This window comes from Afipia sp. GW821-FHT04G03 (assembly GCF_059419985.1).
This window is the reverse complement of the sequence record NZ_JBWKSV010000005.1, coordinates 27,080-82,290: the sequence shown is the minus strand read 5'-3', so window position 1 is coordinate 82,290 and position 55,211 is coordinate 27,080. Positions and strand designations below refer to the sequence as shown.

At 61.8% G+C, this 55,211-nt stretch carries 57 protein-coding genes and 1 tRNA gene (1 of these 58 cut by a window edge); 47 read left to right on the top strand and 11 right to left on the bottom strand.

All coding sequences use genetic code 11. The features are described from left to right. From rpsN to AC07UB_RS21940, 14 genes are all read left to right on the top strand, one after another. A protein-coding gene (gene rpsN, locus AC07UB_RS22005; protein ID WP_492789976.1) for a 30S ribosomal protein S14 crosses the window boundary here: on the top strand, nt 1–303 show its 3' portion. The gene continues 3 nt to the left of window position 1, outside the view; the window shows 303 of its 306 coding nt (coding positions 4–306); its start codon lies beyond the left edge, outside the window; it ends in the stop codon at nt 301–303. Nucleotides 304–315: 12 nt separating this feature from the next. Beyond that, nucleotides 316–714, top strand: a complete 399-nt coding sequence (gene rpsH, locus AC07UB_RS22000) for a 30S ribosomal protein S8 (protein ID WP_492789975.1) — start codon at nt 316–318, stop codon at nt 712–714. Nucleotides 715–728: 14 nt separating this feature from the next. After that, nucleotides 729–1,262 carry a 50S ribosomal protein L6 gene (rplF, locus tag AC07UB_RS21995; RefSeq protein WP_492789974.1) on the top strand — a complete coding sequence of 178 codons (534 nt, stop codon included), beginning with the start codon at nt 729–731 and terminating at the stop codon, nt 1,260–1,262. An 11-nt stretch (nt 1,263–1,273) separates the two neighbouring features. Next, nucleotides 1,274–1,636, top strand: a complete 363-nt coding sequence (rplR, locus tag AC07UB_RS21990) for a 50S ribosomal protein L18 (RefSeq protein ID WP_492789973.1) — start codon at nt 1,274–1,276, stop codon at nt 1,634–1,636. A 75-nt stretch (nt 1,637–1,711) separates the two neighbouring features. After that, on the top strand, nt 1,712–2,284 hold the full coding sequence (rpsE, locus tag AC07UB_RS21985; protein ID WP_492789972.1) for a 30S ribosomal protein S5: 573 nt from the start codon (nt 1,712–1,714) through the stop codon (nt 2,282–2,284). Nucleotides 2,285–2,367: 83 nt separating this feature from the next. After that, a complete protein-coding gene (gene rpmD / locus AC07UB_RS21980; RefSeq protein WP_492789971.1) occupies nt 2,368–2,565 on the top strand; it encodes a 50S ribosomal protein L30 in 198 nt (65 codons plus the stop codon). A gap of 42 nt (nt 2,566–2,607) precedes the next feature. Then, entirely contained in the window at nt 2,608–3,126 is a 519-nt protein-coding gene (gene rplO, locus AC07UB_RS21975; protein ID WP_492789970.1) for a 50S ribosomal protein L15, read from the top strand. Between the two features lie 160 nt (nt 3,127–3,286). After that, complete coding sequence (gene secY, locus AC07UB_RS21970; RefSeq protein WP_494654893.1) at nt 3,287–4,618, top strand: preprotein translocase subunit SecY; 1,332 nt, start codon at nt 3,287–3,289, stop codon at nt 4,616–4,618. Beyond that, a complete protein-coding gene (locus tag AC07UB_RS21965) occupies nt 4,615–5,514 on the top strand; it encodes an adenylate kinase (protein WP_494654892.1) in 900 nt (299 codons plus the stop codon). The genes secY and AC07UB_RS21965 overlap by 4 nt, the downstream gene beginning before the upstream one ends. A 161-nt stretch (nt 5,515–5,675) precedes the next feature. After that, complete coding sequence (rpsM, locus tag AC07UB_RS21960) at nt 5,676–6,044, top strand: 30S ribosomal protein S13 (RefSeq protein WP_492789967.1); 369 nt, start codon at nt 5,676–5,678, stop codon at nt 6,042–6,044. A 106-nt stretch (nt 6,045–6,150) separates the two neighbouring features. Continuing rightward, nucleotides 6,151–6,540, top strand: coding sequence for a 30S ribosomal protein S11 (gene rpsK, locus AC07UB_RS21955; RefSeq protein WP_006021048.1), 390 nt, complete (start codon nt 6,151–6,153; stop codon nt 6,538–6,540). 105 nt (nt 6,541–6,645) lie between these two features. Beyond that, nucleotides 6,646–7,677 carry a DNA-directed RNA polymerase subunit alpha gene (locus AC07UB_RS21950; protein WP_492792648.1) on the top strand — a complete coding sequence of 344 codons (1,032 nt, stop codon included), beginning with the start codon at nt 6,646–6,648 and terminating at the stop codon, nt 7,675–7,677. Between the two features lie 117 nt (nt 7,678–7,794). Beyond that, nucleotides 7,795–8,211: a 50S ribosomal protein L17 gene (gene rplQ, locus AC07UB_RS21945; protein WP_492789966.1), complete on the top strand. Its 417-nt coding sequence runs from the start codon at nt 7,795–7,797 to the stop codon at nt 8,209–8,211. A 172-nt stretch (nt 8,212–8,383) separates the two neighbouring features. Beyond that, entirely contained in the window at nt 8,384–9,178 is a 795-nt protein-coding gene (locus tag AC07UB_RS21940) for an SDR family NAD(P)-dependent oxidoreductase (protein WP_494654887.1), read from the top strand. A gap of 381 nt (nt 9,179–9,559) precedes the next feature. Here the strand turns inward: AC07UB_RS21940 and AC07UB_RS21935 are convergent, their stop codons facing one another. Then, nucleotides 9,560–10,576, bottom strand: coding sequence for a zinc-binding alcohol dehydrogenase family protein (locus AC07UB_RS21935; RefSeq protein WP_494654885.1), 1,017 nt, complete (start codon nt 10,574–10,576; stop codon nt 9,560–9,562). A gap of 120 nt (nt 10,577–10,696) precedes the next feature. Here AC07UB_RS21935 and AC07UB_RS21930 point away from each other — a divergent pair, with 120 nt between their 5' ends. The 8 genes from AC07UB_RS21930 to AC07UB_RS21895 all read left to right on the top strand — a co-directional run bounded on the left by AC07UB_RS21930 (nt 10,697) and on the right by AC07UB_RS21895 (nt 18,409). Next, complete coding sequence (locus AC07UB_RS21930) at nt 10,697–11,122, top strand: winged helix-turn-helix transcriptional regulator (RefSeq protein WP_494654883.1); 426 nt, start codon at nt 10,697–10,699, stop codon at nt 11,120–11,122. 59 nt (nt 11,123–11,181) lie between these two features. Beyond that, nucleotides 11,182–12,573 carry a DegQ family serine endoprotease gene (locus AC07UB_RS21925; protein WP_494654881.1) on the top strand — a complete coding sequence of 464 codons (1,392 nt, stop codon included), beginning with the start codon at nt 11,182–11,184 and terminating at the stop codon, nt 12,571–12,573. Continuing rightward, nucleotides 12,570–13,901, top strand: a complete 1,332-nt coding sequence (locus AC07UB_RS21920; RefSeq protein WP_494654880.1) for a replication-associated recombination protein A — start codon at nt 12,570–12,572, stop codon at nt 13,899–13,901. The genes AC07UB_RS21925 and AC07UB_RS21920 overlap by 4 nt, the downstream gene beginning before the upstream one ends. Next, nucleotides 13,898–15,148 (top strand): RluA family pseudouridine synthase, encoded by a 1,251-nt coding sequence (locus AC07UB_RS21915; protein ID WP_494654878.1) that lies wholly within the window; start codon nt 13,898–13,900, stop codon nt 15,146–15,148. The genes AC07UB_RS21920 and AC07UB_RS21915 overlap by 4 nt, the downstream gene beginning before the upstream one ends. A 45-nt stretch (nt 15,149–15,193) precedes the next feature. Next, on the top strand, nt 15,194–15,577 hold the full coding sequence (locus AC07UB_RS21910) for a hypothetical protein (RefSeq protein WP_494654876.1): 384 nt from the start codon (nt 15,194–15,196) through the stop codon (nt 15,575–15,577). 73 nt (nt 15,578–15,650) lie between these two features. Further along, nucleotides 15,651–16,424, top strand: a complete 774-nt coding sequence (locus AC07UB_RS21905) for an ATP12 family chaperone protein (protein ID WP_494654874.1) — start codon at nt 15,651–15,653, stop codon at nt 16,422–16,424. A 117-nt stretch (nt 16,425–16,541) separates the two neighbouring features. Then, the gene (gene fliK, locus AC07UB_RS21900; protein ID WP_494654872.1) at nt 16,542–18,146 is read left to right on the top strand and encodes a flagellar hook-length control protein FliK; all 1,605 of its coding nucleotides are present in this window, start codon (nt 16,542–16,544) and stop codon (nt 18,144–18,146) included. Beyond that, entirely contained in the window at nt 18,143–18,409 is a 267-nt protein-coding gene (locus AC07UB_RS21895) for an EscU/YscU/HrcU family type III secretion system export apparatus switch protein (RefSeq protein ID WP_492789956.1), read from the top strand. Before fliK ends, AC07UB_RS21895 begins: the two co-directional genes overlap by 4 nt. Here the strand turns inward: AC07UB_RS21895 and AC07UB_RS21890 are convergent. Further along, nucleotides 18,406–18,777 (bottom strand): nuclear transport factor 2 family protein, encoded by a 372-nt coding sequence (locus tag AC07UB_RS21890; protein WP_494654870.1) that lies wholly within the window; start codon nt 18,775–18,777, stop codon nt 18,406–18,408. The genes AC07UB_RS21895 and AC07UB_RS21890 overlap by 4 nt on opposite strands. Nucleotides 18,778–18,876: 99 nt before the next feature. Here AC07UB_RS21890 and AC07UB_RS21885 point away from each other — a divergent pair, with 99 nt between their 5' ends. Both AC07UB_RS21885 and AC07UB_RS21880 read left to right on the top strand, forming a co-directional pair. After that, on the top strand, nt 18,877–19,707 hold the full coding sequence (locus AC07UB_RS21885; protein WP_494654868.1) for a penicillin-binding transpeptidase domain-containing protein: 831 nt from the start codon (nt 18,877–18,879) through the stop codon (nt 19,705–19,707). A gap of 75 nt (nt 19,708–19,782) precedes the next feature. Next, the gene (locus AC07UB_RS21880; protein ID WP_494654866.1) at nt 19,783–20,184 is read left to right on the top strand and encodes a nuclear transport factor 2 family protein; all 402 of its coding nucleotides are present in this window, start codon (nt 19,783–19,785) and stop codon (nt 20,182–20,184) included. Between the two features lie 47 nt (nt 20,185–20,231). On the opposite strand, the gene AC07UB_RS21875 is transcribed toward AC07UB_RS21880, so the two are convergent. Next, entirely contained in the window at nt 20,232–20,648 is a 417-nt protein-coding gene (locus AC07UB_RS21875; protein WP_494654864.1) for a DUF4260 domain-containing protein, read from the bottom strand. Nucleotides 20,649–20,811: 163 nt separating this feature from the next. On the opposite strand from AC07UB_RS21875, the gene AC07UB_RS21870 reads away from it, so the two are divergent. The 6 genes from AC07UB_RS21870 (at nt 20,812) to AC07UB_RS21845 (ending at nt 25,868) form a co-directional block, all read left to right on the top strand. Beyond that, nucleotides 20,812–22,344: an acyl-CoA carboxylase subunit beta gene (locus AC07UB_RS21870; RefSeq protein WP_494654862.1), complete on the top strand. Its 1,533-nt coding sequence runs from the start codon at nt 20,812–20,814 to the stop codon at nt 22,342–22,344. A 147-nt stretch (nt 22,345–22,491) separates the two neighbouring features. Further along, nucleotides 22,492–22,833, top strand: coding sequence for a carboxymuconolactone decarboxylase family protein (locus AC07UB_RS21865; protein WP_494655067.1), 342 nt, complete (start codon nt 22,492–22,494; stop codon nt 22,831–22,833). Between the two features lie 211 nt (nt 22,834–23,044). Further along, a complete protein-coding gene (locus AC07UB_RS21860) occupies nt 23,045–23,833 on the top strand; it encodes a hypothetical protein (protein ID WP_494654860.1) in 789 nt (262 codons plus the stop codon). 70 nt (nt 23,834–23,903) lie between these two features. Continuing rightward, on the top strand, nt 23,904–24,215 hold the full coding sequence (locus tag AC07UB_RS21855) for a hypothetical protein (protein WP_494654858.1): 312 nt from the start codon (nt 23,904–23,906) through the stop codon (nt 24,213–24,215). Between the two features lie 693 nt (nt 24,216–24,908). Then, a complete protein-coding gene (locus AC07UB_RS21850; RefSeq protein ID WP_494654857.1) occupies nt 24,909–25,544 on the top strand; it encodes a trimeric intracellular cation channel family protein in 636 nt (211 codons plus the stop codon). A 90-nt stretch (nt 25,545–25,634) separates the two neighbouring features. Next, on the top strand, nt 25,635–25,868 hold the full coding sequence (locus AC07UB_RS21845) for a hypothetical protein (RefSeq protein ID WP_494654855.1): 234 nt from the start codon (nt 25,635–25,637) through the stop codon (nt 25,866–25,868). Nucleotides 25,869–25,895: 27 nt separating this feature from the next. Here the strand turns inward: AC07UB_RS21845 and AC07UB_RS21840 are convergent, their stop codons facing one another. After that, complete coding sequence (locus AC07UB_RS21840; RefSeq protein ID WP_494654854.1) at nt 25,896–26,366, bottom strand: hypothetical protein; 471 nt, start codon at nt 26,364–26,366, stop codon at nt 25,896–25,898. Nucleotides 26,367–26,876: 510 nt separating this feature from the next. Between AC07UB_RS21840 and AC07UB_RS21835 the strand changes: the two genes are divergently transcribed. Further along, nucleotides 26,877–27,131 carry a twin-arginine translocation (Tat) gene (locus AC07UB_RS21835; RefSeq protein ID WP_494654853.1) on the top strand — a complete coding sequence of 85 codons (255 nt, stop codon included), beginning with the start codon at nt 26,877–26,879 and terminating at the stop codon, nt 27,129–27,131. Nucleotides 27,132–27,207: 76 nt separating this feature from the next. Here the strand turns inward: AC07UB_RS21835 and AC07UB_RS21830 are convergent, their stop codons facing one another. From AC07UB_RS21830 to AC07UB_RS21820, 3 genes are all read right to left on the bottom strand, one after another. Further along, nucleotides 27,208–27,471, bottom strand: a complete 264-nt coding sequence (locus AC07UB_RS21830) for a GCG_CRPN prefix-to-repeats domain-containing protein (RefSeq protein WP_494654852.1) — start codon at nt 27,469–27,471, stop codon at nt 27,208–27,210. 35 nt (nt 27,472–27,506) lie between these two features. Further along, nucleotides 27,507–28,373 (bottom strand): hypothetical protein, encoded by an 867-nt coding sequence (locus AC07UB_RS21825; protein WP_494654850.1) that lies wholly within the window; start codon nt 28,371–28,373, stop codon nt 27,507–27,509. A 96-nt stretch (nt 28,374–28,469) separates the two neighbouring features. Beyond that, nucleotides 28,470–29,159, bottom strand: coding sequence for an ArsR/SmtB family transcription factor (locus AC07UB_RS21820; RefSeq protein WP_492789943.1), 690 nt, complete (start codon nt 29,157–29,159; stop codon nt 28,470–28,472). Nucleotides 29,160–29,229: 70 nt separating this feature from the next. Between AC07UB_RS21820 and AC07UB_RS21815 the strand changes: the two genes are divergently transcribed. Beyond that, a complete protein-coding gene (locus AC07UB_RS21815; RefSeq protein ID WP_492789942.1) occupies nt 29,230–29,538 on the top strand; it encodes an NIPSNAP family protein in 309 nt (102 codons plus the stop codon). Nucleotides 29,539–29,628: 90 nt separating this feature from the next. After that, on the top strand, nt 29,629–30,465 hold the full coding sequence (locus tag AC07UB_RS21810; protein WP_494654848.1) for an isocitrate lyase/PEP mutase family protein: 837 nt from the start codon (nt 29,629–29,631) through the stop codon (nt 30,463–30,465). Nucleotides 30,466–30,528: 63 nt separating this feature from the next. Here the strand turns inward: AC07UB_RS21810 and AC07UB_RS21805 are convergent, their stop codons facing one another. Next, nucleotides 30,529–30,951: a hypothetical protein gene (locus tag AC07UB_RS21805; protein WP_494654847.1), complete on the bottom strand. Its 423-nt coding sequence runs from the start codon at nt 30,949–30,951 to the stop codon at nt 30,529–30,531. Nucleotides 30,952–31,064: 113 nt separating this feature from the next. Next, nucleotides 31,065–31,307 carry a hypothetical protein gene (locus AC07UB_RS21800; protein ID WP_494654845.1) on the bottom strand — a complete coding sequence of 81 codons (243 nt, stop codon included), beginning with the start codon at nt 31,305–31,307 and terminating at the stop codon, nt 31,065–31,067. 371 nt (nt 31,308–31,678) lie between these two features. On the opposite strand from AC07UB_RS21800, the gene AC07UB_RS21795 reads away from it, so the two are divergent. The 11 genes from AC07UB_RS21795 (at nt 31,679) to AC07UB_RS21745 (ending at nt 43,341) form a co-directional block, all read left to right on the top strand. Beyond that, nucleotides 31,679–35,164 carry an indolepyruvate ferredoxin oxidoreductase family protein gene (locus AC07UB_RS21795; protein ID WP_494654843.1) on the top strand — a complete coding sequence of 1,162 codons (3,486 nt, stop codon included), beginning with the start codon at nt 31,679–31,681 and terminating at the stop codon, nt 35,162–35,164. Nucleotides 35,165–35,330: 166 nt separating this feature from the next. Then, complete coding sequence (locus tag AC07UB_RS21790) at nt 35,331–36,482, top strand: thiolase family protein (RefSeq protein ID WP_494654841.1); 1,152 nt, start codon at nt 35,331–35,333, stop codon at nt 36,480–36,482. Then, nucleotides 36,482–36,874, top strand: coding sequence for a Zn-ribbon domain-containing OB-fold protein (locus AC07UB_RS21785; protein ID WP_492789936.1), 393 nt, complete (start codon nt 36,482–36,484; stop codon nt 36,872–36,874). The genes AC07UB_RS21790 and AC07UB_RS21785 overlap by 1 nt, the downstream gene beginning before the upstream one ends. A 21-nt stretch (nt 36,875–36,895) precedes the next feature. Then, the gene (locus AC07UB_RS21780) at nt 36,896–37,756 is read left to right on the top strand and encodes a MaoC/PaaZ C-terminal domain-containing protein (protein WP_492789935.1); all 861 of its coding nucleotides are present in this window, start codon (nt 36,896–36,898) and stop codon (nt 37,754–37,756) included. 21 nt (nt 37,757–37,777) lie between these two features. Beyond that, the gene (locus AC07UB_RS21775; RefSeq protein ID WP_492789934.1) at nt 37,778–38,650 is read left to right on the top strand and encodes an SDR family oxidoreductase; all 873 of its coding nucleotides are present in this window, start codon (nt 37,778–37,780) and stop codon (nt 38,648–38,650) included. A gap of 21 nt (nt 38,651–38,671) precedes the next feature. Further along, nucleotides 38,672–39,604, top strand: coding sequence for a dihydrodipicolinate synthase family protein (locus AC07UB_RS21770; protein ID WP_494654838.1), 933 nt, complete (start codon nt 38,672–38,674; stop codon nt 39,602–39,604). Next, complete coding sequence (locus tag AC07UB_RS21765; protein ID WP_494654836.1) at nt 39,601–40,410, top strand: NUDIX hydrolase; 810 nt, start codon at nt 39,601–39,603, stop codon at nt 40,408–40,410. The genes AC07UB_RS21770 and AC07UB_RS21765 overlap by 4 nt, the downstream gene beginning before the upstream one ends. 95 nt (nt 40,411–40,505) lie before the next feature. Continuing rightward, nucleotides 40,506–41,246: a DUF3750 domain-containing protein gene (locus tag AC07UB_RS21760; RefSeq protein ID WP_494655066.1), complete on the top strand. Its 741-nt coding sequence runs from the start codon at nt 40,506–40,508 to the stop codon at nt 41,244–41,246. Nucleotides 41,247–41,298: 52 nt separating this feature from the next. Beyond that, on the top strand, nt 41,299–42,090 hold the full coding sequence (locus AC07UB_RS21755; protein WP_494654834.1) for a cobalamin-binding protein: 792 nt from the start codon (nt 41,299–41,301) through the stop codon (nt 42,088–42,090). Between the two features lie 143 nt (nt 42,091–42,233). Next, nucleotides 42,234–43,130: a LysR substrate-binding domain-containing protein gene (locus AC07UB_RS21750; RefSeq protein WP_494654832.1), complete on the top strand. Its 897-nt coding sequence runs from the start codon at nt 42,234–42,236 to the stop codon at nt 43,128–43,130. 134 nt (nt 43,131–43,264) lie between these two features. Continuing rightward, nucleotides 43,265–43,341, top strand: a tRNA-Arg gene (locus tag AC07UB_RS21745). A gap of 107 nt (nt 43,342–43,448) precedes the next feature. Here the strand turns inward: AC07UB_RS21745 and AC07UB_RS21740 are convergent. Then, complete coding sequence (locus AC07UB_RS21740) at nt 43,449–46,265, bottom strand: autotransporter outer membrane beta-barrel domain-containing protein (protein WP_494654830.1); 2,817 nt, start codon at nt 46,263–46,265, stop codon at nt 43,449–43,451. A 256-nt stretch (nt 46,266–46,521) separates the two neighbouring features. Here AC07UB_RS21740 and AC07UB_RS21735 point away from each other — a divergent pair, with 256 nt between their 5' ends. After that, on the top strand, nt 46,522–47,493 hold the full coding sequence (locus tag AC07UB_RS21735; protein ID WP_494654829.1) for a helix-turn-helix domain-containing protein: 972 nt from the start codon (nt 46,522–46,524) through the stop codon (nt 47,491–47,493). A 311-nt stretch (nt 47,494–47,804) separates the two neighbouring features. Then, nucleotides 47,805–48,065, top strand: coding sequence for a hypothetical protein (locus AC07UB_RS21730; protein WP_494654827.1), 261 nt, complete (start codon nt 47,805–47,807; stop codon nt 48,063–48,065). Between the two features lie 119 nt (nt 48,066–48,184). Here AC07UB_RS21730 and AC07UB_RS21725 read toward each other — a convergent pair whose 3' ends face one another. Beyond that, on the bottom strand, nt 48,185–48,565 hold the full coding sequence (locus AC07UB_RS21725) for a hypothetical protein (protein ID WP_494654825.1): 381 nt from the start codon (nt 48,563–48,565) through the stop codon (nt 48,185–48,187). A 248-nt stretch (nt 48,566–48,813) separates the two neighbouring features. Here AC07UB_RS21725 and AC07UB_RS21720 point away from each other — a divergent pair. Continuing rightward, nucleotides 48,814–55,211 (top strand): DUF5801 repeats-in-toxin domain-containing protein (locus tag AC07UB_RS21720; RefSeq protein WP_494655291.1); only part of this gene is annotated, 6,398 nt, incomplete at its 3' end.

Below are 55,211 nucleotides of genomic sequence, written 5' to 3'. Positions count from 1 at the left end.
GCTAAGAAGAGTTCTGTCGAGAAGAACAACCGGCGTCAGAAGATGACGAAGAACGCTGCTGCCAAGCGCTCTAAATTGAAGGCGATCATCGCCGACAAGAAGAAGCCGATGGAAGAGCGTTTCGCGGCGACGATCAAGCTCGCCGAGATGCCGCGCAATTCGTCCGCGACCCGCATCCGCAACCGTTGCGAGATCAGCGGCCGTTCCCGCTCGGTCTATCGCAAGCAGAAGATGAGCCGCATCGCCATTCGTGAATACGGCTCGAAGGGCCTTATTCCCGGCCTCGTCAAGTCCAGCTGGTAAGGGAGGTCGGTCATGTCAACACACGATCCGATCAGCGATCTCATCACCCGCATCCGCAACGCGCAGATGCGTTCGAAGTCCAAGGTTTCGACCCCGGGTTCGAAGATGCGCGCCAACGTTCTCGAAGTGCTCAAGGCCGAGGGTTATATCCGCGGCTATGCAGCGGTCGAACACGCCGGCGGCCACAACGAGCTTGAAATCGAACTGAAGTATTTCGATGGCGAGCCGGTCATCCGCGAGATCGAGCGGGTCTCCAAGCCAGGGCGTCGCGTTTACGCCTCGGTGAAGAACCTGCCGCGCGTGAAGAACGGTCTCGGCATTTCGGTGCTGTCGACGCCGAAGGGAATTATGGCTGACCACGACGCGCGTGACGCGAACGTGGGCGGCGAAATTCTCTTCACGGTGTTCTGAGGAAGGGAAGAATTATGTCACGCGTAGGCAAAAAGCCCGTCCCGATCGTCTCCGGCGTCACCGCCAACGTCGAAGGGCAGACCGTCAAGATGAAGGGGCCGAAGGGCGCTCTTCAGTTTGTGGTTCACGACGACGTGTCGGTCGAGCTCAAGGACGGCGCGATCCGTGTCGCGCCGCGCTTCGAAACCAAGCGCGCGCAGTCGCTGTACGGCACCGCACGGGCCCAGATCGCAAATCTGGTCGAAGGCGTCACCAAGGGCTTCGAGAAGAAGCTTGAAATCACCGGCGTCGGTTACCGCGCCGCGTTGCAGGGCAAGAACCTGCAGCTCGCGCTCGGTTACAGCCACGACGTGATCTATCCGATCCCGGAAGGGATCCAGATCACCGTGCCGAAGCCGACCGAAATCACCATCGTCGGCAACGACAGCCAGCGCGTCGGCCAGGTCGCCGCCGAAATCCGCAGCTATCGTCCGCCGGAGCCCTACAAGGGCAAGGGCGTGAAGTACGCCAACGAATTTATCTTCCGCAAGGAAGGCAAGAAGAAGTAACGGAGCCGGTCATGTCGAAACTCAAGGTCACGAATGCCCGGCGCAAGCAGCGCGTGCGTCTCGCGCTGCGCCGGACCGCGAACGGGCGTCCGCGCCTGTCTGTGTTCCGCTCGTCGAAGCACATCTACGCTCAGGTCATCGACGACCTGAAGGGCGAAACGCTGGCGTCTGCCTCGTCGCTGGAAAAAGCCATGCGCGACGGCGGCAAGACCGGCGCCGACATCGATGCGGCGAAGGCTGTCGGCAAGTTGCTGGCGGAACGCGCTGTGAAGAACGGCGTCAAGGAAGTGGTTTTCGACCGTGGTGGTTATCTCTACCACGGCCGCGTCAAGGCGCTTGGCGATGCTGCCCGCGAAAGCGGTCTCAGCTTCTAAGCTGCTGGTTTGAAAATTTGAGTTTGAACGGACACAAGGACAGGAACGCAAGTTCCTCAAGGATTGGAAAACACCATGGCAGGTGAACGCGAACGCGGTGGCGGCCACAGGGGCGGCCGGGAAGAGCGCGATAGCGAGTTTGTCGACAAGCTCGTCCACATCAATCGTGTGGCGAAGGTCGTCAAGGGCGGCAAGCGCTTTGGTTTCGCAGCCCTCGTCGTTATCGGCGATCAGAAGGGTCGGGTCGGATTCGGCCACGGCAAGGCGCGCGAAGTTCCTGAAGCGATCCGCAAGGCGACCGAGTCTGCGAAGCGCAACCTGACGCGCGTTGCTTTGCGCGATGGCCGCACGCTGCATCACGACATCGCTGGCCGTCATGGCGCCGGTCGCGTCTATCTGCGCGCTGCACCGGCCGGTACCGGCATCATCGCCGGCGGCCCGATGCGCGCCGTGTTCGAGACGCTCGGCATCCAGGACGTTGTGGCGAAGTCGATCGGTTCGTCGAATCCGTACAACATGGTTCGTGCGACTTTCGACGCGCTGAAGCATCAGGATTCGCCGCGTTCGGTCGCGGCACGCCGCAACATCAAGGTGTCCACGCTGCAGTCCCGCCGCGTCGGTGGCGATGCGGAAGCGGTTGCCGAATAGTTTGGTGCATGATCCGGAAAAGTGGTCTTCCGGTTTTCCGATAAGATCATGCCGCTCTAGAGAGACTTTTTGGAGTTAAGACAATGGCCAAGGCCGCAACGAAAACCATCAAGGTCGAGCAGATCGGCAGCGCAATCCGCCGCCATCACTCGCAGCGCGAGACGCTGATCGGCCTGCGTCTCAACAAGATCGGTCGCGTCGCCGAGTTGCAGGATTCGCCTGCCATTCGCGGCATGATCGCCAAGGTTCAGCACCTCGTTCGCGTCGTCGACGAGAAGTAAGTTCGCGTCGCAAGACAGCGGAACGCAAGAAGGAATCGAACGATGAAGCTCACCGAGATCGCCGACAATCCCGGCTCGCGCAAGAAGCGTATGCGGGTTGGCCGCGGCATTGGCTCCGGCAAGGGCAAGCAGGCAGGCCGCGGCGGCAAGGGCCAGACCGCGCGTTCAGGCGTGCGCATCAAGGGCTTTGAAGGCGGCCAGATGCCGCTGCATCGCCGTCTGCCGAAGCGCGGCTTCAACAACATTTTCCGGCTCGACCTGACCGAGGTCAATCTCGACCGTCTTCAGGAAGCCATCGACGCCAAGAAGCTCGACGGCAAGGCCACCATCAACGCTGAATCGCTGGTGAAGTCCGGCCTGCTGCGCCGTTCCAAGGACGGCGTGCGGCTGCTCGGCCGTGGCGAACTCAAGGCCAAGGTCAACATCGAAGTGCACGGCGCGACCAAGTCCGCGATCGAGGCAGTCGAGAAGGCCGGCGGCACGGTGAAGATCCTGGCGCCTGCCAAGGACGCAGCCGCGCAGAAGGCTGCTGCCAAGAAGCCGAACAGGAAGGCCTCGTAACGTCGCGATCCCGCCCTTGTGACGGGTATTCGCGGCGTGACTACCTATATGCTCGCGGGAAGTCGCAGCACTATGGGGCACCGAAGCCGGTCATGACGGACAACGGGATCGGAGCCGGCGCTGCGAAAATGATGCGAACTTCGGATTCGGGACACTAGTTATGGCCTCTGCAGCGGAACAACTGGCGGCAAATCTCAACTTCGCGGCATTCGCAAAGGCTGACGAACTCAAAAAGCGCATCTGGTTCACACTGGGTGCGCTGCTTGTTTATCGGCTGGGCACCTACGTCCCGCTGCCGGGCATCGATCCGAATATCTGGAGCCAGATCTTCAAGTCCCAGGCCGGCGGTATTCTGGGCATGTTCAACATGTTCGCCGGCGGCGGCATCAACCGCATGGCGATCTTCGCGCTGAACATCATGCCGTACATCTCGGCGTCGATCATTCTTCAGTTGCTGACCAGCGTGTCGCCCCAGCTCGAAGCGCTCAAGAAAGAGGGCGAGTCGGGCCGCAAGGTCATCAACCAGTACACGCGCTATCTCACGGTCGTGCTCGCGACGTTCCAGGCTTACGGTATTGCCGTCGGCCTTGAAGGCGCAGGCAACGTCGTCGCCGATCCCGGCATGTTCTTCCGTCTCTCGACCACGATCACGCTGGTCGGCGGCACCATGTTCCTGATGTGGCTCGGCGAGCAGATCACCTCGCGCGGCATCGGCAACGGCATCTCGCTGATCATCATGGCGGGCATCGTCGCGGAATTGCCGTCGGCCATCGCCGGCACGCTCGAACTCGGCCGCCAGGGTGCGTTGTCCACGTTCCTCATTCTCGCGATCATCGTCATGGCAGTCGCGGTCATCGCGCTGATCGTGTTCGTCGAGCGCGCGCAGCGCCGGCTGCTGATCCAGTATCCGAAGCGTCAGGTCGGCAACAAGATGTTCGAGGGCCAGTCCTCACATCTGCCGCTGAAGCTGAATACGTCGGGCGTGATTCCGCCGATCTTCGCGTCGTCGCTGCTGTTGCTGCCGACCACCATCGCGAGTTTCAACGCGGGCAGGGGACCGGAGTGGTTCCAGTGGCTGACGACACAGCTCAGCCACGGCCGTCCGCTGTTTCTCGTGCTGTATCTCGGCATGATCGTGTTCTTCGCGTTTTTCTATACCGCGATCGTGTTCAACCCGACCGAGACCGCCGACAATCTCAAGAAGCACGGCGGCTTCATTCCGGGCATCCGTCCGGGTGAGCGCACCGCCGAATACATCGATTATGTGCTGTCGCGTATCACGGTCGTTGGCGCGATCTATCTCGCGGTGGTCTGTCTCGTTCCGGAAATCCTGATTTCCTACGCGTCGGTGCCATTCTATCTCGGCGGCACGTCGCTGCTGATCGTCGTCAGCGTGACGATGGATACGGTCGCCCAGGTGCAGGGCTATCTTCTTGCGCACCAGTACGAAGGGCTGATCCGTAAATCCAAATTGAGGGGCCGCCGTAAATGAGGTTGATTCTTCTCGGGCCGCCGGGGGCGGGCAAGGGAACACAGGCGCAAAGACTGGTTCACAAACACGATATTGTTCAACTCTCCACCGGAGAGATGCTGCGTGCCGCGGTTGCAGCCGGAACGCCTATCGGCCTCAAGGCGAAAGACATCATGGCCAGCGGCGCGCTGGTCCCTGACGAGGTTGTGGTTGGAATCATCGCCGATCGCATCGAGGAGCCGGACGCCAAGAAGGGCTTCATCCTCGACGGCTTTCCGCGCACCGTGCCGCAGGCCGCTGCGCTGGACGAATTGCTCAAGAAGAAGCACCTCAAGCTCGACGCCGTGGTCGAACTGCGCGTGAATGAAAGCGCGCTGCTGGAGCGCGTCGAGACCCGTGTCGCGCAGATGCGCGAGCGCGGCGAGGAGGTTCGCATCGACGATACGCCGGAGGTGCTGTCGAAGCGCCTGGCCAGCTATCGTGCGCAGACCGAGCCGCTGGTTCACTACTACTCGGAAAAGCGGAAGCTCATCACCATCGACGGCATGATGACCATCGAGCAGGTGACGGCGGCCATCAATCGCGTGCTGGCGGCTTTGACCGCGACCGAATCGACGGCCAAGGCGACCAAGGCCAAGACGGCCAAGAAGAAGTCCGGCACCAAGACCGCGGCCAAAAAGGCCAAGAAGGGCGCCAAGAGCTCCGCCAAGACGGCCAAAAAGGCTGTGAAGGCGTCGGGCAGGAAAGCCAAAAAGGCCGCCAAACCGGCCAGCAAGGCTTCCAAGGGGCGTAAAAAGCCGGTTGCGAAGGCCAAAAGCCGGGCCAGTGGAACCAAGGTGGCCAAGACCCGGAAAGTGGCCAAAAAGGTCGCTAAAAAGCGAGCTAAGGCCGTCAAACGGTTGACGAAACGCCGCTGAATACATTAATAAGCCCGCATCCAGTCGGATAGTTCAGACGATGCCGGGCCCCGAACCAAAAGTGGGGAGGGCGTCGTGTTCGCCGTTTGTGAACACCCGCCCGACGCCAAAGACTTAACAAGACAGGCCGTCCGACACGGATGGCGACAGGAGCGAAGACCGTGGCCCGTATTGCAGGCGTCAACATTCCGACCAACAAGCGCGTGCTGATCGCGCTTCAGTACATTCATGGCATCGGCCAGAAGAATGCCGCGTCCATCGTCGAGCAGCTCAAGATTCCGGCCGAGCGCCGCGTCTCGCAGCTCACCGACGCGGAAGTCTTGCAGATCCGCGAAATGATCGACCGCGACTTCCTCGTCGAGGGCGACCTGCGCCGCGAAGTCGGCATGAACATCAAGCGCCTGATGGACCTCGGCTGCTATCGCGGCCTGCGTCATCGCCGCGGCCTTCCGGTGCGCGGTCAGCGCACCCACACCAATGCGCGCACGCGCAAGGGTCCGGCCAAGGCCATCGCCGGCAAGAAGAAGTAATTTCGTATCGACGACCAAACCGATCCGGTCCGCAAGGGCCGGATGATCACCTGAAATTCCCCAGCGTCTGGCACCACGGACGCGCTTGAAGGAAGAGACCAAGACTATGGGTAAAGAAGCCACTCGCGTCCGCCGCCGTGAACGCAAGAACATCGCATCCGGCATCGCGCACGTGAATTCGTCGTTCAACAACACGACCATCACCATCACCGACGCGCAGGGCAACACCATTGCCTGGTCGTCGGCCGGCACGATGGGCTTCAAGGGATCGCGCAAGTCGACTCCGTATGCGGCGCAGGTTGCTGCCGAAGACGTGTCGAAGAAGGCGCAGGAGCACGGCATGCGCACGCTCGAAGTCGAAGTCGCGGGTCCGGGTTCGGGTCGTGAGTCGGCGCTGCGTGCCCTGCAGGCGGCGGGCTTCACCGTGACGTCGATCCGCGACGTCACCACGATCCCGCACAACGGTTGCCGTCCGCGCAAGCGTCGGCGCGTCTGATTGTTTTTTACTGCCGCGGGCAATATGTGCCCGCGTTGTTTTTAAGATGCGATGACGCGGGTCGCTCCCGCGCCGCAAACCTCCAACGCCAAGAATTCGAGTGGCATGGGTGAACAAGTGACGATCCAGAAAAATTGGCAAGAACTCATTCGTCCGAACAAGCTGGCGGTCACGCCGGGTTCGGATCCGACCCGTTTCGCAACCCTCGTCGCTGAGCCGCTCGAGCGCGGCTTCGGCCAGACGCTCGGCAACGCGCTGCGCCGCGTGCTGCTGTCGTCGCTGCAGGGCGCTGCCGTGCAGTCGGTTCACATCGACGGCGTGCTGCACGAGTTCTCCTCGATTGCAGGCGTCCGCGAGGACGTGACCGACATCGTGCTGAACATCAAGGACATCTCGATCAAGATGCAGGGCGAAGGCCCGAAGCGCATGGTCGTGAAGAAGTCCGGCCCGGGCGTCGTCACCGCCGGTGACATCCAGACCGTCGGCGATGTCGTCGTGCTGAACCCGGATTTGCAGATCTGCACCCTCGACGAGGGCGCCGAGATCCGCATGGAGTTCACCGTGAACTCCGGCAAGGGCTACGTCGCCGCCGAGCGCAACCGTCCCGAGGACGCGCCGATTGGCCTGATCCCGGTGGACAGCCTGTTCTCGCCGGTTCGCAAGGTGTCCTACAAGGTTGAGAACACCCGCGAAGGTCAGATCCTCGATTACGACAAGCTGACGCTGACCATCGAGACCAACGGTGCGATCTCGCCGGACGACGCGCTCGCTTACTCGGCGCGCATCCTGCAGGACCAGCTCAACGTGTTCGTGAACTTCGAGGAGCCCCGCAAGGAGGTTGCCGCCGAGATCATTCCGGATCTCGCCTTCAACCCTGCGTTCCTCAAGAAGGTCGACGAACTCGAACTGTCGGTTCGTTCGGCCAACTGCCTGAAGAACGACAACATCGTCTACATCGGCGATCTCGTGCAGAAGTCGGAAGCCGAAATGCTTCGCACCCCGAACTTCGGCCGCAAGTCGCTGAACGAAATCAAGGAAGTGCTGGCCCAGATGGGTCTGCACCTCGGCATGGAAGTGCCCGGCTGGCCGCCGGAGAACATCGACGAGTTGGCCAAGCGCTTCGAAGATCACTACTGAGCGATTCAATCGTCGTGGCCGGGTGCAAACTCGGCCACCACGTTTTGGGCGAACGCAGGCAGCCCACCTGAGCAACATCTCCGGCAAGCCGTCGGGATAGAGATTGAGGACTAAACTATGCGTCACGGAAAAGTACATCGTAAGCTCAACCGCACGGCAGAACACCGCAAGGCGATGTTTGCAAACATGTGCGCCGCGCTGATCAAGCACGAGCAGATCATCACCACCTTGCCGAAGGCGAAGGAATTGCGCCCGATCGTCGAGAAGCTGGTGACGCTCGGCAAGAAGGGCGGCCTCTCGATGCGCCGTCAGGCGATCAGCGAGATGCGCGATCTCACGCAGGCCAAGAAGCTGTTTGACGTTCTGGCGCCGCGCTACAAGGATCGTCAGGGCGGCTACACCCGCATCATCAAGGCCGGCTTCCGCTACGGCGACAATGCGCCGCTCGCGGTGATCGAGTTCGTCGACCGCGACGTCGATGCCAAGGGCCTCGACTCGGGCCCGGTGCAGGAGAAGTCGGCAGACGCCGCCTAAGCTTCCTCACTTCAGACGTTCGGAAAAAGCGGCGCCTCAAGCGCCGCTTTTTTGTTACCCGATCCCTGATGTTTCCCCTGAGGCCACGATGCCGTGAACCCGGGGACACGATCCTGCGATGGCGTTTGCGGCCTCGCACGCCATATGAGGCTCCATAGCAAAGGAGCATTCCATGAAGATCGATCTTTCAGGCACCACGGCTGTCATTACCGGCTCGACCGGCGGCATTGGACTCGCCATCGCCAGGGGCCTCGCCGGAGCGGGCGCCAGCGTGGTGGTCAATGGACGGACACAGGCCAAGGCTGACGCGGCGGCGGCTGCCATCGTCCAGGCTGTGCCGGGTGCGAAAGCGCGCGGTGTCGCCGCCGACGTGTCCACCGCAGCCGGCTGCAAGACGCTGGTCGCCGCCGTGCCCGACGTCGACATTCTCATCAACAACGCGGGCATCTTCGAGCCGAAGGACTTCTTCGAGATATCCGACGAGGACTGGAGCCGCTTCTTCGACGTCAACGTAATGTCTGGCGTGCGGCTGTCGCGCGCCTACATGCCCGGAATGCTGAAGCGCAACTGGGGCCGCATCGTTTTCATCTCGTCGGAATCCGCGATCAACATTCCGAAGGAGATGATTCATTACGGCACGACCAAAACGGCGCAGCTTGCGATTTCGCGCGGGCTCGCGGAGATGACCAAGGGCACCAATGTGACGGTCAATTCGGTGCTGCCGGGGCCGACCATGTCGGAAGGCGTCGAGACCTTCGTGAAGGATCTCGCCAAACAGAACGGCCAGTCGGTGGAGGAGGCGGCGTCCCAGTTCGTCAAGCAGCATCGCGGCACATCGCTGATCCAGCGGTTCGCAAGCGTCGACGAGATCGCCAACATGGTGGTCTATGTCTCGTCGCGTGAAGCCTCCGCGACCAATGGCGCAGCGCTGCGGGCTGAAGGCGGCATCATCCAGACGATCGCGTAAGTCTGGATCCCTGCGGGCCTCACATGTGAGAAACAAAAAAGGCGGCGCAGGGTGCGCCGCCTTTTTCAGATGCCGGCCCGCGGGCATGCGAGCGAAACATGGAAGGTTCTGAGCGAAAGAGGCGCGCACCCGAAAGGCAGAAACCGCTTTGAAACTCGGGCGGAAGCTAAAAGTTTTCGATGACAGATTTGTAACAACGGCTCGATCGTTGCTGCAACGCGGCCATGCGCCGCAATGCGGCACGAAGGTCACGCACATCGAGAATCGCAGCAACCGCGACGGATGTATGATTGAAAAAAGAGAGCAGCGCTTGGCGCTGCTCTCTTTGAATGCGTGATCCCAAATTTGAAATTACGCGAGGTGCTGTAATACAGGCGGAACTTACCAGCCTTCCAGCACCAGCTTTCCGGTCGAGCGGCCACCCTCAATCGCTGCGTGCGCTGCCTTGAGATTTACCGCGTTGATGGTGCCCATCGTCTTGTCGAGTGTTGTCCGCAGCACGCCGCTGTCGATCAAGCCGGCAACCTCGTCGAGCAGCTTGTGCTGTTCGATCATGTCCTCGGTCTGGAATGACGAGCGCGTGAACATCGATTCCCAATGCAGCGATACGGCCTTGCCTTTCAGCAGCATGACATTCGGCGGCGTCGCGGGATCGTCGATCAGGCCGATCTTGCCTTGAGGGGCGATGATGTCGGCGAGCGCCTGGAAATGCTGTTCGGTGTTGGTCAGCGCGGCGATCAGTCCGACAGGCGGTGCGTTGAGGGCCGCAATCTGCTCCTTCATGGACTTGGAGTGATCGATGACATGATGGGCGCCGAGATCGAGACACCATTTGGTGGATTCCGGCCGCGATGCCGTGGCGATCACGGTCAGGCCGGTCAGCTTGCGGGCGAGCTGAATCAGGATCGATCCGACGCCGCCTGCGCCGCCGACAATCAGCAGCGACCGCGGCTCGGCGGTTTTGCTTTGCTTGGCGCCGAGGCGGTCGAACAGCAGTTCCCATGCGGTGATCGAGGTGAGGGGAAGTGCAGCCGCCTGCGCAAATGACAGCGTCTTCGGTTTCCGGCCGACGATGCGCTCATCGACCAGATGAAACTCCGAGTTGGTGCCCTGACGCAGGATCGAGCCCGCGTACCAGACTTCGTCACCCGCCTTGTAGAGCGTGACGTCCGGTCCGACCGCGTCGACAATTCCTGCTGCGTCATAGCCGAGGATCTTGGTTTCGCCTGCCGGCGGTTCGGCCCGCTTGCGGACCTTGGTGTCCACAGGATTGACCGAGATCGCTTTCACCGCGACGCGGATGTCGCGTCCCTTCGGCTCGGGCTTTGCGGCGTCGAAGTCCACCAGCGCGTCCGGTGCATCGATCGGAAGTGATTTTTTGTAACCCACGGCTTTCATTTCTGGCTCCAATTGATGATCGGCGGTTTGTCGGAACCTACGTGTCTCGCTTAAGCCCGAATTGCAAGTACTGTCGTTTTGGGGATATAGTCACCGTTCGGATACCAATGGATTTATCTCATGAAACGACGAGATTTCGGCTGCGCCCCGGGCTGCTCCGTGGAAGTGACGCTCGATCTGATCGACGGCAAGTGGAAGGGCGTCATCCTCTACCACCTGCAGGAGGGGCGGTTGCGCTTCGGCGAACTGCGCAAGCGGTTGCCCCGGATCACGCAGCGGATGCTGACAAAGCAGCTTCGTGCGCTGGAGGAGGATGACCTCATCATCCGCAAGGTGTATGCCGAGGTTCCGCCACGGGTGGACTATGAACTGTCCGAGACGGGCCAGCGGCTGCGGCCGGTGATCGATGCGCTCAAGTCGTGGGGCGATGACAATCGGGCCCGGCTTGACGCGTCCTCTGGAGACAAAGCCGTGACGACAGGACAGAAAAGCAGGCAGCCGCCCGAGACAGCGCCTCGTGCGTCGAGGCAGCCGCAACCCGTGTGACTTCATTCGCCGTATTTGGGCGCGACTTTAACTTAGGCATCAGATTCAGGACCAATTTCATGATCGTCGTTCGCGCGCTCATTGCGCTTGTTATCTCCTCGGCTTTCACCGCACCGGCGCTGGCGCAGGATCGCATCGTTCCGGTCTCGCCGAACCAGCTGCGCATGTCGTATGCGCCCATCGTGCAGCGCGTACAGCCGGCGGTGGTGAACGTCTACGCCGCCAAGGCGATCCCGCGTAATCCAATGCTCGACGATCCGATGTTCCGCCGCTTCTTCGGCGTGCCGGGCGGACAGCCGGAGCAGATGCAGCGCTCGCTGGGCTCCGGGGTGATGGTCGATCCGTCGGGTCTGGTCGTGACCAACAATCACGTCATCGAAGGCGCGGACCAGGTGAAGATCTCGCTGTCCGACAAGCGCGAGTTCGAGGCCGAGATCGTGCTGAAGGACAGCCGGACCGATCTCGCCATCCTGCGGATCAAGGACGCCAAGGAGAAATTCCCGACGCTCGAATTCTCGAACTCGGACGACGCGCTGGTCGGCGATGTCGTGATCGCCATCGGCAATCCGTTCGGCGTCGGCCAGACGGTGACTCACGGCATCATCTCGGCGCTGGCGCGCACCCAGGTCGGCGTCAGTGACTACCAGTTCTTCATCCAGACCGACGCCGCCATCAATCCCGGCAACTCCGGCGGCGCGCTGGTGGACATGACCGGCAGGCTGGTCGGCGTGAACACGGCGATCTTCTCGCGTTCCGGTGGGTCGCAGGGCATCGGCTTTGCGATTCCCGCCAACATGGTGCGCGTCGTCGTGGCCTCGGCAAAGAGCGGCGGCACCGCGGTGAAGCGTCCGTGGCTCGGCGCGCAGTTGCAGGGCGTGACGCCGGAGATCGCGGATACGCTGGGAATCAAGCGTCCCACAGGCGCTCTGGTGACGAACGTGCTGTCTGGAGGTCCGGCTGCGCGCGCCGGCCTCAAGGTGTCCGACCTGATCGTGGCCGTCGACGGCCAGGCGATCGATGACCCCAACGCGTTCGGTTATCGCTTCGCCACGCGCCCGCTCGGCGGTTCAGCGCAGGTGGAGGTGATGCGTGCTGGCAAGTCGGTCAAGCTCACAGTTCCGCTCGAAACCGCGCCGGACACCGGGCGCGATGAAATCGTCATCAAGGCGCGCTCGCCGTTCCAGGGCGCGAAGGTCGCGAATATCTCTCCGGCCCTTGCCGATGAATTGAAACTCGATACGAGCACCGAAGGCGTGGCCGTGACCGAATTCACCGACGACGCGCTGGCAGCGAATGTCGGATTCAAGAAAGGTGACATTATTCTGGCCGTGAACGGCCAGAATATTGCCCGCACGTCGGATCTTGAAAAGGTTACGCGCGAAGGCGCGCGGCTCTGGCGCATCACGGTCCTCCGCGGCGGCCAGCAGCTCAACGTGGTTCTGGGGGGGTGAGCCCGAAGCGACCACAGTCGTCAGCGAACCTCTTCGCCGCCGCCGGCCTGGAGCAGGACGCACCGCGTCCGCTGCCGGACAAGCTGCGGCCGCGTTCGCTTGCCGAGGTGGTCGGACAGGATCACATCCTGGGGCCGGATGGCGCGCTGACCCGGATGCTGGAAACGCGCTCGCTCGGCTCGCTGGTGTTCTGGGGACCGCCCGGCACCGGCAAGACCACGGTGGCGCGGCTGCTGGCGGATGCGACCGAACTTGAGTTCGAGCAGATCTCCGCAGTGTTCTCCGGCGTCGCCGATCTCAAGCGGGTGTTCGACGCCGCGCGCGCCCGCCGCGAAATGGGCAAGGGCACGCTGCTGTTCGTGGACGAGGTGCACCGCTTCAACCGCGCCCAGCAGGATTCATTCCTGCCGGTGATGGAAGACGGCACCGTGGTGCTGGTCGGCGCGACCACGGAGAACCCGTCGTTCGAGTTGAACGCGGCGCTTCTGTCACGCGCGCGGGTGCTGGTGTTTCATTCGCTGGATACCGCGGCGGTCGAGAAACTCTACGCCAACGCCGAACAGGTCGAGGGCAAGAAGCTGCCGCTCGATGCGGAAGCCCGCGCCGTGCTGGTGCGGATGGCCGATGGCGACGGCCGCGCCGCGCTGACGCTGGCGGAGGAAGTCTGGCGTGCCGCGCGCGCCGATGAAGTGTTCAACGCAGCGCAATTGCAGGACATTCTCCAGCGCCGCGCGCCGATCTACGACAAGTCCGCCGACGGGCATTACAACCTGATCTCGGCGCTGCATAAGTCCGTGCGCGGTTCCGATCCGGATGCATCACTTTACTATTTGGCGCGGATGCTCGACGCCGGCGAAGACCCGTTGTTTCTGGCGCGGCGGGTGGTGCGGATGGCGGTGGAAGACATCGGCCTTGCCGATCCGCAGGCGCTGGTGATCTGCAACGCCGCCAAGGATGCTTATGATTTTCTCGGCAGCCCCGAAGGCGAACTCGCCATCGCGCAGGCGGTGATCTATCTCGCCACCGCGCCGAAATCCAACGCGGGTTACATGGCCTACAAGGCCGCGATGCGCACGGCGAAGGAAGGCGGCTCGCTGCTGCCGCCGAAGCACATCCTCAATTCGCCCACCAAGCTGATGAAGTCCGAAGGCTATGGCGGCGGTTACGAATACGACCACGACACCCCGGAGGCTTTTTCCGGGCAGGACTACTTTCCCGAGGCGCTTGGCCGCCAGACGTTCTACGATCCGCCGGACCGTGGGTTTGAACGTGAGATTCGCAAGCGGCTCGATTACTGGGCCAAGCTGAGAAAAGAAAAATCATCATGAGCCGCCGCGTCAGAAAACCATTGGCCAAAAAGTCTGTTCGTGACGCGGGAAAGCGCACAGGTCCCAAACGCGCGTCAGACAAGCGTGGGTCGGAGAAGTTCGACAAGCGCGACGGCGAACGCGGGCCGGTCCGGTCGACCGCCGGCAAGTTTCCGCCGCGCCGTCCGGCCGCGGAGTTTTCGCGCTCGGCAAAGCCCATGCGTGAGCAACGTCCTGAGCCGGTGAGGGAAGAGAAGCCCGCGCCGCCGCCGTTGCCGACGAAGGTACAGACCGTTGTCGTTACCGCCGACGAGAACAACATGCGCGTGGATCGCTTCCTCGAGCATCGTTTTCCCGGCCTGTCGTTTTCCCACATCCAGCGCATCGTCCGCAAAGGCGAGCTGCGGATCAACGGCAAGCGCGCCGACAGCAAGGACCGGATCGAGGAAGGCCAGAGCATCCGCATCCCGCCGCTACAACTCGATACGCCGAAGGTCGGCGGCGAACTGTCCGAGGCGGCAAACAAGACGCTCGAAGAACTTCGCAAGATGATCCTGTTCGAGGACGCCGACGTGATGGTGCTGAACAAGCCCGCGGGTCTGGCGGTGCAGGGCGGTTCGGGCATCACCAAGAACGTCGACCAGATGCTGGAAGTGATGCGCGACGCCAAGGGCCAGAAGCCCCGCCTTGTGCATCGTCTCGACCGCGAGACCTCCGGCTGTCTCTTGATCGCCAAGACGCGCTTCGCAGCGACCGCGCTGACCGGCTCGTTCCGTCATCGCTCGGCGCGCAAGATCTACTGGGCGCTGGTCGCCGGCGTGCCGAAGCCGAAGCAGGGCCGCATCTCGACTTATCTCGCGAAAGACGAGAGCGAGGACGATTCCATCATGCGCGTCGCAGCCCATGGCGACGAGGGCGCGGCCCATGCCGTGACCTATTATGCGGTGGTGGAAGCCTCGGCGCAGAAGCTGTGCTGGGTGTCGCTGAAACCGGTGACGGGGCGCACGCATCAGTTGCGCGCGCACATGGCGCATATCGATCACGCGATCGTGGGCGATCCGAAATACTTCAACAAGGAAAACTGGGAACTGCCCGGCGGGATGCAGAAGCGGTTGCACCTGCTGGCGCGGCGCATTGTGATTCCGCATCCGCGCGGCGGATTCATCGACGCCACCGCGCCGTTGCCGCCGCACATGCTGCAATCGTGGAACCTGCTCGGCCTCGAGGCCGACCGTTTCGATCCGATCGAGAACGCGCCGGAGGAATGATCACTCACGGGTGATCCTCTTGCCGCCACGCTGCGGGATGACGATATGGTTGTGATGAACAAATTCGCCGTTGCAATTCTGGTTGCGTTGTCCGTGGTTGCCGTTTCCGGCGGCGCGAACGCGCAGCTCTATCCGCCGGGCGGCATCAACAACCAGCCCGTTATTCCGTATCCGACTGCGCCGGCCGCGCCTCCGCCGCCGGCGATCACTGTGCCGACGGTGCCGCAGATGAATTCGCCGCCGCCGTTTGCGCTTCAGAACACGAGGCCGGGAGTCGTGACGCAGGACACGCCGCCGAAACAGGTGCTCAAGCGCGACCGCCGCCCGTCGTTCAGCGACCGCGTGGCGCGCTGTCTTGACGACGGCGCTGCGTGGGGCATGAATCCGAACCAGCGGGCGGCCTATTCGCGCTCGTGTGCGAACCAATAGGGCATGACCCCGAAAAGTGGGTACCGGTTTTCGGAAAAGGTCATGCCTAAAAAATTAGAAGGCTGGCGAGCGTATGCGCGAACTGTTCGATGAAGTTGCAGGCAAGTCGCCGCTCGATCCGCGCGAGGCTGTGCGCAATTCCTCCCGCACGCCGCTGCGCAAGCGTTTCTACACGACTGCGGGCGTGACCGAAGGACCGGAAGGTTTTGCGGTAACGCTCGACGGCAAGCCGGTTCGCACGCCGGGGAAGAATCTGCTCGCGGTGCCGACGCGCGAGCTTGCCGAGGTGATGGCCTCCGAATGGGAGGCGCAGACAGACAATATCGATCCGATGGCGATGCCGCTGACGCGGCTGGCCAACAGCGTGATCGACGGGGTCGCGCGTGATGTTCAGGCCGTCGCGGACGATGCCGCGAGGTATTTCGAGACCGATCTGCTGTTCTATCGCGCGGGCTTCCCCGAAGGTCTGATCGCGCGGCAGGCGGAGCATTGGGACCCCGTGCTGCGCTGGGCGGCCGATCATCTCGGCGCGCATTTCATTCTCACCGAAGGCGTCATGCATGTGCAGCAGCCGGAGACGGCTGTGGCGGCAACACGCGCCGCATTGCCGGCCGATGCCTGGCCGGTCGGCGCGTTTCATGTCGTGACCTCGATCACAGGCTCCGCACTGCTGGCGCTGGCGTTGAAGCACGGCGTGCTGGACGCGGCGCAGGTCTGGGCCGCGGCGCATGTGGACGAGGACTGGAATCGCGAGAAATGGGGCGCCGACGACGAGGTTGAGGCTCTTCGCGCCGCCCGGCTCAGGGATTTCGAGGCCGCGGCGAGGGTGCTGAAGGTGCTGTCCTGACAGGTTCGGTTAACAAGACGTTTACGACGCTGGGCTAGCTTCCGGCGAGCATGATGCCGAAAAGTGTGAAGCGGTTTTCGGACAACATCATGCTCCAGATTCACGGAAACCGTCCGCATGTCGATTGCCATCAATCCCGTCTTTCCCGTCGTCGCGGCCCAGGGGCTTGCGGCGGGCGTGGCGTTGCAGCCGGGCACCGTGATCGACGCGACCGTGCTCAAGCAGCTCGACGCCAATCTGGTCCGGATCGCGATTGCGAACCTCACCATCGAAGTGTTGTCGGAAGTCCCGTTGCAGGTCGGGCAGACGCTGCAACTCGCGGTGTCGCAGACGCCGCAGGGCGTGCGGCTTCAGATCGTGCCGGGCGAGAGCGACGCCCAGTCCCTGCCTGCCGCATCCGCTGGAGCAGCGAAGGTCGATACCGTCAGCGTTCCGAAATCCGATGTGCCGGTGCAGGCCGCAGCGGCGGGGCGTGTGCTGACCAATCTCGAAGCGCTGGCGGTGTCCGCCGCGGTGCAGACCGCTGCCGCGCGGCAGGGCAGCCTGTCGCCGCTGTTCGCGAACCTGAGCGTCGCGGCGCAATCCTCCGCATTGCCCCAGACCCTTCAACAGGCGGCGGCGCAACTGCTGGCGCAGCGCACACCGCTGGGCGACAACCTGACCGGCGATGCCCTCAAGACGGCGTTTCAGAAATCGGGATTGTTTCTCGAACAGACTCTTGCAAGCGCATCGCCGCCGTCGGCAGCCACGCCGGACATGAAGGCGGCGCTGATCGTGTTTCGCCAGACCGTTGCGTCGTGGCTCGGCAATGCGCCTGCAATTGCGGCGACGCCGCAGCCGTCGACTGTGCCGCCATCTGCCGCGCCACCGCTGTCCCCGGAGGGTGACGCCGAAATCCTTCTTCCGCAGGCGCCGATCGTCATTGCCGATGATGCTGCTGGGCCTGATGCCAAGGTCCGCATCTTCGCGCCGAACGAGCCGTTGCCGACGGCGGCGAACCGCGCCGCATTGGCGAGCGCCGGGCTGACGGAGATGCAGGAGATCCTGCAAGGTTTTCCGAAGGGCGTTCGCGATGCCGTCGCGAACCTGCTCGATGCCGAGGGGCGCGCGATGCCGCGTGCGACAGCGGACGGCGACGCCGCATTCGCGCAGACCAACGTTCCGCCGCCGCCGTTTCGCGGATCGGCGACCAGCGCGCAGCCCATCGCCTTGCCGTCGCTCGCGCCGGACGATGCGCCGGTCATGATGGCTCATCGCCTGATCGAGGATACCGACGCAGCACTCGCGCGGCAGACGCTGCTGCAAGTGGCCTCATTGCCGCTCGATGCGCCGGGCGTCCGGGCCGATCCGGCGATCCCGCGCTGGAATTTCGAGATTCCGTTTGTGACCCCGCAGGGCACGGCCGTGGCGCAGTTCGAGATTTCGCGTGATGGCAAGGCGGGAGAGCTTGAGGCCGCACAGCGCGTCTGGCGTGCGCGTTTCTCCCTCGATGTCGAACCGAGCGGGCCGGTCCATGCGCTGGTCTCGCTGAGCGGCGGGCGGACGTCGGTGCGGATGTGGGCGGAACGGCCCGCGACGGCGGCGCAACTGCGGATCAACGCGCCGCAGCTTTCGCACGCGCTGCGCGAGGCCGCCCTCGAGCCGGGGGACATCGTGATCGGCGAGGGCGCGCCGCCGAAGGCCGCGCCGCCGGCCGGACATTTTCTGGATCGCGCGCTATGAGCATCGATGTCAAGAACACGCTCGCGGTCGCGCTGCATTACGACAAGAAGGGTGCGCCCCGCGTCGTCGCCAAGGGCCGGGGCACGCTCGGCGACAAGATCGTCGAGATCGCCAAAGAGAACGATATTCCGATTCAGGAAAACGAAGTGCTGGCGGGGGCGCTGTCCAATGTCGAGCTTGGCGAGGAAATTCCCGCCGAGCTTTACAAGGGCGTCGCGGAAGTCCTCATTTTCGTCATGCGGCTGACGGGGCGGCTGCGCTAAACGGCGGGCGCGGGTCCGAAAAATCCAATCATCTTCGTCAGGCGGCCATCGGGGCCGATTTCGCCGATATCGATCGACGTGTCGCCACGGCTGCCGTCGCCGCGCACGAGCCGCCAGAGAAAACGCAGCACATTGTGATGGGCGTCGACGCCGCTCATGAATTCGAGATAGGCGCCGGGCCGTCCGGCCTGAACCTCGGCGATGCGGCGGGAGAGGCCAGCGCGTCCGGTGATTTCGACGTTCGGATCGACATAGACGCCGTTCTCGGCCCAGCATGAGGCCAGCAGCGCGTCGCGCGCGGCGGCATCGGTCTCGTTCCATGCCGCAATGTACTGCCGCACAATCTCGCCGGTATCGCTTTTCGTCATTAACGCTCGCTCCCTGATTTTCCCGACAGTAGCCCGGCTGCTGTCATGCTTTCAACACGAAGCACGGGACATTGGCGGGCGGTGTCTGGAGACCTTACGATGATTGATCGCCGCAACGTCCTTGCCTTGCTTGCCGGTGCCTGTGTCCCGGCGCGGGCGCTGGCCGATACCGCGCCCCGGCGCGAGAGCCGCCCCGGTTTGCTCAAGCATTTTGCGGACGAAGGCACCGTCGGGACGTTTGCGGCTTACAAGGCAGGCGACAACGCGATCATCGTCAGCGACGACACGCGATCGCGCGCAGCCGTCCTGCCGGCATCCACCTTCAAGATTGCGAATTCCATCATCGCGCTGGACACCGGCGTGGTCTCCGATCCCGACAAGGATATGTTCAAGTGGGACGGCGTGACGCGCAGCATTCCCGACTGGAACAAGGATCACACCCTGCGCTCGGCCATCGCGGCCTCTGCCGTGCCCGTGTATCAGCAGATCGCGCGGCGGGTCGGCGCGGAGCGGATGCAGAAATATGTCGATGCGTTCGATTACGGCAACCGCAACATCGGCGGCGGCATCGCTCGCTTCTGGCTGACGGGCGATCTGCGTATTAGCCCGATGGAGCAGATCGCGTTCGTCGACAAGCTGCGGCGCGGCGTGTTGCCCGCCTCGAAGCGCGCGCAGGATCTGACGCGCGACATTCTTCCCGTCACGACATTTGGCGACAGCCTCATCCGCGCCAAAACCGGACTGATCGGCGTCGATGACCGGACCGCCATCGACGGCATCAAGAGTTCGCTGGGCTGGTTGGTCGGTTGGGCCGAGAAGGGCAGCGCGCAGACCGTGTTCGCGCTCAACCTCGACATTCGCGAGCCGAAACATTCCGCCAGCCGCACCACCATTGCGCAGAAATGTCTCGCGGACATCGGCGCGATCTGACGTTTTGTCCCGTTTCGCGTGGAGGCGAGATGCGTTACGCTCACCCCAAGAACATAAAATCAGGGAGAGCCAGCCATGTCGTCGTCAGCCGCAGCAAAGATTGCGCCGTCCGCATCCTGGAAGGACATCGCCACCCGCTACAATGCGGCGTGGAACGCGCACGATGTTCCGGCGATCATGGCGATGCACGTCGACGACACCAGCTACCAGCGTCACGGCAGCCCGAAAGTGTACAAGGGCAAGGAGGCCGTCGCCGAGCAGTTCGGCAAGGATTTCTCCGGCCTGCCTGGACTGCATTTCGAAGGCGTCGCGCTCTACGGCAGCGACGATCATTTCGTCTCGGAATCGATCCTGACAGCGACAAAGCCCGACGGCACGCCGGTGACCATGGAGCTTGTCGATGTCATCACGCTGCGCGACGGCAAGGTGGTGTCGAAGTCGAGCTACTTCGTCGCGAGCCGTCCGCCGAAAACATAAGGCGAGTCCTTTACCTCTCCCCGCTAGCGGGGAGAGGGAGCGCATCTTCAAGTGCGCGCCGCATCCTTCCCGATCCGCCCGAGATGCGTGAACGAAAATCCCGCGTCGTATTTCAGGCCGTAGCCGAGCGCGCGGTCGATGCCGATATGCGCCAGCCAGATCAGCGACAGGTGCATCGCGAGCGGCGAGGGCATCACCATCCCGGCGATGCACAGCAGCGTCGGCAGGATGCTGGAATGAACCGTGTTGTAGGCCGCGGCCCCGGCGCGGGGACCGGCGAGATAACCGAGAAAGCTCAGATCCGGCGCCAGCAGCAGGATCGCGAACATCCACCAGGAGCCTTCAAAAACGCCGTAGAACACGATGGCGGCGAGGCCGAGCGCGGCGCCCTCCAGCCGCAGCAGGGTGCGGACCCCGCCGGTGGCGGCGCCTGTCGTGGCCGGTATGGTCGTCCTGTCGGTCATGGCCGCGAATCCCCTGTAAAGAGCGCCTTTTACCATGCGGCGCGGGCTGTCCGGACCCGCCAATTCGCGCCTGCCGGCCATTTTCTCCCGCTCGAACAGCGTGCTAGAAAGCTGGCCACATTCGTGAGAGGGCGGCGCCCGCCGCCAAGCTGGGGCGACATCCATGAAGCATATTCTCGAAGCACTCGATGACCGGCGCGCGGGCGCGAAAAAAGGCGGCGGCGACAAGCGCATCGAGGCGCAGCACGCACGCGGTAAGCTCACCGCCCGCGAGCGCATCGAACTGCTGCTCGACAAGGGCTCGTTCGAGGAGTTCGACATGTTCGTCGAGCATCGCTCGGTCGAGTTCGGCATGGAGAAGAACAAGATTCCCGGCGACGGCGTCGTCACCGGCTGGGGCACGGTCAACGGCCGCACCATCTTCGTGTTCGCCAAGGACTTCACCGTGTTCGGCGGCTCGCTGTCGGAAACCCACGCGCTGAAGATCACCAAGTTGCAGGACATGGCGCTGAAGGCGCGGGCCCCGATCATCGGGCTTTACGATGCGGGCGGCGCGCGCATTCAGGAAGGCGTCGCGGCGCTGGCGGGTTACTCCTACGTGTTCCGCCGCAACGTGCAGGCCTCGGGCGTCATTCCGCAGATCAGCGTCATCATGGGTCCGTGCGCGGGCGGCGACGTCTATTCGCCGGCGATGACCGACTTCATCTTCATGGTGAAGAACACCAGCTACATGTTCGTCACCGGCCCGGACGTGGTGAAGACCGTCACCAACGAAGTGGTGACGGCGGAAGAACTCGGCGGCGCCAGCGTTCACGCCACGCGCTCGTCCATAGCCGACGGCGCGTTCGACAACGATGTCGAGACGCTGCTGCAGATGCGCCGGCTGATCGATTTCCTGCCCAGCAACAACACCGTCGGCGTTCCGGAATGGCCGAGCTTCGACGACATCGAGCGCGTGGACGACTCGCTGGACACGCTGATCCCGGCCAATCCGAACCAGCCTTACGACATCAAGGAACTGATCCTTAAAGTTGTGGACGAGGGGGATTTCTTCGAGCTCGCCGATACGTTCGCGAAGAACGTCGTCACCGGCTTCGGCCGCATCGCGGGCAAGACGGTGGGCTTTGTCGCCAATCAGCCGATGGTGCTGGCGGGCGTGCTCGACAGTGACGCCTCACGCAAGGCCGCGCGCTTCGTGCGTTTTTGTGACGCATTCAACATTCCGATCGTGACGTTCGTGGACGTGCCGGGCTTCCTGCCGGGCACCGCGCAGGAATACGGCGGGCTGATCAAGCACGGCGCGAAGCTGCTGTTCGCCTACAGCCAGTGCACGGTGCCGCTGGTCACGGTGATCACGCGCAAGGCTTACGGCGGCGCGTTCGACGTGATGGCCTCGAAGGAAATCGGCGCGGACATGAACTATGCCTGGCCGACGGCGCAGATCGCGGTGATGGGCGCGAAGGGCGCGGTGGAGATCATCTTCCGGCAGGACATCGGCGACGCGGAGAAGATCGCCGCGCGCACCAAGGAATACGAAGACCGCTTCCTGTCACCGTTCGTCGCCGCCGAGCGCGGCTATATCGACGACGTGATCATGCCGCACTCGACCCGCAAGCGCATCGCCCGCGCGCTGGCGATGCTGAAGGACAAGCATGTCGACGTGCCGATGAAGAAGCACGACAATATTCCGTTGTGAGGTCGCGCGACGGATGACCGAAATTTCCAGCGTGCCGGGGCTGTCAGCCACGCGCACGTTGGACATCATGAAGAGGCGTTCGCGAATGACCCCGACACGTTGAAGGTGGCGGGCTCGTAAATCCCGATAACCGAGGAGGCAGCGATGATGTTCGACTGGAACGCATACAGGCAGCAGCTTCTGGGCAAGATCGGTGAAATCGGAAAGCTCAGTCCCAGCATTACGCGGGGATACGCAGAGATCAGCGGGGCGGGTGCGAAGACGGGGCACCTTGATGCCAAGACCCGCGAACTGATCGCGCTGGCTGTCGCCGTGACCCGGCAGTGCGATGGCTGCATCACCGTGCACACCGACGCCGCCGTCAAGCACGGCGCAACGCGCGAAGAAGTCGCCGAAGCGCTCGGCGTCGCCATCGCGCTAAATGCCGGAGCAGCGTTGGTTTATTCCGCGCGAGTCATGGACGCTTATGACGCTGTAACAAAGGCTTAGCGGCTGTAAGTGATGCCACCGGCGCGCTGGCGATATTAAGGACAAGCACGTTAATGTGCCGATGGCGAAGCACGGCAGATGATCGTGAATGTAGCCATTTCGCAACACCGGTGGAACATTCTTTCGAACGTAACCGGGTGTATTTACCGCGCATCTGAATTGAGTTCCCCTTCGGGCTTTCAAGGAAAGCTCATTTTAGTAGGGGGGAGTTATGGGATTTTTGTCTCACAAGTTGTTGCTGATAACGTCCTGCGTACTTGTTTCTAGTTGTGCCGGCTTGCAGACGTCTGTCCGCGAGGAGGCGATTGAACTACAGAATATCAAGGCAGGGATAGAGTGCGAACTCGCTGCGGTCCTGCGCGAAAAGAAGAATGCGGCTTGGGATTTGTCGACTTGGGATGTGAAGTCGACACTCGACCTGACGGTGGTGAGAACCATCGGTGCGGACGGCAAAGTTGCTTGGGTTATACCGGCTGTCGCTGCAATCAAATTAACGCCGACGCTGGGAGCTGCGCGAAAGGACACGAGGATTGGCCATCTCGAGTTCACGACAAACCTGAAGGAGTTGGATAGGACGGCTGCCCCCGAATGTATGACAAGCTCAAATCCGTCTGAGACCGGAATGGGGTTGGCCGCGTGGATTGATTCGACGCTGCTTGCTTTGTCGAATGAGAAGAAATCCCACCGCGGATTGAGTTACACGTCCGAGTTTGAAATCGCGATCAACGCTGATACGAGATTTGGCTATACAATTACGAACATTGATGCCGATGTTGGAGGTGGCGTCACGCGCGTTGGCACGAACCGTCTCTCGGTTGCCATTGCGCCGCCGGCAGGTGATCCTGCTGCCATTCCTGTTTACAATGTGCCCAATCCGAATGTCATTAACAAGAATGGTGTGATGACACTCGTTAATCCGCCCGCTGGTTCAGTTTCAAGGGAAAATCCAAACATTAATCGGATGCTTATTTTGAGAGCGCCTGTACGGATCGAACGATAACAAGCGTTGCCCGGATGGCGCCGCATTCCATCCGGGTAACAGTCCGATGTCTTCAGGATATTCAAGTCTCATGCCCCACATCCTCTGCATCCGCGCCACTGTCCTAGATGAATCCAAGCGCGCCGCGTTCGACGCGTGGTATTCGCGCGAGCATCTGCCGGATGCTGTGAAGTCGTTCGGGTCAAAGCGCGCGTGGCGCTACTGGCTTGCCAATGATCCCGCCGTGCATCTGGCGATGTATGAATTTCCCGACCGCGCGTCGCTCGATGCCGCCGCCGGCGGCGAGGAGATGAGGCGGCTGGTGAAGGATTTCGACCGCGACTGGCCCGAGGTGAAACGCTCGCGCGAGATTCTGGTGCAGGCCGAGGAATACGGCGTCTAAGGCAAAGTATTGCTCCACACTCAGTCGTCATCACCGGGCTTGACCCGGTGATCCACGCCTTACTCGCAATTCGAAAAGAAGGCCGTGGATGGCCGGGTCAAGCCCGGCCATGACGAACACTAAAACCACACGCTATCTCTCATAATGGTTATGGCCCGGCCGCGCATCCTTCGAGGCTCGCCGCAAAGGCGGTTCGCGCCTCAGGATGACGCGCCATCTTTCAGCGGCAAACCCTTGACTTTCCCTCATCCGGAATATAATCCTATATCGCTTTCGCTTCCTCCGCGCTCATGACGCGGAGGGAATGGAAGCCGCAGTCCGCCCCATAACATCGGGGCGTGGCTGGTGGAGCGCCGGGAGGCGCAGCGTCAGCGCGGTGGGCTTCGCAACCCCATCGATGCAGGACGCGCGCGCCTCGCGAGACGGACTCGCAATCCGTTTCGTGGCGGTTCGCGGACGAACCTCTCGCAAAGGTTCGTCGAAGGGTGCCTCGCAAGCACCCTGGCGCCTCCCGGCGCTCCATTTCTTCTCGCGAGGAAATGAAACGGGACAGGGTGGTCCGCGCCCTCATATGAAGCGGATGCTGTGCCGTGCGTGTGGCGGTAGTCGCGTCCGCATCGGATGTTCGCGCGGACGGGCGTTGGACGCGCGCCTAGCGCTGCGAGGGCAGTGGAACTGTGCTAGGCCTTCGCCATGGAACCCGCCGAATCGGTGCTCTTTATTTTCGGGTTGTTCGCCATGGTCGCCGAGGCCATGACGGCGGCGCTCGCGGCCGGGCGGCGCAAGATGGACTGGTTCGGCGTCGCGATGCTCGGATGCGTGACCGCGCTCGGTGGCGGCTCGCTGCGCGACGTGCTGCTCGGGCATTATCCGCTGCTCTGGGTGAAACATCCCTCGCTGCTATTTCTCACCGGCGGATCGGCGCTGCTCACCATCGCGCTCGCGCGGGTTGTGCATCGCTTTCATTATCTTTTTCTCGTCCTCGACGCGATCGGCCTCGTGGTCTTCACCATCATCGGTTGCAGTGTGGCCAGGCAAATGGGCCAGCCGCTGACCATTGTGGTGGTGGCGGGCATGATCACTGGATGCGCCGGCGGCGTGCTGCGCGATATTCTCTGCACCGAAGTACCGCTGCTGTTCCGCAGCGAGCTTTACGCCAGCGTTTCCTTGATGACGGGCGCGATCTATGTCGCGGGCACGCAGTTCGGCGTCGAACATGTCGCGGTGGTCATCGGCTCGGTGGCGTTCGGCCTGACGTTCCGTCTCCTGGCAATTCGTTACAAATGGGAAATGCCGAAGTTCATCTACGAGCGCGAAGGGCCGCACTGAGCTTCCGGGTTCGTGCATCGGCGTTTTCGTCCGGCGCTCCGCGGCATTTTGTTCCGGGGAACATATAGGCAGGCTGCGCGGTTGTTTTGCATGCCGACATCAAAGCCGCCGCCAATGATCATTCAGCCGCCCGCCGACGGCAGCCACGTGCCACGGCAAATGGTGTCGCGGGTCGCGCTGGTCGGGCCGACGCAGCCGACGCCTCATGACAAGGCGCTCTGTGCCAAGACGCGGAGTGAGGCGTTGAAATTGCAGCGCGAAGCGTTGGGCCGGTCGATCCCGAAAACGGATTCCGCGCAAGCCGGGCACGAAAAGACATCCTGAAGATGCGACGTGAGTTGGCGTGACGCGCTAGCCGGTGCGGCGGGCGCGCGCTGTGAAACCTGCAACAATCTGCATGCACGCACCGAGCAGCCAGGCGACGGCCAGCGCCACTGTCCATGTTGCGTCGCTGTCGGCATCGGCCACAATAAAATACACCGAAATCAAAGCCGTCAGTGCGGTGAGAAATGTGCCTGCGGAGCTGAGAAGTTCCACCGGATCGGTGGGAACTGCGGGCTCGCCGTTCGGCGCCATGTGGACCCTGCCGGACCGATGCGGCGGAACATCGATCCCCAGATAGAAGCCGACCGCTCCCAGAAGCGTCAGGAACAGCACCAATCCGACCGAACCGAGCGCTTCCACGCGCGCGTTCGACACATGGGCGGCGACAAACAGTCCGCATGAAGCTCCCGCCATGGAGAGTCCGATCCGCTCAATGACGTGTGCGCAGCGGCTGGTGCGCGAACGAGTTGCAGGCTGGACGATGATGCTGTCTGCCATCTGACACCAACACCGGAACCGCAAAAGGTTTCATCGTTCCGGAAAAATATATTCGCATGGTTCTGCGGCGCGGGGTGCGCCTTGTGCGGCGTGCGCGCTTGACATTTCCTCTTCTGGAATATATTCCTATTGCGTGCTCAAGGTCCCGCTCATGGCGAGGGGACGAGGCAACGGCCACCCACACATCGGGCGATAGCTCAGGGGAGTGGAGTGCAGCGGGACGCGCGGAGCATCACGCAAGTCGAGGTGACATGCGCGGCGTTGCAAGAGCTTCGACCGTGATCGGCTTCATGAAGAGATGCGGGATTCTGCGCGCGCGATATCGACTCGCGCGCGACGATCTGCGCGAGAGGTAAGATGAGACGCTGCGAAGAATTTTCCTCAAGTGGTTCGCAAAGTTTGCGCGCGTGACCAGCGAGTGTGGAACCAACAGGGTTCATACTGCGTTCATCGCCTGTGCGGGACAGTCGTGCCGTTGCAAACTTCGCTTCCACCACGGAGGAATAAACTATGGAACGTCGTGAGTTTCTGAGATTCGCGTTCGGCGTCGCTGCCGGCGCGGGAGCTATCGCAGCCGCTGCTTCGGCCGCGACCGCCGCTCCGATGCTGGCCCCGCATCATCTGACTCCCCGTCAGGAACCCGACATGGCTGCCAAGCCCGCTGTTGCCGATCAGGACGACCTCGCACGCGCCGGCGTCGAGCAGGTGCAGTGGCGCCGCCGCAGGCATTATCGCCGCCGTTACTGGCGCCGTCGCCGCTGGTAAGCAGCGGTCAACAATAAAAACTCCGGCTTCGATGCGATCGAAGCCGGAGTTTTTATGTACGCTTATGCGTCTTGCGTTATTCCCGGCGGCATTTGCCCATCACGTTACGGCGATATCCGAGCGGGCATTTGCGGGCGAACAGTTTCATCAGCCTCGGACCGTCAGGTTGCGGACGGCACACGCCGCTCGGCAGGCGATGAAATCCGATGCCGCATCCGTCTTTCACCGTCACAACGTCCGCTGTCATTTGAAATGCCAGGGGAGCCAGCGGCGCCGCGCGCGCGGCGTTGGCCGGAAGCGCCACGATTGCCAGGAGAACTGCTGCAAGAAGCGTCTTCATCGTGGATGTTCTTTCAGTCGCAATGCCGCGGGCGTTCAGAGCTTCGGTGCGTTCCCGAGCGGGGTCTTGTTCAGCGCCTCGTTCTTCTCGGCTGCGAAGGCATCTGCGTCGATCTTCGCCGCGCTGACGATCTGCTTGAAGTCGATCAGCGTGAATTCGGTTTTCGCGACCCGGTCCGGCGTGATGCCAGATGAAATCTCGACGCTGACCAGAGCATCGCAATTGGCTGCCTTGGCTTCGGCGGCGAGCTTGTCCAGCGACTTGTCCGAGGTCTGGGCGCGCTTGAGCGTCGCGACGCAGCTTCCGCGTCCGTTTGCGTCGTTGAGTGCAACGGCAGCCTTGGGATTGATCGGCGCATTGAGCGCGTCCGCCGCGGAGGCGGGCGTGTACTTCTGCTTCACCGACATCACCTTGCCGGCCTTGTAGAAATAATACATGCGTCCGTCGCCGATCGCGGTGGGCGGACCGTATTTCGTCGTCACGCGTTCGATCATTTCCGTCTTCAGGGGCTGCTTGTCGGAGGCGAATCCGAGAGTGCGCGTGATGTAATAGGCGCGGTTCGCGCTGGCGGGCGAGGAAAACACCGCCATCATCGATTCGCCTGCATGATTGCTGCTGGCGGGCGAGACGAACTTCATCGACGTGATGTAGGTCACGTTGGTGCCGCCGAATTTCTGCTGCGCGGCCTCCGGCTTCACGCCGGGAAGATCCTTCAGATAGGTCTCGAAAATCGGCGACGCCTTGCTGCCCTCGGTATTGCTCGACAGGCCGACAATGTCGGGCTGGAGTTTTCCGGAGAATGCCGTCTCGGGCGTTTTCGGCCTGATTTCATAGGCCCAGCCGGCCGCGGGCGCAGCAATCGAAAACAGCGCGAGAAATGCCACCAACCCACTGCGAAACATGGAACACCTGTCTGAAAATCGGGAAATACAAAAGCGCAAAGCGCGGGGAATTACGCCAATTTTTGCGCGGCGCTGTCAACACCGGATTGTTGCATTTTAATCGGCCTTCGTGCCGAACAGCGCGGTAAACCGCGCGGCGCCGTTCGGTGAAAAGGTCACGACCCGGTTGTTCTTTTCGCGCCTTGCCCATTTCAGTTCGTAAAGCCGCGAGAGGATGGCGGCGCCCAGCGATCCCGCGAGATGGCTGCGCCGTACACTCCAGTCGAGACAGGTCTTGCAAAGGGGACGGCGCGACCCTTCAAGCGCCGGGATGTCGATGCCGAAATCGGCCACGAAGCGTTCGCCGCGGGCGGTCAGTGCGACGCTGCCGTCCAGCGCGCGCAGCAGTTTTTTCTCGGTCATGGAATCGAGCATCCGCACGCCGAGATCGCCCGCGAGATGATCGTAGCAGACGCGGGCGCGCCGCAGTCCGGGATCGGCCGGTCCGGTGCGGACCCGCAGGTGGCCGGCGCGGGCGGCAAGTCCCATCAGTCCTTCCAGCACCGCGGCGACGTCGGGGCCGGAGAGGCGGAAATAGCGGTGCCGGCCCTGTTTTTCGGGAATCACGAGATGTCCGGCTTCAAGTTTGGCGAGATGGGAACTGGCGGTCTGTGCCGTGATGCCGGCTTCCTGCGCGAGTTCGGTGGCGGTGAGGGCCCGGCCGCTCATCAACGCCGTCAGCATGTTCGAGCGCGCGGGATCGCCGACGAGCGAGGCGATCATGGCCATGTCCGGTCCTGCCTTCATAGTTCGATCTTAATCGAAGCGTTAACGGCAGGCAACGGCGTAGCTTCCGGCTGGCAAAGGGAAGCATCTCATGACGATTACCGTGTTCATTCGTTACCGGCTCGACCCGTTCAAGCGCGATTTGTTCGAGCGATACGCGCAGCGTTGGCTGACCGTCATTCCGAAGTGCGGCGGCGATCTGCTCGGCTACTGGATGCCGCATGAAGGGACCGACAGCATCGCCTTCGGATTGATCTCGTTCCCGAGCCTCGCGGACTACGAGTCCTATCGGGCGCGCCTGAAAGCCGACCCGGATGGTATTGCGAATTTCAACTTCGCACAGGAGCACAAGTTCATTCTCTCCGAGGAGCGCACCTTTTTACGGCATGTGCAGAACTGACACGCGATCAGGACCGATTGATTTCCGATCGGCGCGGCGGCATCGTTCGCCGGTCTCAAGATCAACTATAAACAGCCGGGGAGAGTTAGCATGTCGGTTTCGGTCAACGAGAAGCGCGCCGCGTTTCGCAAGCTTCATGACAGCGGCTGCTTCGTGCTGCCCAATCCCTGGGACGCCAGCAGTGCACAACTGTTGCAGACCATGGGGTTCAAGGCGCTGGCCTCGACCAGTGCAGGGTTTGCATGGTCTATCGGACGGGCAGACAATCGTGTGACATGCGATGATGTGCTGGGGCATCTGAAGGCTCTTTGCGACGCCACTGATCTTCCGATGAACGCTGATTTCGAGGGTGGCTTCGCCCATGATCCCGCAGGTGTGGCTGCGAATGTCACGCGCGGCGTTGCCACGGGCATTGCCGGGTTATCGATCGAGGATTCGACCGGCGATGCAGCCGCGCCGCTGTACGATGTGAAACTTGGCGTCGAGCGTATTCGCGCGGCGCGCGCGGCGATCGATGCAACGGGGGAAGATGTTTTGCTCGTGGGGCGATCCGAAGGATTCCTGGTGGGACAGCCCGACCTCAAGGCCACCGTTGCCAGACTGATTGCTTACGCGGAAGCAGGCGCCGATTGCCTGTATGCGCCAGGAATCCGGACGCGGGAGCAGATCGAGACGGTCGTAAAGGAATTGTCGCCAAAGCCTATCAACGGGCTGTTGAACGGCCCGTTGTTCACGGTGGCGGAAATGGCGGATATTGGCGTGCGGCGCATCAGCGTCGGTGGTGCGCTGGCGCGCGTGGCGTGGGGCGCATTCATGAAGGCTGCGCGCGAGATGGCTGACAGTGGGACGTTTGGCGGATTGACGCAGGCCGTGCCGCATCCCGAGATCAACGGGCTGTTTGCGGAAATCAGCAAGAGACGATCATAGCGGTGGAAAAAAGCGGGCACCCTTTCGGACGCCCGCTTTGATCTACAGCCTGGTCTGGCTGCGTTAGTTGCTCGACGGAGCCGCCGGTGCGCTGTTCTGTGGAGCCGAGGGCGCCGGATTAGACGGTCTTGCCGCAGGCGGAGAGGCCGGCTGTGCAGGGTTCATCGAGGATGATCCGGTGGTCTGACCTGCCGGAGGACGTGGCGCCTGAGCCGTGCCGCCTGCCGATGGCGTGGCCGGTGTAGTCTGTGCCGTCGGCGTCGCGTCAGGCGACGTACTGGACGTATTCAGTCCGTAGAACACCACGCCGAGGATGGCGACCAATGCAATCGCGAACACCGCGATACGTCCGCCGCTTGCAGGGCCTTCCGCCAATTCGGGATCGGCCTGAATCTCGTTGTCGAACTGTTCGGCGCGCCGACGGAGCAACTCGTCATCCGTTGAACTGCCGCGGAAAGGTTCGTTGGGATTGCGCTCGATAGCCATGCGTTGGTCCTCCAGTCGTTGTATCCGGGAAGACAATCGCCGGACTCGATGGTCGTTCCCATGTCAGGCGATCAATGACGGTTAGTGTTGGAACCTTGCAGGTGTCCGGGTATTCATCGCGCGTCCGTGCCCGTCGTTTGTCCCGTTGTAATTGAGGGATTGTTCGATATGTCATGCGGCACTGGATTCATCCGCGACAATGCCAGCGCGAGAATCACAAGAAGGGCGATGCCGATAACCGCCTTGACCGGCTTGTCCTGATGTTTGGACCCGAAACCCTCGTTTGTTGGGGACAGCGCGTCGTAGCCGTCCTTTTCGTTGTCCGATGTCCAACTGCGTCCCGACACATGGGTCATGGCAATTCCTCCATTGAGACGAACCGTTGAGACCGGTCTGCCTGCTCAGGAGGCAACGGTTCGCAAGGTGTGAGTGTTCCGGTAGAGCGTTGCGCCAGGCGAGGGGCTGCCTTGCGGGAGCACTGCCGCAATGCAGCGCCGCAGCGCGCCTCACGGCCGTCGTAAATGCCGGTCGCAATGTCCTTTCGAAGCCGCTGGTAAATGCGACACAACACGTCCGGCGCGTGGGAAAAGCAGGTCTAAAATTTCGTTTAGAAACAAAGGTCTGATGATTGCGATTTATGATGTGCGGGAAACAAAAAGCGACATAGACTGGTTCTAATTGGACTCGTCACCACGCAACAAGAGCCCGGCAAAGAGGCAAACGAATTATGGGAATCAACCAAGGGCCGATCAGCCTCGATCAGAAGTACACGCAGGCTTCGGGGCACATTTTTCTGACCGGCATACAGGCGCTGGTCCGGCTACCGATGGCGCAGGTGCGCCGCGACCGGGCCGCGGGCCTGAATACGGCGGCCTTTGTCAGCGGATATCGCGGGTCGCCGCTCGGCGGCTACGATCAGCAGCTCTTCGCGGCGCGCAAGCATCTGGCGGAATACAACGTCAAATTTCAGCCGGGCGTGAATGAAGACCTCGCCGCAACCGCGATCTGGGGGTCTCAGCAGCTCAATCTTTCGCCCGGCGCCAAGTACGATGGCATTACCGGTATCTGGTACGGCAAGGGCCCCGGCGTCGATCGCTGCGGCGACGTATTCCGGCACGGCAATGCCGCGGGATCGGCGACGCACGGCGGCGTCCTTTGCCTTGCTGGAGACGATCACGGCGCAAAGTCGTCCACCGTGCCGCATCAGTCGGACCACGCCTTTATCTCCGCGTTGATGCCGTATCTCTATCCGTCGAGCATTCACGAGATGATCGAGATGGGGCTGCTCGGCATCGCCATGTCGCGCTACTCCGGTTGCTGGGTCGGCATGAAGGTCATTACCGAAACGGTGGAGACCACGGCCGAGATCGATCTCAGCGACGAGATGACACCGTTCATCATTCCAACCGATTTCGAGATGCCGCCGGGCGGCCTCAACCTGCGCTGGCCCGATGATCGCTACGCGCAGGACAAGCGCTTGCAGGACTACAAGGGTTTCGCAGCGGTCGCCTTTGCGCGCGCCAACAAGATCAACCGCGTCACGATGGATTCGCCGAACGCGCGTTACGGCATTATGGCGTCCGGCAAGAGCTACGAAGACATCCGGCAGGCGCTGCGCGAACTCGGCATCACACCCGAGGTTGCCGCGAAGATCGGCCTGCGTCTCTACAAGATCGGCATGCCGTGGCCGCTGGAGCCGGAAGGCGTGCGGCAGTTCGCGGTTGGCCTTGAGGAAATTTTCATCGTCGAAGAGCGCCGTGAGATCGTCGAGAACCAGGTCAAGCAGGAATTGTTCAACTGGCGCGACGACGTGCGTCCGCGCATCATCGGAAAGATGGACAATCACGACAAGCGCTTCCTGCCGTTCGCGGAAGAGCTGAGCGTGGCGTCGCTGGCAAGTTCGCTCACCGAGCGATTGTTGCAGCTCGATCTCAATCCCGAAATCGTGGCGATGCTGCGCGCCAAGGCCGACTGGTTCAACGGGCGGCAGGCGACACAGGTGCAGGCCGTTGCGCCGGTGACGCGCACGCCGTATTTCTGCTCGGGCTGTCCGCACAATTCATCGACCAAGGTGCCCGAAGGCAGCCGTGCGATGGCCGGTATCGGCTGTCACTTCATGGCCTTGTGGATGGACCGCAACACCGAGACATTTACCCATATGGGCGGCGAGGGCGTGCCGTGGGTCGGTATCGCGCCTTTCACCAACGAGAAGCATGTCTTCGTCAATCTTGGCGACGGCACGTATTTCCATTCGGGCAGCCTCGCGATCCGGCAGGCGATCGCCTCCAAGGCCAACATCACCTACAAAATTCTCTACAACGACGCGACGGCGATGACCGGCGGTCAGCACGTCGACGGCGAGCTGTCGCCGCAGCAGGTCACGTTCCAGCTTCACAGCGAAGGCATTCGCGACATCTATCTGGTGTCCGAGACGCCGGAAGCCTATCCGGCATCGGACATCGCGCCCGGCACCAAGGTCGCGCACCGCGACCAGTTGGATGAAGTTCAGCGCACGTTGCGCGACACGCCCGGCTGTTCGGCCATCGTGTTCGTCCAGACCTGTGCCGCCGAAAAACGCCGCCGCCGCAAGCGCGGGCTGATGGAAGACCCGTCGAAGCGCGTCATCATCAATCCGGCCGTCTGCGAAGGCTGTGGCGATTGCTCGGTGCAGTCGAACTGCATTTCGGTGGAGCCGCTGGAAACCGAGTTGGGGCGCAAGCGAACCATCAACCAGTCGAGCTGCAACAAGGATTATTCCTGCGTGAAGGGCTTCTGTCCGTCCTTCGTCACCGTGGAAGGCGGTACGCTGCGTAAACGCGCGCCCGTTGATCTCAGCAATCTCGGTGAGCTTCCTCCGCCGCCGTCGATGCCGTCGCTCGACAAGCCGTACAACATCGCCGTCGGCGGTGTTGGCGGCACCGGCGTGTTGACCATCGGCGCGCTGCTCGGCATGGCCGCGCATATCGAAGGCAAGGCCAGCATGATCCTCGACATGTCGGGGCTTGCGCAGAAGGGCGGCGCGGTGTTGAGCCACGTCCGGTTGTCGAAGAACACGGCAGACGTGACGAGTTCACGGATTGTGACGGGCACGGCGGATTTGCTGATCGCGGCGGACGAGGTGGTCGCCGTCGCCAAGGAGACGATCACGCTGGCCGAATCGTCGCGAACCTACGGCGTCATCAACACCCATCTTATTCCGATCGCGGATTTCATTCAGAACCGCGATTTCAACTTCCAGCGCGGCAAGGTCAACCTTGTGCTGGAGAACGCGCTGCGCAAGGAGTCCGCGTTTCTCGACTTCACCCATCCGGCCGAAAGCCTGCTCGGGGATTCGATCGCGACCAACATGATGATGATGGGCTTCGCCTACCAAAAGGGCCTGCTGCCGGTCGGCGCCGAAGCCATCGAGCGGGCGATCGAACTCAACGGTGTCTCGATCAAGATGAACACGCAGGCATTCCGGCTCGGACGGCTTGCGGCCGCGGACCCGGCGCGCCTTGCCGCGATGATGAAGGATGAGGTCGCCGCGCCGAAGACGCTCGAGGAGATGACACTCGATGAAGTCATCGCTCACCGCATGCAATTGCTGACCGACTATCAGAATGCGGCTTATGCCGCGCGCTACCGCAGCCTGGTCGATCAGGTCCGGAAGGTCGCGTTCGATGGCGGGTATGGCGAAGCGCTCCCGCGCGCGGTGGCGATCAACTACGCCAAGCTGCTCGCCTACAAGGATGAGTACGAGGTCGCCCGGCTGTATACCGATGGCCGGTTCGAGAAAACCATTCGCGAGCAGTTCGAGGGTGATTTCAAGATGAGCTTCAATCTTGCGCCGCCGATGCTTCCCGGCAAGGACGCAATGGGGCGCCCGAAAAAGCGCGCTTTCGGTGCATGGATGGTGCCGGTGTTCAGGCTGCTCACGAAGTTTCGCTTCCTGCGTGGCACGTTGTTCGATCCGTTCAGCTACAGCGAGGACCGCAAGCTCGAACGCAACCTGATCAAGGGCTACGAACAGGACGTGGTCACGGCAGTGAGATTGCTCGCGCCGAAGACCCACGACATCGCAGTCGAGTTGTTGTCGCTGCCCGACCAGATCCGCGGCTATGGGCCTGTGAAGGAAGCATCCGTCGTGAAGGCGAAGGCGCGATACGAACAGCTCGCCAGGGACCTGGTCAATCCGCCGCCCATGATTACGCCGCAGATCGCGGCGGAATAGAAAACGCATAGGGCGCATTCCGTAAACGGGATGCCGGTTTTGCGCCAGAATACGCGTTAAAGCGACATGCGCGGCGCTCGTTCGCCCTGCGAAACTCAAGGTGCTTGCCAAGCCTGCTCAAGCGGGCGAGATATTCGCTGGAAAAAAGCGCCAGCGGAGACACCTTTTGACGATCAAGAACAAGGCCTACATCGCCGGGATTTACGAGCATCCGACACGGCATGCGCCGGATAAATCGACCGCCCAGCTTCACGCCGAATGCGCCAAGGGCGCGCTGGAGGATGCGGGTCTGACCAAGGCCGATGTCGACGGCTATTTCTGCGCCGGCGACGCACCGGGCGGCATCTGGCAGATGTCTGACTATCTCGGCCTCAACAAGTTGCGCCACCTGGATTCCACCGAGACCGGCGGTTGTTCCTACATCATCGCGCTGGGCCATGCTGCCGAAGCGATAGCCGCGGGCAAGTGCTCCGTGGCGCTTATCACGCTGGCGGGTAAGCCGCGCACTGGCCCGATGCCGCCGCGCGCTTATGGTCCGGAGGTGGATTTTGAAATGGCCTACGGGCCGACCACACACAATGCTTACGGTATGTGCGCGATGCGCCACATGCATGATTTCGGCACCACCAGCGAACAACTGGCATGGGTCAAGGTCGCGGCGTCGCATCATGCGCAGTACAATCCGCACGCCATGCTGCGGGACGTCGTCACCGTGGAGGACGTCGTCAACTCGCCGATGATTTCCGATCCGCTCCACCGGCTCGACTGTTGCGTTGTTTCCGATGGCGGCGGTGCGGTCATCGTAACCACGCCGGAGATCGCGAAGTCGCTGAAGCGTCCGCTGGTACGTCTCACCGGCCACGGTGAATCGAACAAGGGACCGAATGGCGGCCGCAACCTCGACCTGACATATTCGGCGGGCGTCTGGAGCGGTCCGACCGCATTTACCGAAGCGGGCGTCACGCCGAAGGATATCAAGTATGCGTCGATCTACGACAGCTTCACCATCACGGTGGTGATCCAGCTTGAGGATCTTGGTTTCTGCAAGAAAGGCGACGGCGGAAAGTTCGTCGCGGACGGCAACCTGATTTCCGGCGTTGGCAAGCTGCCATGGAACACCGACGGCGGCGGGTTGTGCAACAATCACCCGATTAACCGCGGCGGCATCACCAAGATCATCGAGGCGGTGCGGCAGTTGCGCGGCGAGGCGCATCCGAAGGTTCAGGTTCCGAACTGCGATCTCGCGGTGGTGCATGGCACCGGCGGATTGCTTGGTGTGCGGCATGCGGCGTCGACCGCGATTCTGGAGCGCGTGTGATGACCGATAAACCGAAATATCCCGCGCCCGTCGGCAATCCTGAGACCGCACATTTCTGGGAAGCTGCGAAGCAGGGCAAATTTCTGATCAAGCGCTGCACCGCGTGCGGCGAACCGCATTATTTTCCGCGATCGATCTGTCCGGTGTGTTTCTCGGACCAGACGGTATGGGAAGAAAGCAAGGGCGAGGGCGTGATTTATAGCTACAGCCTGATGCGCAAGTCGCCGACCGGGCCTTATGCCATCGGTTATGTCACGCTCGATGAGGGGCCGTCGTTGCTGACGAACTTTGTCGATTGCGATCTGGCCGCGCTGAAAATCGGCCAACGCGTGAAGGTTGTTTTCAAGCCGACGGACGGCGCGCCGCTGCCGTTCTTCACGCCTGTCGGATAACAATAACAACAGCGAGGAAGCATGCCGATCAAATACGATGAGGTGATGGCTCTCAGGAATGTCGGCCAGAAGTATTCGTGGACCGATCGCGAAGTCATGCTTTACGCCTATGGCATCGGCATGGGCGCCGACCCGATGGACGAGAAGGAACTGTCTTTCGTCAACGAGGGCTACTTCACGCCGCGCGAATTGAAAGTTGTCCCGACTTACGCTTCGGTTGCGGCATGGGGGTCGGTCGCGGGACATATCGACGTCAATCGCGTCATGGTGGTGGACGGCGAGCGCGACATCACCTTTCACAAGCCGCTACCGGTCGCAGCGAACATTACGGCGGACTCGAGCATTCTCGGCGTATTCGACAAGGGCAAGGACAAGGGCGCGGTGATCCTGCGCAAGACCGTGCTCAAGAATGAGAAGGGCGAAGACCTTGCAACCCTGATCGCGTCGCAGTTCGCGCGTGGCGATGGCGGCTTTGGTGGCCCCTCCGAGGGCCAGCCCGAACCCCACGCCATTCCAAAGCGAGCCCCGGACATGACGGTTGATATTTCGACGCGGCCGGATCAGGCGTTGATCTATCGGCTTTGCGGCGATCGCAATCCGCTGCACAGCGATCCGGAGTTTGCCAAACGCGCGGGCTTCGATCGTCCAATCCTGCACGGCATGTGCACCTATGGGCTCAGTTGTCGGGCGGTGCTGCAGACCTATGCCGACTATGATCCGCTCGCGTTCAGGCAGCATGTCACGCGGTTCTCGGCCCCCGTGTTTCCGGGCGAGACGGTCTCGTTCGATCTGTGGAAAGACGGCAACGTGATTTCTCTCGAAGGCCGCGTGAAAAGCCGCGGCGTAACCGTCATCAAGAACGGCAAGACCGTACTCGCTTAAAAGAAGAAACCGGAGGACGCCATGGGTCTGCTCGACGGTAAGGTCGCGATCATCACCGGGGCAGGCGGCGGTTTGGGCGAGGCTTATGCCAAACTGTTCGCGCGCGAGGGCGCGGCGGTGATTGTCAACGATCTCGGCGGCCCGCGCGACGGCAGCGGCGCCGACACATCGATGGCGCAGAAAGTCGTCGATGCGATCAAGGCCGAGGGAGGCCGCGCTTACGCCAACGGCGCCGACATCTCGACCATGGTCGGCGGCCAGTCGGTGTTCGACGATGCCATCAGGCATTTCGGCCGCGCCGATATTCTCGTCAATAACGCCGGCATCCTGCTGGATACGACCTTCGCGAAAATCACCGAGCAAAGCTGGGACCGGGTGATGAAGGTGCATCTCAAAGGCACGTTTTGCGTCACGCTTCCGGTCTTCAAATGGATGAAGGACAATGGCGGCGGGGTCATCGTCAACACGTCTTCGACATCGGGCCTGATCGGCAACTTCGGCCAGAGCAATTACGGGGCGGCCAAGGGCGGCATCTGGGGCCTGAGCAATGTACTCGCCATCGAAGGCCGCAAGTACAACATCAGGCTCTGGACGCTGGCGCCCGGCGCGCTTACGCGCATGACGGCAGATTTGCCGCGCTATATCGAGAATCCCGGTGCGGCGATGGGGCCGGACGAAATTGCACCGGCGGTGCTTTATATGGTCAGTTCGCTGTCCGGCGAGCAGACGGGCAAGGTGCTCGGCGTTTCCGGGCCGCGCGGCGTGCGCGAGATGAAAATGCTGGAAATGGAGGGCTGGAAGCCCGGCGGTCCCTGGAAGGCGGAGGATATTGTGAACCACGCCAGCGAGATTTTCTTCGGCGAGCAGGATAAGATGACGGCTCGCAGACTCTAATCCACGAAAGAAACCAAGACTATGAAGCTGACTCACGAAGCGAGCGGCACTTTTGCCATCGCGCCAACGCCATTCTTCGAAGATGGCCGCATCGACTATGACTCGATCGATCGGCTGACCGATTTTTACGCCGAGGTCGGCTGCAACGGCGTGACGGTGCTCGGAATTCTCGGCGAGGCGCCGAAAATGGAGGCCGATGAATCGCTTCAGGTTGCGACCCGCTTCATCAAGCGCGCCACGAACAAGCAGATCATCGTTGGCGTATCTGCGCCAGGCTTTGCGCAGATGCGCACGCTGGCGCGCGCCTCGATGGATGCGGGCGCTGCTGCCGTCATGATTGCGCCACCGCCGCACCTGCGTACCGACGAACAGATTTTCGGTTATTTCCGGCAGGCGACAGAGGCCGTCGGCCCAGATGTGCCGTGGGTGTTGCAGGATTATCCGCTGACCTTGACGGTCGTCATGACGCCGTCCGTCATTCGCAAGATCATCATGGACAGCCCGTCCTGCGCGATGCTCAAGCACGAGGATTGGCCCGGACTGGAGAAGATCTCGACGCTGCGCGGTTTTCAAAAGGACGGCTCGCTGCGGCCGCTGTCGATTCTGGTGGGCAACGGCGGACTGTTTCTCGACTTCGAGATGGAGCGCGGCGTCGATGGCGCCATGACCGGCTATGCCTTCCCGGACTTGCTGGTGGATGTCGTCAACCTGTCGAAGGCCGGCAAGCGCGATGCCGCGCACGATCTGTTCGACGCGCATCTGCCGCTAATCCGCTATGAACAGCAGCCGGGCGTCGGTCTTGCCGTGCGCAAGTATGTCCTCAAGAAGCGCGGCAAGATCGCGTCGGACGCGCAGCGCAAGCCGGGATCGAGCATGAGCCCGCTCGCGCGCAGCGAAGTCGACTATCTCCTGTCGCGCGTTGGGCGCGTTGACAAGCGGGCTAATCTGGCATGAGCGAAAACAAGAGCGCGCCGGATCCGTCGAAAGCGTTGCGGGTTGCCGCAACGGTCCTGCTGCTGCGTGAGGGCAGGAGCGGCATGGAGATTTTCATGGTGCAGCGTCACCATGAAATCGAGTTCAGTTCTGGCGCTCTGGTGTTTCCGGGCGGCAGCCTCGATCCCGGCGACCGCGAGATCGCGGCCGATCCTGCGCTTGTGTCCGATCGCGGTGGCCTTGGGGCCGATGCAGCCGCCATCCGCATCGGCGGCATTCGCGAGACGTTCGAGGAAAGCGGGATCATGCTGGCGCGCCCGCGCGGGTCCGGGGCGCTGATCCCGGCGGAGCAACTCGCGGACCTGGACCCGCAGCGGGTTGCACTTGACGAAGGCAAGGTGAGTTTCGCGGATATTCTGCGTCAGCATGCATTGACGCCTGCGATCGATCTGCTGGTTCCCTTCGCGCACTGGATCACGCCGGTGAACATGCCGAAGCGATTCGATACCCACTTCTTGCTGGCCATGGCGCCGGACGACCACATCGGCAAGCACGACGGCAAGGAGTCGGTCGATTCGATCTGGCTCTCGCCGAAGGAGGCACTCGACAGCGCCGCGTCCGGCCGTTTTACGCTGCCGTTTCCGACCATCCGCAATCTCATCAAGCTGGACAAGATCGGCACGGCGAAGGCGGCGATGGATTTCGCGCGAACGACACCCGTGGTCACCGTTGTTCCCGAAATGACGAGGGAAGGGGGAGGGATGCGGCTGCGCATTCCTGCCGAGGCCGGTTATGACGGCGAGGTTTTCGACGTTTCTCGCCCGTAGTCTGCCCAACCTGCGCCATTGAATCTGTCGATCCTCGTCACCATTCTCAAATGGAGCGATTGCGTCTGTGACGGTGTGCGATGAGATTGTGGAAGATGGTTCTGGCGGCTTTTCTGATCCTTGTGTTCGCCCCCATCGGCGTCTCCGCGGCATCGTATTTTTTGAGCGATCGCGCTTCAGCGAACTGGTATGCGGCCGATCGTTCCAGTGCCGGTGTGCTGCCCCAAGCGTCGAGCAATCCTAACGCTCTGGTTCGCATCTACGCCGCACGGACAGTGCGCTGGCGCGGCATCGTCGCCGTGCATTCCTGGATCGTGTTCAAGGACAAGGGCGCGTCGCGCTACAGCCGCTACGATTACACGGCGTGGGGCGAGCCGATCCGCGTTAACGGCTTTGTCGCGGACGGGCGCTGGTTCGGGCAGGTGCCGGAAGAAGTGTTTAGCGCTGACGGCGAGCAAGCCGCGCGCCTCATCCCGAAAATCAAGGCCGCTATCGACAGCTACAAGTATCGCAATCTCGGCGATTATCGCGCGTGGCCGGGCCCGAACTCCAACACGTTCGTTGCCGCGATTATCGATGCCGTTCCGGAAATGCAGGCCGTGCTGCCGCCCACGGCCATCGGCAAGGACTTTCCCTATGACGGGGAATGGCTCGGCCGCACGCCATCCGGCACCGGGCTGCGCGCTACGCTGGGCGGCTATCTCGGCGTTACCGTCGGCTGGCTGGAAGGCTTTGAGCTGAATGTTCTCGGCGCGGTTCTCGGCATCGACATCCGCAGGCCGGCGATCAAGATTCCCGGCATCGGGCGCATTGGCATGAGCGCCGCCTCGGCGTAGTCAGTGCTGATTGCGCTGCTGCGCGCGGTCGCCCGCCTTGGAATTTCCGTACATGACAGTCTTTCCTCCGCGCCGGATCGTGTGCCTCACCGAAGAAACCGTCGAGACTCTTTACCTTCTCGGTGAACAGGATCGTATCGCCGGCGTATCGGGTTACGCGGTGCGGCCGCCGCAGGTGCGGCGTGAGAAGCTGCGCGTGTCGGCGTTTATCTCGGCGGATATTCCCAAGATCCTCGCGCTCGATCCCGATCTGGTGCTGGCGTTCTCGGACTTGCAGGCCGACATCGTCGCGGATCTGGTGCGGGCCGGGGTGGCCGTGCATGTCTTCAACCAGCGCGACGTCGCAGGGATACTGGCGATGATCCGCACGCTTGGCGGGCTGATTGGCGAGCCTGCCAAGGCTCATGATCTCGCGGAGCGGTTTGAAGGACGGCTTGCGGAAGCCGCCCGGATCGGACGCTCGCGTCCATCGCGCCCCAAAGTTTATTTCGAGGAATGGGACGATCCGCTCATCAGCGGCATCGGCTGGGTCTCGGAGCTCATCGCGATTGCGGGCGGCGAGGATGTGTTTCCGCAACTGGCGAAGGAGAAAGCCGCGAAGGACCGCATCGTCGCGTCGGAAGCCGTGATCGCAGCCAACCCCGACATCATCCTTGCGTCGTGGTGCGGCAAGAAAGTCGTACCCGCCAAGATCCGTCATAGACCGGGGTGGGACGTTGTCGCTGCCGTGCGCACCAACCGCATCGTCGAGATCAAATCGCCGCTGATTCTGCAGCCCGGTCCTGCCGCGCTGACCGACGGGCTTGATGCGATTGTCGGGGCGTTGTGGGGCGAAAAGGCTTGAGACGCGGCGCCCCAAGGCGGCGCGTCAGATGTTAGAAGCCCTGTATTAGTATCGGGAGTATCGCTCTGAGCAGGCCGGAGGGAGGCTTGTCGATCAGGTTTAATCGTGGCCATAATGGATATGGACAAGAAAAACTGATCGATATGGTGTCTCTTAAACAGCTCAAATATTTCGATGCCGTGGCCCGGTTGGGGCATTTCGGCAGGGCCGCGGAGCACTGCTCCGTCACCCAGCCGGCGCTGTCGATGCAGATTCAGGAGCTCGAGAAGTTCCTCGGGGTCCAGCTTCTCGAGCGTGGGCGCAACGGCGTGATGCTCACCGAGGGCGGCAAGGACATCGCGAAGCGGGCCGCGGGGGTTCTGGCCGATGTCCGCGACATCGTGGACTTCGCGCGCGGGCAAGGGGGCGTGCTGTCAGGTCCGCTCGGATTCGGCGTCATTCCATCGGTGGCGCCGTATATCCTGCCACAACTGCTGCCCACGATTCGGAATGCGTTTCCGGATATCGATCTCCATATCCGGGAGAGCCAGACCCAGACGCTTGTCGGCGAACTTCTCGACGGGCAGCTCGACGTCCTGCTGCTGGCGCTGCCGGTCGAACACGCCGACATCGAGACGACCCGGCTGTTCGATGATCGCTTCCTGTTGGCAATGGCGACGTCGCACCGCATGTCGAATCGGGCACGCGCCACGCCCGATTTGCTTGAGAGAGACAGGCTGCTGCTTCTGGAGGAGGGGCACTGTATGCGGGATCAGGCGCTGGCATTCTGTAACCTGCGGCGGATCGAGAACATCAATACGTTCGGCGCTTCGAGCCTGTCGACACTGATTCAGATGGTGGCGAACGGTCTCGGCATGACCCTGCTGCCGGAGCTTGCCGCTCCGCTCGAAACCCGCCGAGGCAACATCCACCTCATGCGATTCGCCGATCCGGAGCCGCAGCGGGTCATCGGACTTGCATGGCGCAAAAGTTCGCCGCGCAAGCGTCACTTCGCTGAACTCGGAGAGATGATCGCAGCAGCGGCAAAAGCGCCGTTGTAACCGATTGCAAAGCAGTGGCTTTTCACGCTGCCAATCTCACTCAAAGTGATCCTGTAAAATCCTGGAAAAAAGCAGTTTTCAGCCGGTTTGCCGGGGTGGATTTCGCGCCCCGCTTGGCTATGGTGCGCGCGTCAGCGCTCGTAGCTCAGCTGGATAGAGCATCGGATTTCGATTCCGAGGGTCGGGAGTTCGAATCTCTCCGAGCGCGCCATTTGCATACAAAACTGCGAACGTCGGGACCGGCGTTTTGGTCCCCGACTTTCTCCAGGGGCGCCTTCGCGCTGTTCCAGGGTTATGCCTGGGCAGGAAGCGCCGCACTTACCACAGAATGCGCACGCCACCCTTGCCAGCGACGATTGTGCTGTTGTCGTTCATGCCGGTGACCTCACCTGAGGCGAACAACGCGACATTGCCGGTCTGCCACGTAAAACCGCCGCCGGCATAGAGGCCGTAGGAGTCCCGTTCTCCGATGGCGGCCAAGACGTTGGTTCCGCCGAACGCGATGTTGACCGTCTGGTCGCCGGCATACTGGCGCGCCAGCAGGCCGACATGGCCGCGGAACGTGATTCGGCTGCCGTCCCGGTTTTGGACGCCGGCGAGGGTGACTTCGGCGCGCTCCTCCGCGCCACGGAAACTCTGGGCGGCGATGGTGAGATTGACGTTCGATCCGCTCTCCGTATAGCCGTCAAATTGCGCCGCGACGTAGCGCACCTTCACGGCCGGCGTCAGCGTGAGATTGTAGGGCAGCGCGAAGCGATGGCCGAACGTGAGCAGCGGCGTGAGGAGCCAGCCGTCATAGCGCGCGCTCGCGGTCTGTGGCGTGACGCCGTTGATATTGCGCTTTGACTCGTTGTCGAGCGTGGCGCCGATCAGCGCCAGATCGAAGAAGCTCGAACCGGTTAGGGTGCGGCTGTAGAGCCCAGCGAACATGGTGTCGGTCCCGATGCTGCCGGCATTGAGAGCGAACCGGGTGTCGTTGTCGCTGCCGCCGGCAAACACGCCCAGCCGCGTGTTGCCGGTGATGTCGGCATCGAAGCCGATCGCGACGCCCGCGCCGGTGGTGATGCCTGCAATGACGCCGTCACTGGCGCCCTGGTCGCGGCGTCCGCCGAAGCCCTTGGCCCAGAACGCATTGCCATGCGCGTCGTTGACCGTGCCGCCCGTGAACGCGGGTGTCGGTGTGTGGGGCGACGCGGAGGGGAAATTCGCAAAAGCATTATCGAAGCGCGGCGCGGGCGTGTCGATAGCGGCGAAGGCATTGGCGCCGCTCATGGCCGACGTATCGAACACCGGACTGTCCGGCAGCACCGACGAGATCCACCCGGTGATGTCCATGATGGCGCGCTTCATCATGCGGAAGCTGGAAGTGTCTGCGACGATGATCTGGTTCGGGGTGATGAAATAGGGTGTGCCCGGCGTTGTGACGGTAGAGAGCGCGGCGTCGTACTGCGCGGTGTCGAGCACCCAGTTGCCGGGACCGAAATTCACCCTGTCGGCGCCGCCGCCGAAATTGACCCGTCCGCCGAAGCGCGCGCCGGGCAGGATGTTGAGGGTGTCGGAGGCGGCGGTGCCATTGGCGTTGAACTGGATAGCCGTGCCGTTGCCTCCGCCGATGAATCCGGACGTGGTCACGACGCCGGTGCCGTAGGTCCAGATGCCGCTCAGAGCGCCCGTGATGGTGCCGGTGTTGGTGACGGCTGCGGTGTCGTTGGATGCGATGCCGTTACCGCCTCCCGTGATAATTCCCGAATTGGTCACGGTGGCGTTGATGTAGCCGAGAATGCCACTCCGGTTTTGTCCGATAATGGTGCCGGAATTGATGACCGTGGCGAATCCTTCGCTGCCAACGCCTGTGTTGAGGCCTCTGATGGTTCCGGAATTGGTAACGATGGCGATGCTGTTGCTTCCAACGCCGACGGTGCCGCCGTTGATGGTCCCGGAATTGGTGACGGTGGCGGTCCCGATGCTTCCTATGCCGTTGTTGTTGTCGCTAATAATGGAGCCTGAATTGACTACCGTACTGTTCAGCGCCGAATAGATGGCATTGTAGGCCGTCGCCTTGATGGTGCCGGAGTTGGTCAGGGTAACATCGCCACCCCATCCGATTATGCCGGTATCGCCGGCGATGGTGCCGGAATTCCACACAACGGCGCTGCCGTTACTGATGATACCGGTGTTGCCTCCGCTAATGCGGCCTGTGTTGGTCACGTTTGCGACAGAGGCCGCAAGGATGCCATCCATGGTCCCTGTGATGGTGCCGGAGTTGGTGACGTTCGCGATGTCGGCGGCAACCCCTCTTCCGCCAGCCGTAATGGTGCCGGAATTAGTGACGAAAGCGGTCACAGCCCTGACGCCCTCGCCGGTTGTTGCGATGATGCTCCCGGAATTCGTCACAGTGGCGGTGGTGTCGGCGAAAACGCCATAGGTAGCGCCCGTGATGGTGCCGGAATTGGTCACCGTCGCAGCGTTGGCAGAGATGGCAACGTCGCCGCTGATGGTGCCTGTGGCATGATTGGCCACATTGGCGGTGGTGCCTGCGTAGATGCCTCCGGTGGTGCCGGTGATGGTGCCGGTATTCGTGACGGTCGCGGCGCCAGTGGTAGCCTCGATGCCGTTTCCGTTGGTGCCGGTAATGGTGCCGGAGTTTGTTACGAAGGCGTTGACGGCCGCCGAGATGGCGTCGAGGTTTCCAGTGATGCTGCCGGAATTGGTCACGTTGGCAATGTTGGCACTGATTCCGAAGTCGCCGCCGGTGATGGTGCCGTCGGCGTGATTGGTCACATTGGCGGTGCCACTGGCAAAGATGCCTCTGCTGCCCGCGAGAGCGCCCGAACTGATCACTGTGCCGTCGAGGAAGGCGATGCCGATGATCGTGCCGGTGACGCTGGCGCCGGGCGCGACCGTGACGTGAAGATTGGTCAGTGCCGGGTCGCCGTAGCCGATGCCGGGGTCCGGTCCCTGATTGGTCGTGGTGCCGGTACAAGTCGCGGTGTTGCCGTCAGCGGGTGGATTCGGATTGCAGGCCGCGTTCGCATCGGCGGTTGCCGACAGCACGGTCGCAAAGGCGGTCGACGCCAGTAACGCCATCCGCAGCGCAGGCGACAGCGTCGCCGCGGTCCGGGTGTCTCGCGCCATTCCCATGCCCCCAGGAGGTCGCCGATCACATCGTCCGAATAGCGCCTACCCAGATACTTTGCCGCGCCCTGTCCCGGTATAGAGCGAGGCGATATGGCCGCAATTGACGTCGCGTCCCATCTATTTGCATTTCGTCCCAAAGGGCGAAACGTCGCAGATCAGACAGGTCTGCTTGCCGCATTGCCCCGCTTGCCCGACAATCACTTCAAACTGTTTGCTCACCAGATTCTTTTTCTCCTCATCGGCTCTCCCCCGCATGGCCCACCGACGCTTCTTCACGACGAACGGCATTGCCGCGCGCGATGCCTATGAGGCGTGGAGCTGCCGCGAGTGGCCGAGCCTCGCGCCGGTATTCGACACCCAGCCGCCCGAGGGCGGTTTCTTCGCCAACAGCGAGACCTTCGGATTTCGCGATCTGGCGGTCACACGATCGCACATCACCGGGCTTGGTTTCGCCCGAAGCGGGAATCGCATCCGTGCCGACGAGATCGATCATCTCGGCGTGCTGATTCTGTTCGACGGAAGCCAGGCGGGCGATGCCGAAGGACGTTCGATCGCCTGCGGCGGCGGCGTGGTGCTGGCCGATCTCAGCCGCCGCGCTCAATGGATATCGACGACAAGCCGCACGATGACATTCGCCATCCCGCGCGCGATCGTCGAGGAAATCCTGCCGCCGGTGCGCTCCCTGCACGGGTTGGTGTTGAGCGCGGCCCGCGCGCGGCCGCTGATGGATTATGTGCGGGCGCTGTCGCCGCATCTGCTGGGCCTTCCTCTCGCGAGCGGTCCGTCGCTGGCGCGGGCCTTTCTCCACATGCTGGCTTTGGTGATCGAGCATCCCGCTGTGCCGGAGCTGGAAGGGGATACGCGGACCATCCTGCGCCTGGCCGCGCGCGAGCGCGCCGAAACGTTGATCGAGCGGTATCTCCACGATCCCGCTTTCGGTGTGCACGAGCTTGCGCGCCTGCTCGGACTGTCGCGGTCGGCGCTCTATCGGCTGTTCGAACCGGATGAGGGCGTGGCCGATTTCATCCGCGCGCGCCGTCTGCAACGGCTGTGCGCCGTGCTGGCCGATCCGGCGGATCATCGCCGGATTGCGGAAAAGGCCTACGCCAGCGGCTTCGCGGATCCGGTTCAGTTCGTTCGCGCGTTCCGCCGCGCCTATGGAATGACGCCCGTGGAATATCGTGCCGCGATGCTGGACGCCGGGATGCGAACGCGGCGCACGTGATGCGCTTCGCGCAGCTAACCTGCCGCGAGTTGCCCGTCCCGACGCAAAAACTCTCGTCTGAGAACCCGGAGTTCTTCGCGGACCGCAAAGGCCCGTTGGAATGATGAAATTATATCATTACCTCAAGGGCATATGAGTTCGCAGTTTTATTCGGAGTGGCGCGCCAATCGATCCCTCTGCCGACCGTTCCGGTCCCGATCGTGGCCTGCAAGTGATCCACTCGCCCAATCGTTGATTCCATCAAGTCTCTTGCCGAGAGGGTGCGGCTTTGGCACCCTGAAACGATACTGCTGCAAATAATTGAGGTCACAATGATCAGGGCAATTTTAAAGGGAGCAATTCTGGGCGCTATCCTGCTGGTCGTCCTTCCGGCCGGCGGCGCACAGGCCTTTGGCGACCAGCCTCGCTGGCCAGAGTTTGGATATGGCTACGAGCCCGCCATCGCCTCGGGTTGCTTGAAGTGGAATTGGCAGCAATACGCCTGGTACGATCACTGTCCGGCCTACATTCACCCCAAGGCCTACATGTATCCGAGGTCATCGCTTCGCACGGTTTTGCGAACCAAGGGCTGAACGGACGCTGAGCGTGCTCGGCCGGTGTAGACCGGCTGGATCAGGCGTGGATGCCATGGGCGCGCCCGTGCGCGGGACGCCCTCTGAAAAATGGATGGGTGCTTAGCCGTGCGGCTCGCTCAGGAGAGCGAAACCGAGCAGGCGACAGAGTTGTTTTTGCCGAAATTGAGCTGTGCGTTTCCGCGCAGACCATCGAGCCAGATACCTTTGCCAGCGTAGCGATAGCCGACGCCCATCGGCACCAGCCGGACATAGGTCGCGCTGCGCGGTGCAGTATAGAGCCTGGCCGTAACCAGCTCGCCCGCCACGCTGACGGCAATCGGGCAAATCGGATAATCGCGGCCGTTCTCGCAGGTCAGGACGATCTCCGAGCAGCCTCCCACGCTTCCTTGGGGCACCATCAGGCCGAGGTCGGCGGCCCTTGCACTCAGCACACCCGAACTCAAAGCGAGGCTCAGCACCGCTGCAGTCTTGATAACGTTGAACAATCCGGCGCGCATCACGCCCCCCAATATCAAAAAATCAATAGCTTAATCAAGCAAGAAGGCCGGTGGGGGTCAATCCCGCCGCGAGCCCCCAGCCAACGAAAACCTAAGCGTGTCGATTTAACCACAGCGGCCGGTAACGTTGGATTTACCATAAGGGTTTCTTGACGTCTAACTATTTGAAAGAGAGGATGATCCTTAAGAAATTGTTAAGCGGCCTATTAAGGCTCAATTTTTATTTTCCGCATTTTTGAGGCGTCGTCATGAATGGACCTTTTCAGGTAGCGCAGGCCAATATTGCAGGGCAGACCGCAGGCAAGCCTCCGGCGCGCATCGTCAAAATAGCGAAGCCTTTCAGCGAGCAGTCGGTCATCGTGGCGCTGAGCTACGACGGAAGCGTCAAGGCCGATCTTTCGGCGATTGCCGGCGAGAAAATTACGCTGGTCCATGTCGGCGAGAAGCTGATCATTCTTTTCGACAACAAATCGACGATCACGCTCGAACCGTTTTTCGATTCCACCGGCAAGCCGCTTCAGTCACTGACGGTTGAAGTTTCGCCAGGCCGCGATTTGACGGGTACCGAATTCGCGGCGCTTTTCCCGGTGACGGAAGATCAATCGATCCTCCCTGCGGCGGGTGATGGTGACGGCGGCAATGCACAGGCGTCAGGCGCGAATTTCAGCAGCGTCGGCGTCGATCCGCTCGCATTGCCGGGTCCGCTCGATCTGCTTGGCCAGGAGGAATTGCCGAACTTCGTCATCACGAACCTTTTGACGCCCGTCAACGTGATCGATCTCATCCCGTCTCAGATTTTTGGCGCGCGCGTCGGCGGTGCGGTGGAAGAAGAACAGCTTGGCGGCTTTATCTTTGAAACTCGATTCACCAAGCAGCTTTTCGAGTTTAACCCGATCGCGTCTCACGGTCAGGAAGATCCAAACGACGCTACCCAGCCGAACAGCGACGGAACGGCTCCCGATGGCCTCGACCGGGATACCGAAGGCAATGATGTCACGACCCAATTTTTCCATGGCGCTGGCGCCAATGCGCTGACGAATCTCGTTGCGGGTGGTGATGGCCCGCTGACGTTCAGCATCGACGGTGCGATTGCAAATTCTGCGGTCAGGGATGGTACCGGCGCCGTCGTTCGATCCGGCGGCCACGACCTGCATTACAGTCAGGTCGAGTCCACAGTGACAGGCGACAGCACTGTCATCGGAGGTTATGGCAGCGGCGGCGAGGAGGGCTTCCACGCCGTATTCCAGCTGACGATTCACTCCGACGGCACATACGACTTTACGTTGTTCGACAAGATCGATCATCCGATCAAAACCCTCGACAGCGGCTCGACCTCGAACGGGCATCTGGAAGAAACCCTGTTTCTGGATTTCACGACGCTGGTGCATGTCGCCGACAACGACAACGACAACTTCACACTGACCGGCACGAATGCATTCACCATTGGTGTTATCGACGATACCCCGGTGGTGTCGGTTTCGGCTGTGGGGGAGACCTCGCTGGCGCTTGCCGCGCTTGATGAATCAATTGGCGCGGATGCCGGCGACCCCAATGCAGATTCCGATGTCACCGCGAATAACCTGCCGGACCCGACAGGAACGAACGCGATCGGTGAGGTGAAGTCCGCGGACTTCGCGCTTCTGAATCTTTTCTTCGTCGCCGGAAACACCGGCGAGGATGGCTTCGGTTCGGCTAACTATGCTTTCAACCTGACGCTGACCGGCGCCGGCCAGAACGGTGGTGTGGCCACCACCTTGTCGGTCACCGATCCCGGCCATCTCCTTTATGGCCTCGACAGCACGATCTATCTTTTTAAAGAGGGCGATGAGATCGTCGGTCGCGTCGGCCGTGCCGATGGCGCGATTGCGCTTCGGATTTCGCTTGAGGACGCGGGCAGCCCCTCAGCGCATTTCGTGGTCGACCAATATCTGCCTGTCGATCATGGCGATGACGGCAATTTCGATTCATCGCGGCCACTGACGCTTGTTGGCGAAGGTGCAACGCTGGGCGTGACGTTCACGACAACGGTGACCGACGGCGACGGCGACGTCGCAACTTCCACGGCAGACGTTACGATCATTGACGGGAAGACCACGCCTATCAGCATCGAAGACGATGGCCCAGTTGTCACCGTCACCAAGGCCGAGGGCTTTACACTCGTCCATGACGAAACCTTATTGCTTCAGAGTCCGCCGTTCGGCGATGACAACGACATCCTGTTTACGTCTGTCTTCAACACGGTGAGCAATCCGGGTCATGATCCGGACGTTCCGTTTGGCCTTCCGATCGGTTATGCGCGCAGCGTCGGCTCAGCACTCTCGGCTCCTGTTATCGACTACGGAACGGACGGCGCAGCAGCAGGCTCTGCAGCGAAGTTCTATTCACTGTCGTTGTTCGACACCGACGGTGAAGCTGCTCTGGGCCCGGTCGATTCCAAGATCGAGACCACTGACCATCACGAGATCTTCCTGTTCAAGGAAGGCAACTTCATCGTTGGTCGATATGACGCCGCTGACGGCGAAGTCACAAGTGCCGATCCTGCCGCGTTTGCGCTCTACATCAATCCGACAACTGGCGTCGTCTCGTTGGTCCAGTATGTTTCACTGCATCACAATAGCCCGGATGTCGGCGTTGATTCCGATGAATACGTTTCACTCGGTAACGCGCTCGGCAGCGTCCAGGCGACGGTCACAGTCACCGATGGTGACGGTGACAAGGCTTCGGCCTCCGCCAACATTTCTGGCGATATTCGTTTTGAAGACGATGGTCCTGCCGTCACCGTGACGGTGAAGCATGGCTTTGGTATCACTGCGGACGAATCTGCCGGCATCCAGAACAACGATGTCGCTGGGTCGCTGTCTGTATTCGACCAGGTCAGCAATAAAGGAGCGGATCCTGACAATGGCGGAAATCCGCTTGCGTTCGCGACCAATAGCACGCCCGCGCTTGTAGTCTTCCCTTACTTCGGCGTGGACGGGCAGGCGACGTCGGATGCGACTGTCTTTTCGCTTACGCTCAATGGCTGGGATGGCCAGCACGGCGTGCCTTCAGGCGTGAAGCTAACTGACGGAACGACAATCAGCCTTTACTCAGAAGTTGTTGGCGGCAACACACTGATCGTGGGCCGCGTCGATGGAAATGGCGCTGATGCGGGCAAGGCTGCGTTTGCTCTCTCGATCGATCCGGCGACCGGCCAAGTTTCCATGGTCGAGTATCTGTCGCTGCAACACAATCTCAACGGTCTCGATCCTAACGATCAGGTTTCGCTCAAGTCGAACACGATCCTGGCAACCGTCACGATTACGGACGGCGATGGCGACACCGCGTCTGCATCGGCTGACATCTCTGGCAAAATTCATTTCAACGACGATGGCCCGAAGGTCATTTCGACCGCTCACATCACTGCAACTGTTGACGAAGACGGCCTGCAGTGGGCGAACGCCGACGGCAATCCGCTGCGTGATGGTGAAACCAACGGAGACGAAAAGGCGACCGTTACCGGTACGCTCAAGGCGCTTGTCGATTTCGGTGCCGATGGTCCCGGCAGCTTCACGCTCGTTTCTAAAAATCCGACCGACGTCACAGGACTGTCCTCGAAGCATGAACAGGTCAAGATCGTTTCCGACGGCACAACTCTCATTGGCTACGTCGAGAGCGGCAATGGTGCGGGATTTGGCGCGGGCGACCGGGAAATCTTCACACTGACCGTCGGGCCCGACGGGTCATATGTCTTTACGTTGAAGGATCAGATCGACCATCCGACGCAGGATGGTACCGCCGAAGACAACATCGAAAACCTGCTTGCAGGTACGGGTATCGATCTGTCGAGCTACATTGTCGCAACGGATGGCGACGGCGACCCTGTGACTCTGGGAGCGGGAGCTTTCACCGTCCAGGTCCTGGACGATATCCCGGTTGTCGCGGCACGTCCTGGCGTCGACACGACGACGACGACCACCACCACGGTTACCAATGCCTTCAATCTGCACGCCGGTAACGTCGAAGTTCGCGGTGTCGGACAGGGTGGCCATGATCTTCTTTTGACGACGGCTTCCGGCCATTCCGTTAACACGACAAGCGGAACGATCGGTGTCGACAATGCCTGGATCGATGGTGTGGGCAAGAAGAACGGCGCTGAATTCGTCGATGCGCAGTTCGTTACGAATCTGAATCTGAATAACAACGCCTTTGCGGGCTACGATCCGCAAACGGGGGCTTCGTTCTCGCTCGACCTTCAGGGCAACGGTACAGGCGTGCTTTTCGTCAGCGCCGCCACCGGCGGAATCGGAGGCAGCCCGGTCGATTTGACGTTCAAGGTCAATGGAACGGCGGTGACGGCGACGGTTGTCGCAGGTGGATATGTTCTGTCCGGCCTTGAGGATGGCGACAAGGTTAGCGTGACCGCGGTAACCGGAACATTCGACACCTTGAAGATCGGAAACTACGACGGCGTTTCAGGTTTCGAAGGGGGCCCGTTCCGTGTCTACGGTCTCGGGAGCGATGTCACCACGACCGTCACGACAACCACGCATGAGACCTTTACGGTCAGCGAGGACGAGAGCAACGGGCTCAATACGTCTCAAGATCCAAACAGCGCAAATGACGTTAATGCTCCGGCCTCTGGTACGGACGCCTATAACGCGATCTTCGCGGCCAATGCGATCGGCTATGCAAAATCTGGCGAAAGCGTTCTGGTCAGCAATGGTGCCCATGGGTTCACCGCGCTCTTCACCGGCAAGGTCGGTGCGGATCTGAATGGTGAATGGTCGTTCGCCATCACCGACAAGGATGGAGCCGGGTTCGCCGGCGTTGATTCCGGCCTGACGACCCTGGACCATACAAAGATTCTGCTGACTACCGACGCCGACGGCGTACTGGTAGGCAAGGCCGACAACACCACGGTGTTCAAGGTCTATGTCGATCACGTCGGCTTTGTCTGGATTGCCCAGTATGAGGCAATCTATAATCCGGTTTCTGGTCTTGATGCAGCGGCATATGACGACATCGCAAAGGTAGCCGCCGATCTTCACATCAAGGGGACTCTAACCGACGCCGACGGCGACTCTGTCAGCGCTGTGTCCAATGTGTCGCTGCAGATTCAGTTCCAGGACGATGGCCCTGTGGCCGTTAGTGACGCCCACAACCTTGGAACCCAGACTTCGGTCACGGCCAATGTCATTACAGGCGCGAACGAAACTTCGCCTGGTGTCGATACCGTGGGTACGGATGGCGCCAAGGTCACAGATGTCACCAGCAACAACGAACAGGGCCATATCGCGACGAACGTCAACGGTGTGCTGACGATTGTCGGTGAGTACGGCAAGCTCGTTTTGCACCCGGATGGCGAATACACCTATCAGCGCACGAACGGCGCTGCGCTCACGGGTGACGACGTTTTCACCTACACGCTTACGGACGGCGATGGTGATATCGCGACCGCGACCCTGACGATCAATATCAACGATCACGGCGTGACGACGACCGTTCCTGCGGCCGGCACCGCTGGCGCGCAGGTTTTCGAAGCGGGACTTCCGGCGCGCGGTGGCGAGCCTGAGGGTTCTAACGCGGCTGCTGATTCTGAAACCACGACAGGTTCGATCACTTATACGGCGCCGGATGGTCCTGCGGTTGTCACGATCGACGGTACGGCTGTGACGTTTGTCGGCCAAACGTTCGTGCACGTTGGTATCGGGACGCTGGAAATCACAAGCATCAGCCCCGCAACGGGCTCGATCGGCTACAAGTATACCCTGGCGGACAACACCCTGACGGATCCTTCGAGCGACAGCTTCGCCGTTGTAGTGACGGACGCGGATGGCGACCACGACGACAAGACGTTGACGATCAAGATCATCGACGACGTTCCGCATGCGGTTGCGGATGCGGACAGCGTTGTTGAAGGCGCGGATGCGTCGGGCAACGTATTGACGGGTGTCGGCACGACGGCCGGCGTTGCGAGCGCGGACACGGCGGGCGCGGACGGCTATGGCGCCAACGCGGTCGTTGGTGTTGCAACCGGCAGCAACACGGCGCTGCCGGTGAGCGGGGGCGTTGGCGTGCCACTCGAGACCACGCTGGGCTTCCTGACGCTGCACGCGGACGGCAGTTACACCTATGCGGCGAAGCCGAATGCGACCGGTTCGAATGCGGTGGATACGTTCGTCTACACGATCGTGGACGGCGACGGCGACACCTCGACGACGACGCTGACGATCAATATCGACAACGTAACGGTGGTTGCGTCGGACACCGATGCGGTTGTGAACGAGGCGGGCCTGCCGGTGATCGGCAGCGCCGCGGCGACGAACAGCGAGATCTTCGACGGCGCGATCACGCCGTCGGGCAACGGCACGGGTCCGTACACCTATACGCTGACGAGCAGTGCCAACGGCGCCTACGGCAACCTGGTGCTGAACTCGGCGACCGGCGCGTACACCTACACGCTGGTCACGCCGTATGACGGCGCGACAGCGGACAACAGCGTCACCACCGAGACGGGCAAGGACAGCTTCACCTACACGGTGACGGACGCCCACGGCAACAGCACCACCGGCACCATCCTGGTCGACATCATCGACGACGTTCCGCATGCGGTTGCGGATGCGGACAGCGTTGTTGAAGGCGCGGATGCGTCGGGCAACGTATT

Excerpts from the sequence above, each read along its gene's own strand:
- rpsH (WP_492789975.1), top strand. The coding sequence starts at position 316 with ATGTCAACACACGATCCGATCAGCGATCTCATCACCCGCATCCGCAAC.
- rplF (WP_492789974.1), top strand. The coding sequence starts at position 729 with ATGTCACGCGTAGGCAAAAAGCCCGTCCCGATCGTCTCCGGCGTCACC.
- rplR (WP_492789973.1), top strand. The coding sequence starts at position 1,274 with ATGTCGAAACTCAAGGTCACGAATGCCCGGCGCAAGCAGCGCGTGCGT.
- rpsE (WP_492789972.1), top strand. The coding sequence starts at position 1,712 with ATGGCAGGTGAACGCGAACGCGGTGGCGGCCACAGGGGCGGCCGGGAA.
- rpmD (WP_492789971.1), top strand. The coding sequence starts at position 2,368 with ATGGCCAAGGCCGCAACGAAAACCATCAAGGTCGAGCAGATCGGCAGC.
- rplO (WP_492789970.1), top strand. The coding sequence starts at position 2,608 with ATGAAGCTCACCGAGATCGCCGACAATCCCGGCTCGCGCAAGAAGCGT.
- secY (WP_494654893.1), top strand. The coding sequence starts at position 3,287 with ATGGCCTCTGCAGCGGAACAACTGGCGGCAAATCTCAACTTCGCGGCA.
- AC07UB_RS21965 (WP_494654892.1), top strand. The coding sequence starts at position 4,615 with ATGAGGTTGATTCTTCTCGGGCCGCCGGGGGCGGGCAAGGGAACACAG.
- rpsK (WP_006021048.1), top strand. The coding sequence starts at position 6,151 with ATGGGTAAAGAAGCCACTCGCGTCCGCCGCCGTGAACGCAAGAACATC.
- AC07UB_RS21950 (WP_492792648.1), top strand. The coding sequence starts at position 6,646 with ATGGGTGAACAAGTGACGATCCAGAAAAATTGGCAAGAACTCATTCGT.
- rplQ (WP_492789966.1), top strand. The coding sequence starts at position 7,795 with ATGCGTCACGGAAAAGTACATCGTAAGCTCAACCGCACGGCAGAACAC.
- AC07UB_RS21940 (WP_494654887.1), top strand. The coding sequence starts at position 8,384 with ATGAAGATCGATCTTTCAGGCACCACGGCTGTCATTACCGGCTCGACC.
- AC07UB_RS21935 (WP_494654885.1), bottom strand. The coding sequence starts at position 10,576 with ATGAAAGCCGTGGGTTACAAAAAATCACTTCCGATCGATGCACCGGAC.
- AC07UB_RS21930 (WP_494654883.1), top strand. The coding sequence starts at position 10,697 with ATGAAACGACGAGATTTCGGCTGCGCCCCGGGCTGCTCCGTGGAAGTG.
- AC07UB_RS21925 (WP_494654881.1), top strand. The coding sequence starts at position 11,182 with ATGATCGTCGTTCGCGCGCTCATTGCGCTTGTTATCTCCTCGGCTTTC.
- AC07UB_RS21915 (WP_494654878.1), top strand. The coding sequence starts at position 13,898 with ATGAGCCGCCGCGTCAGAAAACCATTGGCCAAAAAGTCTGTTCGTGAC.
- AC07UB_RS21910 (WP_494654876.1), top strand. The coding sequence starts at position 15,194 with ATGGTTGTGATGAACAAATTCGCCGTTGCAATTCTGGTTGCGTTGTCC.
- AC07UB_RS21905 (WP_494654874.1), top strand. The coding sequence starts at position 15,651 with ATGCGCGAACTGTTCGATGAAGTTGCAGGCAAGTCGCCGCTCGATCCG.
- fliK (WP_494654872.1), top strand. The coding sequence starts at position 16,542 with ATGTCGATTGCCATCAATCCCGTCTTTCCCGTCGTCGCGGCCCAGGGG.
- AC07UB_RS21895 (WP_492789956.1), top strand. The coding sequence starts at position 18,143 with ATGAGCATCGATGTCAAGAACACGCTCGCGGTCGCGCTGCATTACGAC.
- AC07UB_RS21890 (WP_494654870.1), bottom strand. The coding sequence starts at position 18,777 with ATGACGAAAAGCGATACCGGCGAGATTGTGCGGCAGTACATTGCGGCA.
- AC07UB_RS21885 (WP_494654868.1), top strand. The coding sequence starts at position 18,877 with ATGATTGATCGCCGCAACGTCCTTGCCTTGCTTGCCGGTGCCTGTGTC.
- AC07UB_RS21880 (WP_494654866.1), top strand. The coding sequence starts at position 19,783 with ATGTCGTCGTCAGCCGCAGCAAAGATTGCGCCGTCCGCATCCTGGAAG.
- AC07UB_RS21875 (WP_494654864.1), bottom strand. The coding sequence starts at position 20,648 with ATGACCGACAGGACGACCATACCGGCCACGACAGGCGCCGCCACCGGC.
- AC07UB_RS21870 (WP_494654862.1), top strand. The coding sequence starts at position 20,812 with ATGAAGCATATTCTCGAAGCACTCGATGACCGGCGCGCGGGCGCGAAA.
- AC07UB_RS21865 (WP_494655067.1), top strand. The coding sequence starts at position 22,492 with ATGTTCGACTGGAACGCATACAGGCAGCAGCTTCTGGGCAAGATCGGT.
- AC07UB_RS21860 (WP_494654860.1), top strand. The coding sequence starts at position 23,045 with ATGGGATTTTTGTCTCACAAGTTGTTGCTGATAACGTCCTGCGTACTT.
- AC07UB_RS21855 (WP_494654858.1), top strand. The coding sequence starts at position 23,904 with ATGCCCCACATCCTCTGCATCCGCGCCACTGTCCTAGATGAATCCAAG.
- AC07UB_RS21850 (WP_494654857.1), top strand. The coding sequence starts at position 24,909 with ATGGAACCCGCCGAATCGGTGCTCTTTATTTTCGGGTTGTTCGCCATG.
- AC07UB_RS21845 (WP_494654855.1), top strand. The coding sequence starts at position 25,635 with ATGCCGACATCAAAGCCGCCGCCAATGATCATTCAGCCGCCCGCCGAC.
- AC07UB_RS21840 (WP_494654854.1), bottom strand. The coding sequence starts at position 26,366 with ATGGCAGACAGCATCATCGTCCAGCCTGCAACTCGTTCGCGCACCAGC.
- AC07UB_RS21835 (WP_494654853.1), top strand. The coding sequence starts at position 26,877 with ATGGAACGTCGTGAGTTTCTGAGATTCGCGTTCGGCGTCGCTGCCGGC.
- AC07UB_RS21830 (WP_494654852.1), bottom strand. The coding sequence starts at position 27,471 with ATGAAGACGCTTCTTGCAGCAGTTCTCCTGGCAATCGTGGCGCTTCCG.
- AC07UB_RS21825 (WP_494654850.1), bottom strand. The coding sequence starts at position 28,373 with ATGTTTCGCAGTGGGTTGGTGGCATTTCTCGCGCTGTTTTCGATTGCT.
- AC07UB_RS21820 (WP_492789943.1), bottom strand. The coding sequence starts at position 29,159 with ATGAAGGCAGGACCGGACATGGCCATGATCGCCTCGCTCGTCGGCGAT.
- AC07UB_RS21815 (WP_492789942.1), top strand. The coding sequence starts at position 29,230 with ATGACGATTACCGTGTTCATTCGTTACCGGCTCGACCCGTTCAAGCGC.
- AC07UB_RS21810 (WP_494654848.1), top strand. The coding sequence starts at position 29,629 with ATGTCGGTTTCGGTCAACGAGAAGCGCGCCGCGTTTCGCAAGCTTCAT.
- AC07UB_RS21805 (WP_494654847.1), bottom strand. The coding sequence starts at position 30,951 with ATGGCTATCGAGCGCAATCCCAACGAACCTTTCCGCGGCAGTTCAACG.
- AC07UB_RS21800 (WP_494654845.1), bottom strand. The coding sequence starts at position 31,307 with ATGACCCATGTGTCGGGACGCAGTTGGACATCGGACAACGAAAAGGAC.
- AC07UB_RS21795 (WP_494654843.1), top strand. The coding sequence starts at position 31,679 with ATGGGAATCAACCAAGGGCCGATCAGCCTCGATCAGAAGTACACGCAG.
- AC07UB_RS21785 (WP_492789936.1), top strand. The coding sequence starts at position 36,482 with ATGACCGATAAACCGAAATATCCCGCGCCCGTCGGCAATCCTGAGACC.
- AC07UB_RS21780 (WP_492789935.1), top strand. The coding sequence starts at position 36,896 with ATGCCGATCAAATACGATGAGGTGATGGCTCTCAGGAATGTCGGCCAG.
- AC07UB_RS21775 (WP_492789934.1), top strand. The coding sequence starts at position 37,778 with ATGGGTCTGCTCGACGGTAAGGTCGCGATCATCACCGGGGCAGGCGGC.
- AC07UB_RS21770 (WP_494654838.1), top strand. The coding sequence starts at position 38,672 with ATGAAGCTGACTCACGAAGCGAGCGGCACTTTTGCCATCGCGCCAACG.
- AC07UB_RS21765 (WP_494654836.1), top strand. The coding sequence starts at position 39,601 with ATGAGCGAAAACAAGAGCGCGCCGGATCCGTCGAAAGCGTTGCGGGTT.
- AC07UB_RS21760 (WP_494655066.1), top strand. The coding sequence starts at position 40,506 with ATGGTTCTGGCGGCTTTTCTGATCCTTGTGTTCGCCCCCATCGGCGTC.
- AC07UB_RS21755 (WP_494654834.1), top strand. The coding sequence starts at position 41,299 with ATGACAGTCTTTCCTCCGCGCCGGATCGTGTGCCTCACCGAAGAAACC.
- AC07UB_RS21750 (WP_494654832.1), top strand. The coding sequence starts at position 42,234 with ATGGTGTCTCTTAAACAGCTCAAATATTTCGATGCCGTGGCCCGGTTG.
- AC07UB_RS21740 (WP_494654830.1), bottom strand. The coding sequence starts at position 46,265 with ATGGCGCGAGACACCCGGACCGCGGCGACGCTGTCGCCTGCGCTGCGG.
- AC07UB_RS21735 (WP_494654829.1), top strand. The coding sequence starts at position 46,522 with ATGGCCCACCGACGCTTCTTCACGACGAACGGCATTGCCGCGCGCGAT.
- AC07UB_RS21730 (WP_494654827.1), top strand. The coding sequence starts at position 47,805 with ATGATCAGGGCAATTTTAAAGGGAGCAATTCTGGGCGCTATCCTGCTG.
- AC07UB_RS21725 (WP_494654825.1), bottom strand. The coding sequence starts at position 48,565 with ATGCGCGCCGGATTGTTCAACGTTATCAAGACTGCAGCGGTGCTGAGC.